Source organism: Corynebacterium sp. KPL2895, from assembly GCF_040225815.1.
Lineage (GTDB): Bacteria > Actinomycetota > Actinomycetes > Mycobacteriales > Mycobacteriaceae > Corynebacterium > Corynebacterium rhinophilum.
Genome location: NZ_JBEHFY010000023.1, coordinates 1 through 41,294 on the forward strand (window position 1 = coordinate 1; position 41,294 = coordinate 41,294).

General features: G+C 59.0%; 36 protein-coding genes. 15 read left to right on the forward strand and 21 right to left on the reverse strand.

All coding sequences use genetic code 11. The features are described from left to right. The 3 genes from ABRP95_RS09855 to purT form a co-directional block, all read left to right on the forward strand. The coding region (locus tag ABRP95_RS09855) for a hypothetical protein (RefSeq protein WP_349839353.1) at positions 1–368 on the forward strand (368 nt) is incomplete at its 5' end. Between the two features lie 134 nt (positions 369–502). Then, positions 503–1,252, forward strand: a complete 750-nt coding sequence (locus ABRP95_RS09860) for a class F sortase (protein ID WP_349839354.1) — start codon at positions 503–505, stop codon at positions 1,250–1,252. A gap of 165 nt (positions 1,253–1,417) precedes the next feature. Continuing rightward, positions 1,418–2,770, forward strand: a complete 1,353-nt coding sequence (purT, locus tag ABRP95_RS09865) for a formate-dependent phosphoribosylglycinamide formyltransferase (protein WP_284783073.1) — start codon at positions 1,418–1,420, stop codon at positions 2,768–2,770. A gap of 34 nt (positions 2,771–2,804) precedes the next feature. Here the strand turns inward: purT and ABRP95_RS09870 are convergent, their stop codons facing one another. Next, a complete protein-coding gene (locus ABRP95_RS09870) occupies positions 2,805–4,166 on the reverse strand; it encodes an FAD-dependent oxidoreductase (RefSeq protein WP_349839355.1) in 1,362 nt (453 codons plus the stop codon). A gap of 235 nt (positions 4,167–4,401) precedes the next feature. Here ABRP95_RS09870 and pta point away from each other — a divergent pair, with 235 nt between their 5' ends. Both pta and ABRP95_RS09880 read left to right on the forward strand, forming a co-directional pair. Next, complete coding sequence (pta, locus tag ABRP95_RS09875; RefSeq protein WP_349839357.1) at positions 4,402–5,769, forward strand: phosphate acetyltransferase; 1,368 nt, start codon at positions 4,402–4,404, stop codon at positions 5,767–5,769. Continuing rightward, entirely contained in the window at positions 5,770–6,993 is a 1,224-nt protein-coding gene (locus ABRP95_RS09880; RefSeq protein WP_349839358.1) for an acetate kinase, read from the forward strand. It abuts the gene before it with no gap. A gap of 16 nt (positions 6,994–7,009) precedes the next feature. Here the strand turns inward: ABRP95_RS09880 and ABRP95_RS09885 are convergent, their stop codons facing one another. Genes ABRP95_RS09885 through ABRP95_RS09895 form a run of 3 tightly spaced genes read right to left on the reverse strand, consistent with a single transcriptional unit; the run spans position 7,010 to position 12,395 of the window. Continuing rightward, positions 7,010–9,946: a serine/threonine protein kinase gene (locus tag ABRP95_RS09885; protein ID WP_349839359.1), complete on the reverse strand. Its 2,937-nt coding sequence runs from the start codon at positions 9,944–9,946 to the stop codon at positions 7,010–7,012. Continuing rightward, positions 9,943–10,950 carry a glutamate ABC transporter substrate-binding protein gene (locus ABRP95_RS09890; RefSeq protein ID WP_349839360.1) on the reverse strand — a complete coding sequence of 336 codons (1,008 nt, stop codon included), beginning with the start codon at positions 10,948–10,950 and terminating at the stop codon, positions 9,943–9,945. Before ABRP95_RS09890 ends, ABRP95_RS09885 begins: the two co-directional genes overlap by 4 nt. Then, positions 10,950–12,395, reverse strand: coding sequence for a GlnX family signal transduction membrane protein (locus ABRP95_RS09895; protein WP_349839361.1), 1,446 nt, complete (start codon positions 12,393–12,395; stop codon positions 10,950–10,952). Before ABRP95_RS09895 ends, ABRP95_RS09890 begins: the two co-directional genes overlap by 1 nt. A 70-nt stretch (positions 12,396–12,465) precedes the next feature. Between ABRP95_RS09895 and ABRP95_RS09900 the strand changes: the two genes are divergently transcribed. From ABRP95_RS09900 to ABRP95_RS09915, 4 genes are all read left to right on the forward strand, one after another. After that, positions 12,466–12,960: an NUDIX domain-containing protein gene (locus ABRP95_RS09900; protein ID WP_349839362.1), complete on the forward strand. Its 495-nt coding sequence runs from the start codon at positions 12,466–12,468 to the stop codon at positions 12,958–12,960. 30 nt (positions 12,961–12,990) lie between these two features. Further along, positions 12,991–14,001, forward strand: a complete 1,011-nt coding sequence (locus ABRP95_RS09905; RefSeq protein ID WP_349839364.1) for an ABC transporter ATP-binding protein — start codon at positions 12,991–12,993, stop codon at positions 13,999–14,001. Between the two features lie 6 nt (positions 14,002–14,007). Beyond that, entirely contained in the window at positions 14,008–14,784 is a 777-nt protein-coding gene (locus tag ABRP95_RS09910; RefSeq protein ID WP_284770453.1) for an ABC-2 transporter permease family protein, read from the forward strand. A 395-nt stretch (positions 14,785–15,179) separates the two neighbouring features. Further along, positions 15,180–15,707: a CAP domain-containing protein gene (locus tag ABRP95_RS09915; RefSeq protein WP_284783062.1), complete on the forward strand. Its 528-nt coding sequence runs from the start codon at positions 15,180–15,182 to the stop codon at positions 15,705–15,707. Between the two features lie 343 nt (positions 15,708–16,050). Here the strand turns inward: ABRP95_RS09915 and ABRP95_RS09920 are convergent, their stop codons facing one another. From ABRP95_RS09920 to ABRP95_RS09935, 4 genes are all read right to left on the reverse strand, one after another. Further along, a complete protein-coding gene (locus tag ABRP95_RS09920) occupies positions 16,051–17,514 on the reverse strand; it encodes a phospholipase D-like domain-containing protein (protein ID WP_349839365.1) in 1,464 nt (487 codons plus the stop codon). Then, positions 17,515–18,324, reverse strand: a complete 810-nt coding sequence (locus ABRP95_RS09925; protein WP_349839366.1) for an exodeoxyribonuclease III — start codon at positions 18,322–18,324, stop codon at positions 17,515–17,517. An 82-nt stretch (positions 18,325–18,406) separates the two neighbouring features. Next, a complete protein-coding gene (locus tag ABRP95_RS09930; protein ID WP_349839368.1) occupies positions 18,407–19,408 on the reverse strand; it encodes an N-acetylglutamate synthase, CG3035 family in 1,002 nt (333 codons plus the stop codon). A gap of 2 nt (positions 19,409–19,410) precedes the next feature. After that, a complete protein-coding gene (locus tag ABRP95_RS09935; RefSeq protein WP_239268507.1) occupies positions 19,411–20,034 on the reverse strand; it encodes a peptide deformylase in 624 nt (207 codons plus the stop codon). Here ABRP95_RS09935 and ABRP95_RS09940 point away from each other — a divergent pair. Genes ABRP95_RS09940 through ABRP95_RS09950 form a run of 3 tightly spaced genes read left to right on the forward strand, consistent with a single transcriptional unit; the run spans position 20,033 to position 22,415 of the window. Beyond that, a complete protein-coding gene (locus tag ABRP95_RS09940; protein ID WP_349839369.1) occupies positions 20,033–20,308 on the forward strand; it encodes a DUF3263 domain-containing protein in 276 nt (91 codons plus the stop codon). The two genes, ABRP95_RS09935 and ABRP95_RS09940, sit on opposite strands and share 2 nt — an antisense overlap. A gap of 23 nt (positions 20,309–20,331) precedes the next feature. Further along, positions 20,332–21,231 (forward strand): LytR C-terminal domain-containing protein, encoded by a 900-nt coding sequence (locus tag ABRP95_RS09945; protein WP_296090943.1) that lies wholly within the window; start codon positions 20,332–20,334, stop codon positions 21,229–21,231. Positions 21,232–21,275: 44 nt separating this feature from the next. Continuing rightward, positions 21,276–22,415 (forward strand): glutamate--cysteine ligase, encoded by a 1,140-nt coding sequence (locus tag ABRP95_RS09950; RefSeq protein ID WP_284770460.1) that lies wholly within the window; start codon positions 21,276–21,278, stop codon positions 22,413–22,415. Between the two features lie 128 nt (positions 22,416–22,543). On the opposite strand, the gene ABRP95_RS09955 is transcribed toward ABRP95_RS09950, so the two are convergent. The 9 genes from ABRP95_RS09955 to ABRP95_RS09995 all read right to left on the reverse strand — a co-directional run bounded on the left by ABRP95_RS09955 (position 22,544) and on the right by ABRP95_RS09995 (position 32,515). Continuing rightward, positions 22,544–24,019 carry a glycosyltransferase 87 family protein gene (locus ABRP95_RS09955; protein WP_284783050.1) on the reverse strand — a complete coding sequence of 492 codons (1,476 nt, stop codon included), beginning with the start codon at positions 24,017–24,019 and terminating at the stop codon, positions 22,544–22,546. A 15-nt stretch (positions 24,020–24,034) separates the two neighbouring features. Continuing rightward, entirely contained in the window at positions 24,035–24,415 is a 381-nt protein-coding gene (locus tag ABRP95_RS09960; RefSeq protein WP_284641896.1) for a monovalent cation/H(+) antiporter subunit G, read from the reverse strand. Next, positions 24,412–24,687, reverse strand: coding sequence for a monovalent cation/H+ antiporter complex subunit F (locus tag ABRP95_RS09965; RefSeq protein WP_023018012.1), 276 nt, complete (start codon positions 24,685–24,687; stop codon positions 24,412–24,414). The genes ABRP95_RS09960 and ABRP95_RS09965 overlap by 4 nt, the downstream gene beginning before the upstream one ends. Continuing rightward, positions 24,687–25,214 (reverse strand): Na+/H+ antiporter subunit E, encoded by a 528-nt coding sequence (locus ABRP95_RS09970; protein ID WP_237801145.1) that lies wholly within the window; start codon positions 25,212–25,214, stop codon positions 24,687–24,689. The genes ABRP95_RS09965 and ABRP95_RS09970 overlap by 1 nt, the downstream gene beginning before the upstream one ends. Then, complete coding sequence (locus ABRP95_RS09975) at positions 25,207–27,027, reverse strand: Na+/H+ antiporter subunit D (protein ID WP_284770462.1); 1,821 nt, start codon at positions 27,025–27,027, stop codon at positions 25,207–25,209. The genes ABRP95_RS09970 and ABRP95_RS09975 overlap by 8 nt, the downstream gene beginning before the upstream one ends. Next, positions 27,020–27,520, reverse strand: a complete 501-nt coding sequence (locus ABRP95_RS09980) for a Na(+)/H(+) antiporter subunit C (protein WP_284770463.1) — start codon at positions 27,518–27,520, stop codon at positions 27,020–27,022. The genes ABRP95_RS09975 and ABRP95_RS09980 overlap by 8 nt, the downstream gene beginning before the upstream one ends. Beyond that, positions 27,521–30,529, reverse strand: coding sequence for a Na+/H+ antiporter subunit A (locus ABRP95_RS09985; protein ID WP_284850330.1), 3,009 nt, complete (start codon positions 30,527–30,529; stop codon positions 27,521–27,523). A gap of 247 nt (positions 30,530–30,776) precedes the next feature. Further along, the gene (locus ABRP95_RS09990) at positions 30,777–32,144 is read right to left on the reverse strand and encodes a dipeptidase (RefSeq protein ID WP_349839373.1); all 1,368 of its coding nucleotides are present in this window, start codon (positions 32,142–32,144) and stop codon (positions 30,777–30,779) included. 227 nt (positions 32,145–32,371) lie between these two features. Continuing rightward, positions 32,372–32,515 (reverse strand): hypothetical protein, encoded by a 144-nt coding sequence (locus ABRP95_RS09995; RefSeq protein ID WP_349839374.1) that lies wholly within the window; start codon positions 32,513–32,515, stop codon positions 32,372–32,374. A 1-nt stretch (position 32,516) separates the two neighbouring features. Here ABRP95_RS09995 and groL point away from each other — a divergent pair, with 1 nt between their 5' ends. Further along, positions 32,517–34,160, forward strand: a complete 1,644-nt coding sequence (gene groL, locus ABRP95_RS10000; protein WP_284770467.1) for a chaperonin GroEL — start codon at positions 32,517–32,519, stop codon at positions 34,158–34,160. 863 nt (positions 34,161–35,023) lie between these two features. Then, a complete protein-coding gene (locus tag ABRP95_RS10005; RefSeq protein WP_284770468.1) occupies positions 35,024–35,401 on the forward strand; it encodes a hypothetical protein in 378 nt (125 codons plus the stop codon). Positions 35,402–35,683: 282 nt separating this feature from the next. On the opposite strand, the gene ABRP95_RS10010 is transcribed toward ABRP95_RS10005, so the two are convergent. From ABRP95_RS10010 to ABRP95_RS10020, 3 genes are all read right to left on the reverse strand, one after another. After that, complete coding sequence (locus ABRP95_RS10010) at positions 35,684–36,580, reverse strand: IS30 family transposase (protein WP_284770469.1); 897 nt, start codon at positions 36,578–36,580, stop codon at positions 35,684–35,686. Next, positions 36,519–37,160 (reverse strand): helix-turn-helix domain-containing protein, encoded by a 642-nt coding sequence (locus ABRP95_RS10015; protein WP_284770470.1) that lies wholly within the window; start codon positions 37,158–37,160, stop codon positions 36,519–36,521. The genes ABRP95_RS10010 and ABRP95_RS10015 overlap by 62 nt, the downstream gene beginning before the upstream one ends. Positions 37,161–37,493: 333 nt before the next feature. Next, positions 37,494–38,702 carry an IS110 family RNA-guided transposase gene (locus ABRP95_RS10020; RefSeq protein ID WP_349839375.1) on the reverse strand — a complete coding sequence of 403 codons (1,209 nt, stop codon included), beginning with the start codon at positions 38,700–38,702 and terminating at the stop codon, positions 37,494–37,496. A gap of 801 nt (positions 38,703–39,503) precedes the next feature. Here ABRP95_RS10020 and ABRP95_RS10025 point away from each other — a divergent pair. Further along, a complete protein-coding gene (locus tag ABRP95_RS10025; RefSeq protein WP_284771368.1) occupies positions 39,504–39,785 on the forward strand; it encodes a hypothetical protein in 282 nt (93 codons plus the stop codon). An 872-nt stretch (positions 39,786–40,657) separates the two neighbouring features. On the opposite strand, the gene ABRP95_RS10030 is transcribed toward ABRP95_RS10025, so the two are convergent. Further along, a complete protein-coding gene (locus ABRP95_RS10030; RefSeq protein ID WP_349838217.1) occupies positions 40,658–40,888 on the reverse strand; it encodes an IS3 family transposase in 231 nt (76 codons plus the stop codon). Positions 40,889–41,294: the final 406 nt, after the last annotated feature.

The window sequence follows — 41,294 nt, forward strand, 5'->3', positions numbered from 1 at the left end:
CTACTGAGGTTGATGCCAAGGGTGAGGAGACTCCGGATGCTGAGAAGCCGAATAAGGTTGCTGAGCACAAGGACATCAATGATGATGACCAGACGGTAACGTCTAAGAAGGACGAAAAGCCGGAGTCTAAGCCTAAGGAAAAGGCTGAAAGCCAGAGTGAGCGCCCGAGCGTCAAGGTGAAGGAGCAGGATGCTCCGGCACAGGCTGACAAGGGTACTGGTAAGGTCGAGCAGCATGTCGATATAACGAACCACGTGCCTGGCAAGACTGGTAAGCCATTGCCGTCGGATGCAAAACGTACCGAGATTAAGTCCGTGCCATCTGGTGCGACCGAACTTGAACCAGGTATGCAAACCTACATTAAGTAGTGTGAACGTACTGGTTAGGTAGCAGGCTATAGCGCCTGGGTACAAAGTTTCCCCCTTCAGGGTGTCCCCGTACACGCTGGAGGGGGAAAACCATTTTATGAACCATTGAGAAAACTAAGTGAGGAGACTAGGTAATGTCTGAGGAAACAGGCCGCGAGGAATCCCTAAGCCGAGGTAAGAAGGTTGGTTTTATCGCGCTGGTAGTGGCGGTAATTGTGCTGCTGTTCCTGCTGGTTCTTAATTTCACCACTGGTGAGGGAGGCAATGAGGCTGAGCAGGGATCACAGAGTGGATCGGCTGTAGATACTTCTGCGGGGAAAAACCCGGAAGCTAAGGGTGATGCGTTCGTCGATGAGTCTGGCGCACAGGAGCATGAATTTGAAACGGCTCCGGGTCAATTTCATGGTTTCGCAGCGATGTCCGTGGGCATCGATGGCCAGTACGCTGCTGTGGATCCGGTGCAGGTGACTGACCGGGGTGTGCTGTTGCCGCCACATGATGTCACCCGTTTGGGTTGGTATTCTGCTTCCGCTGTTCCTGGTGATGCCGGTAATGTCGGTTCTAGTGTGATTACCGGCCACGTGAATTACCAGGACCAAGGCACCGGCTATGCGGAGAAATTCACTCGGTTGCAGGAAAACCAGGAATTCACCGTGGTCATCGATGGTCAGGAGCGCACCTTCCGCGTGACGGAAAAGCCGTACCGCCTGCCCAAGGGCGGGGATTTCCCAGACGTGGTTAATGACATGGACGGTACCAACCGCCTGGTCCTTATCACCTGCGGCGGCAAGTTCGTCGGCGGTGCGCTGGGGTATGAGGACAACATCATTACCGTGGCAGAGCCAGTCGATGCCCCGGTTCCACCAGAGGCACCCCAGGCCTAGCGGTCCGCTCTAGAGCCCAACGAGCGCCCGGTTCGAGGATGAAAATCCTTGGCCGGGCGCTTGCGTTTATGCACTTCACGCATGTGCGTCCAGGCTGCGGCGGGTATCTATGAAATACTTTGGGGAAGTATCTGCTGCTCGGAGCGGAATCAAAGGAGCAAAGTCATGGATATTCCAGGCAAAATCGCCGGTCATATCGGCACGCCGCTGACGGGCAATGCCACGAAGGTATTGCTGCTCGGCGCGGGCGAGTTGGGAAAGCAGCTGGCTATTTCCTTCCAGTCCCTGGGCCTTGAGGTGCACGCGGTGGATAAGTACCAGGGGGCGCCGGCGCACCAAGTGGCGCACTATAGCTATATCGCGGATATTACTGACTCCGCGGAGGTATCAGAATTGGTGCAGCAGATTCAGCCGCACTACGTGGTACCGGAGGTGGAAATCGTTGCGGTGGAGGCCCTGGAGCAGGTTGAGCAGTCCACCGATGCCGTCGTCGTGCCCACGGCGCGCGCCTGCGCGCTCACCCAAGACCGCGAGCGGGTGCGCGCGGTGGCAGAAGATATTGGATTGCCGACCTCGGCCTACCGCTTTGCCTCCTCTGTGGAAGAACTGGAGGAAGCGGCGACGGAGCTGGGGTTTCCGTGCATCGTAAAGCCGGACGTGTCCACCTCGGGCAAGGGCCACATGCTGGCGCGGGATGTGGAGGACGTGCGCGAGGCGTGGGAGACGGTGCGCCGCGTGTCCTCGGATTCGCAGCGCGTGGTGGCGGAGCGCTTCGTGGACTTTGACCTTGAGGTCACGCTGCTGGCCATCCGGTCCATCGATCCGGCTACGGGCAAGCTGGCCACGTGGTTTAGCGAGCCCATTGGTCACCGCCACGAGAAGGGCGATCTGATTGAGGAGTGGCAGCCTACCGGCATGAGCGAGATTGCGCTGGAGAACGCGCGATCGGTTGCGGCGCGCATCTCCAATGAGCTAGGCGGGCGCGGCGTGTACGGCGTGGAGCTTTTCGTCGCCGGCGATGATGTTTACTTTTCCTCGGTCTCCCCGCGGCCTTCGGATACGGCGATGCTTACCGCCTATACGCAGCGCTTTTCCCAGTTTGATCTGCACGCCCGCGCCATTTTGGGCTACCCCATCGACGCCACGTTGATAACCCCGGGCGCCAGCATGTTCTTGCACGCGCAGGAGCCGCTTGCCGATGTCGCCTTTACCGGCATTGCCTCCGCCCTCCACTACGCCGAGACGGACGTGAAGCTCTTTGGTAAGCCCGATGCCTATAAGGGCCGGCGCATGGGGCTTGTGACCACGACGGCGGAAACGGTGGAAGAGGCCCGCGACCGCGCCGCATTGGCGGCGCATAAGGTGAGCGTGACCTCGACTCCTGGCCTGCTCGCGCAGGGCGGTGCGCGCGGTATCGACCCGCAAGCGGACAACGTGCCCGATATTGAGGTCATTGAATATGAGGGTGGGGTCGAACTCGACCCCAAGCTGACCTCAGGGGTGGACGATACCGACTAGCGCAGCGCCGGCCAGCCCCGCGGCGCAGCGCTGGTTAGCGCTGCGGGCCGGCGTGCTTGACCATCTCGTCCCACTCGACGATCTTGATGCGCTCGCGGCCGTGCGGCTCGCCGGCGGCCTGCTCGGCGGAGTTGAGGCGGTGCCAGCCGTCCCAGGTAGTGACGGCGATATCGCGGCTGCTGAGCAGATCGAGAATTTCCTGCGGATCGCGCTTGGTGGCGGATTCGAGCTCGCCTGCCTTGTAATCCTCTAGCAGCATGCCGGTGGTGTCCTTGGCATCGGATTTAGTATTGCCAATCAAGCCCACTGGACCGCGCTTGATCCAACCGGTGGTGTAGAGGCCGGGCAGCTTTTTGCCGTCGACATCGGCAAGCACGTGGCCGCCGTCGTTGGGCATGGTGGCCGAGTCGTCGTTGAAGGGAATGCCCTCGACGGACTGCGGGTGGTAGCCCACAGCGCGGTAGACCGATTGCACCGGCCACTCGGTGAACTTGCCGGTGCCGCTCACGGAGCCATCGCCATTGAGCTGGGTGCGCTCGGTTTTGATGGCGGTGACGTGGCCGTCATCGCCAAGCACCTCTACTGGGGACTCGAAGAAGTGGATGTAGAGCTTGTGTGGGGCATCGCCAGGCTCGCGCATGGCGTAGGACTCTAGGGTCTGGCAGACCAAGTCGGTGGACTTTGCGGAGCGGCGAGCTTCTTCTGATGCCTCGTCGTAGATGATGTCCTCTGGGTCCACGATGACCTCGATGGTGGGGGACTCATCGAGCTCCTTGAGCTCCTTCGGCGTGTACTTGGCCTGCGCCGGGCCGCGGCGGCCAAAGACGTGGACCTCCTTGGCGCGGTTTTCCTTCAGGGAAGAGTAGACGTTGTCTGGGATCTCCGTCACCAGCAGCTCATCTGCGGTCTTGGCCAAGATGCGGGATACGTCGAGCGAGACGTTGCCCACGCCCACGACGGCGACGGACTCCGCGGATAGGTCCCAATCGCGCTCGAAGTTGGGGTTGCCGTCATAAAAGCCCACGAATTCGCCGGCGCCGTAGTTACCCTCGAGGTCCTCGCCGGGGATGCCCATTTCCTTATCGGCGGTGGCGCCGGTGGCGAAGATGATGGCGTCGTAGTAATCGCGCATCTCTTCGACGGTGATGTCCTTGCCCACTTCGATATTGCCCAGGAAGCGGATTTCTTCCTTCTCCATGACGTTGTGCAGCGACTGCACGATGCCCTTAATGCGAGGGTGATCCGGGGCGACGCCGTAGCGAATCAAGCCAAAGGGCGCAGGCATCTTTTCAAAGAGATCGATCTGCACGTCCACATCGGACTTTACGAGGAGGTCAGAGGCGTAAATGCCGGCCGGTCCGGAGCCGACCACGGCGACACGCATGGGGCTAGTCATCTGTTTAGGGTATCCTTTCTTTAGGTTTTTCTCACATTCTACGCGGTGGCAGTGCGATAAATGCCACACTGCTTTGAGTTATCTACCCCCAGTTTAGGAGGTTGCGGAAGGGCGGGGGAGGGGGTGGTTCACGTACAGTGGAGACGTCACCACGTGCTAGTAACTGTGATGTACGGCATAATGTTACGGCGCGTGTTCCAAGTGTTCCCGTGACGGCAAAGGAAAGGTAATCCGCATGTCTGCATCCCAGTCCACAGTGTTAAGCTCCATCGGCCGCGGCTTCGACGGCCTCGATATTCCCGCCTTGGCGGATAGCCTTGGCGCTGAACTGCTCCGCTTAGAAGATTTCGACCCCACCGTGGCGGATGTATTGGCCAACGCGCCCACCGCTACTGCCGATGCCCTCCTGGTCCAAGGCACCGGCGAGATCTCCTTCGATGCGGAGGTCGCCGCCGCGCTGGGCCTGCCGCTGGTCATTATCTCCGGCGCCCCAGAGCGCGCCGCGGAGCTGGCACAGCGCAAGGCCGAGTCCCTGGGCGCCACCGTCGCAGGCGTTTTCACCGACTTGGAGGCCGTGCCCGGTGCGTTGAGCGCCGCAGAGGAGGCCACGCCCGTCATGTCCGCGGACCTCTTCCAGAAGCAACTCATCGACCAAGCCAAGTCGGCTGGATCCCACATCGTCTTGCCCGAGGGCGATGACGACCGCATCCTTGAAGCTGCCGATGCTTTGCTCCGCGATGAGGTTGCCCGGCTGACCATCCTGGGCAAGGAATCCGATATCCAGGCCCGCGCCAAGGAGCTGGGTCTGGATGTCTCGGGTGCCGATATCATCGACCACCTGGATTCGCCGCTTGCAGAGGAATTCGCTGCCGATTTCGCAGAATTGCGCAAGAAGAAGGGCGTGACCCTAGAGCAGGCCCGCGAGACCATGCAGGACATCTCCTACTTCGGCACCATGATGGTGCACAAGGGGCTTGCTGATGGCATGGTATCCGGCGCCGCCCACACCACCGCCCACACCATTAAGCCGTCCTTCCAGATCATCAAGACCAAGCCGAATGCTTCGGTGGTCTCCTCCATCTTCCTGATGGTCATGCGCGGGCGCCTGTGGGCCTTCGGCGACTGCGCCGTGAACCCGAATCCGACTGCGGAACAGCTGGGCGAGATTGCCGTGGTTTCCGCGCAAACCGCGTCCCAGTTCGGCATCGATCCGCGCGTGGCCATGCTGTCCTACTCCACCGGCGCTTCCGGCACCGGCCCGGATGTCGAGCGCGCCATCGAGGCTGTCGAGGCCGCCAAGAAGCTGGACTCCTCGGTGAAGGTGGATGGCCCGCTGCAGTTCGACGCCGCCTGCGATCCTGGCGTTGCCGCGAAGAAGATGCCGGATTCTGATGTCGCGGGTAAGACCAATGTCTTCGTCTTCCCCGACCTGGATGCCGGCAATATTGGCTATAAGACCGCGCAGCGCACCGGCGGCGCCTTAGCCGTGGGCCCCATCCTGCAGGGCCTGAACAAGCCGGTCAACGATCTGTCCCGCGGCGCTACCGTTCCAGACATCATCAATACCGTTGCCATTACCGCTATCCAGGCTGGAGAGAAATAAATGTCATACGTACTGGTCCTTAACTCGGGATCTTCGTCCATCAAGTTTCAGCTGGTGGACCCAACCGCTAGTGCCACCGATGATCCACTCGTCTCTGGCCTGGTGGAACAGGTTGGCGAGCCGAGCGGCGCCATTACCGTCAATGTCGACGGGGAAAAGGTCACCGAAGAATTAGAAGTTCCCGATCACTCCTTCGGCCTAAAACGCGCCTTTGACCTGATGGATGATCATCAGGTGGGCCCGAAGGATGTCGATATCATCGCCGTGGGCCACCGCGTCGTGCACGGCGGCCGCCTCTTCTCGGAGCCGCAGCTCATCGAGGATCAAATTGAATCGATGATCGAGGACCTCATCCCGTTGGCCCCGCTGCACAACCCGGCGAACCTGGACGGTATCCGCGTGGCGCGCAAGATCCTGCCAGATATTCCGCACGTGGCGGTCTTCGATACCGCATTCTTTAATACCCTGCCGCCGGCTGCAGCGCTTTATGCCATCAATAGCGACGTCGCCTCCAAATACGATATCCGCCGCTACGGTTTCCACGGCACCTCCCACGAGTTCGTCTCCCAGCAGGTGCCGAAGATTTTGGACCGCGATCCGGAGCATACCCACCAGATCACGCTGCACCTGGGCAATGGTGCCTCTGCGGCGGCCATCCGCAATGGCCGTGCCATCGATACCTCGATGGGCCTTACCCCGCTGGCTGGCCTCGCCATGGGTACGCGTACCGGTGATATCGATCCCGGCATCATCTTCCACCTGGTGCGCCAGGCGGGCATGAGCATCGACGAGATCGATAACCTGCTTAATAAGCAATCCGGCGTCAAGGGTATCGCGGGCGTGAATGACTTCCGTACGCTGCGCGAGCACATCGATAATGGCAATGAAGACGCATGGCTGGCGTATAACATCTACATCCACCAGCTGCGCCGCTTCATCGGTTCCTACATGATTGCTCTGGGCCGCGTGGACGCGATTACCTTCACCGCCGGTGTGGGCGAAAACGACACCGAGGTGCGCCAAGACGCGCTGTACAACCTGGATATGTACGGCATCGACTTTGATAAAGAGCGCAACCTCGTCCGCTCCGATGAGCCGCGGGTCATCTCCATCGATGATTCCCCGGTCAAGGTCTTGGTGGTTCCCACCAATGAGGAGCTGGCCATCGCGCAGAAGTCTGCAGACGTCGCAGCCAAGGCGCGCGAGGAAGGCCTATTTAAGTAGGCCATCTAAGTAGCCGCTAGAAAGTGGTGATGGGCCGGACTTGGTTGGCCAAGTCCACCAGCGCGTAGCGGTGGCGGCTAAACGGGGCCTGGCGGGCAAGAGCCCGCAGGGTCTCGGCAAGGCCGGTGCGCAGGCCGCGCTGGGTAAAGGCGTACTCGAAGAGATCATTGGGCGAGGACGCCCGCGCGAGATCGGCGTTGCGCAGGAAGTTAAGGCCCGCGGAGATAACGGCGATCTTGATTTGGAGGAAGCGCGGCTCGTTGGTGGGGACTTCTTCGAGGCGTCGGGCAGCGCGGCGAATGCGCGATTCTGATAAATCGTGCACGATGAGCTGCAGCACGGTGGTCAGAAGCGCCATGCGGAAGTGACGCGAGGCATTGGGCACCTTATCCAAGGTGGCTACGGATAGCTCCACCTGCCCCTCCGCGCGCAATTGGCGTGCGAGCCCAAAGGCGGAGGACACCGTTGTGGGGTTGGTGGCCCAGACGATGCCGTATAGGCGCATGGAATTAAACCGCAGTGCGCTTGGGTCTTGGGTGACGTGCGACCAGATTTCCGGCTGCCCCTCAAAAGCGGAAGAGGGGAGATCCGCCAAGGTGGTGTAGAGGTTGGAGCAAGCGCGGGCTACGGTGGCATCGATAAGCGGTGTTTCACTGTAATCGATCTGCTGCAGGATGAGCTCATTGATGGCCGCGATGGCGAGCTTCGGGGCGGCCTCGCCGGGCAATAAGTCCAAAACGGTGGCGAAGTACTCCTGGGCATCGACGTAATCATCGTGCAAGAGCTCCGTGATGCCGGCGTACCACTGGTAGCGCCAGTCCCGGCCCAGGCGGTCCTCGATGGAGCCCAACCACTGGCGCGCCTCGTCGGTATAACCCAGGTCGATCATGGAGCGCACCACGCCGAGGGGAATCTCGGCGGAATGCTCGTATTCCGGGGTGCGCATGGCCTGGCGCAGGGTCTCAAGGGCTTCCTGCGGCTCGGCATACGAGGTACCTTGCAGCAGGCTGGCGCCGACATCATCGCGGTCTACCAGGGGCGTCGGCAAGGCAGAGACGACCTCAGGGGCGGTGATTTGGATGGTGCGATCGATGCCATCGATAAGCTGATCCGTGCGAAAGACCAGGTGTTTGGTGCCAAAGGTGGTACGTTGCGGCGAGAAGAGCGAGTGCTGGGAGGGGTACTGGCGGCCGTCGCGGATGGCAAGGACCTCGCGCAGCACGCCGTAGAGCTGGGTGCGCAGCTCCTTGATGGAACTAAACCGGCGCTGCGGATCGCGGTGGGTGGCGCGCAGCAGCAGGCGGTAGAGGGAAAGGAAGCGGCGCAGTTCCGGCTCCTTGGACGGGTTGGGGATGCCGGGGAGAAAGACACCGTCCTCGCTGGGCAGCTTGAGGCACAGCGCCGCCAGGGTGCGGCCGATGGTATAGATATCGCTGGCGATGGACGGACCTCTGGAGGCGACCTCCGGGGCCTGAAAGCCCTGGGTACCGTAGATAAAACCAAAGGCTCCGATGCCGGAAACCGCGCCCAAGTCAATGAGCTTGACCTGGTCCTCAGTGACGATGATGTTATCCGGCTTCAGGTCGTTATAGACCACGCCGCGCGAGTGCAGGTACTCCAGCGCCGGCAGGATTTCCAGGATATAGCCAATGGCAATGTCAACGGGAAGCAGCTCGTTGGGCTGCTTTTTGCGCCTGTTTCTTAGCGATGGCCCGCCCACGTACTCCATGACTATGAATCCACCAGGCACGCGCTCATCGTCGATGAAGTTAAAAATCTTGACGATGCCCGGGTGAGTAATGTCTGCCAGAAACTCGCGCTCGGCCTCGGCAGCGGCCGTCTCATCGGCTGACTTTTGGGCCTGCATTCCCTTGAGCACCACCACGCGCCCGGAGACGTAGTGGTCATTGGCCAGGTAGATCCAGCCCATGCCGCCGTGGGCGATGACGCCGAGGATTTCGTATTGCTCCGCGACCATATCGCCCGGTTCCAGCTGCGGTGGCGGAACCTTCTTGCCCTTGATCTTCTCTGAGGGATCGATGAGGGCGGCGGTGGGATTGGCCGGGGTGATAAACGGTAGGCGTACCATGCCATCAGCAACTGGCCGCTCGGTGCGCTGCGTGCCGCGGCGCTCGCGGAAGGTATCGATCGCCTGCTGGCGCGAACGTTCCGAGGACTTTTCCTGGGCCGTTTTTTCATCGCGTTCGTTCTCGCGCTGGGCGCGGATTTTCTCTAAGTCCGCGAGCAGGTTGGAGAGGTGATCCGGGTCGATGGATCCGTCGTCGTCTTCATCGTCATCGGTAAAGGGATCGAAGGCCACCGCAGAGGTTCCCGGATCCCCGCGGTGTTCGATGGGCTCGCTGGCGAACGGGTCATAAGCCACGGCTGCCGTGCCCACCCCGCCGGTATCGCCGTCGTCGCCGCGGCCTCCGGGGCCGCTGGTAGTGCCTTTATCCTCGCTTTCATCGGCGTCGTCACCATTTCGTGCGCTCTGAGCCGCGGTGCCTTGGCCAGCAGCGTTTTGGCCAGCTGTGCTGCCGCCCGCTGCGCGCCCGCCCGTGGCCTCCGCATCTGGAAATGCAGCGGCAGGGGCCGTGCCAGGGACTTGTGCTGCGGCGGTATCCACCTCGGCTTCTCTAGTGCCTTTATCGCTAATGCCAGCGTTATGAGTGGTTGCCGCCGTATCGGCGCCGGTGTTGCGGTTGTCAGCGTTGGGACGAGCAGCGGCGGTATCCGGACCAGTGGCGTCGGCGGCGTCGCCTGTGTTGGCTGTGTCAGGGGAGTAAGCAGCGCCGAGATCGCTGTCCTGGCTGCGGTCTTGGTCAGGATCTTGGCCGTGGTCAGCGTCGCGGTAGGAAGCCTTGGTGGGCTTTCGGAATTGGCGCTGGGTATCGAGGTTTTCGGGCTCTAGGTATTCGAGCTCGTCTTCGCTGAAATTCGGGTTATGCTTCATGACTTATCTTCCTCGATGTATGTACCCGACGGCAGGGTGGGCTCGTCTAGGTAAGCGCCGAGCCACGTATCAAAGATGTCGGACCACGTCCCGTCGCGGCGGATGCGCTCCAAGGTGGAATTGACCTGGCGCAGCAGCGGGCGGGTGTCATGATCCTTGCTGGGGCGGCGCGCGGCAACGCCGTAGTTCTCGGTCTTTAGGGGCTCGCCCACGATGGAGGTATAGGAATCCTGCGCGGCCATGCCGGAGAGCAGGGCATCATCAACCACCACGCCATCGGCCTGGTTGAGCTGCAGCGCCATGAGGCAATCGCCCCAGGAACGGGTGATGAGGATATCGGACTTGGGGGCGCGCTCGCGGATGGTATCCAGCGCGGTAGAACCGCGCACCCCGCAGAGCCTTTTGTCTTCCGCATCCTCGATGGAATCCATCCCGGAGCTGGTGAGCACCAGCATGCGTGTCTGCGTGGTCATGTAGGGAATGGAAAAGGCTACTTCCTTCTCGCGTTCGGGGCTAATGGTCATGGTGCGCACGATGATATCGACGCTGCCATTATCCAGCGCGGCGGTGCGGTCAGAGGATTCGACGAAACGGAAATCCACCTTATTGGGATCGCCGAAGATATCGCGGGCAATCTCGTGGGCGATATCGACCTCGAAGCCGCGGACATCGCCGGAGGCGGCATCGCGGTAGCTCAGCAGGTTATTGGAACGGTCCACGCCCACGATAAGGCGCCCGCGCTTGACGATGTCCGGCACCCGCTCCTTCGCCGTTTTGCCATCCGGCCGGTAGGTGCCTTTGAGTTCGGTATCGTCTTCCTTCTTGGGGGCGGTGCTACCGGCTTCTTCTATGGTGGAGCCCTCCGGCAGCGGCGGGCCAGGGCTGGCATCGAGCGCCTGCTGTTCGGGCGATTCCAGCGGGGGAGCAGAGCGAATATCGCAGCCGGCCAGCGCAAGGACACTGCAGGTGGCAATGATGGCGGTAAGGGGTGCTCGGGAACGCATTAGAGGTACTCCTGCAGTCGGGGACGAATGCCCAGCCACACCGCGAAGATGGCGCACAGGGTGAGCAGGAAGACAGCGGAGGAGACCGCGGTCATGGCGGTCAGCCCGCGCTCTAAGTAGGTGCGCATGGCGATGCGCGCCTGGCCGATGAGCTCCGAAAGCTCGCTATCGAGCTCATTAAAGGACTGCGCAGCGGTGGTTTCACCATCCTCGGGATCGGTGATGGTGGCCTGGTAGACCGCCTCATCGTAGTCGCCCTCGCTCAGCGCCTCCATGAGCTTTTCGTGCGAGTCTTGCCACTTTTCGGTGGCGGCGCGGGCGCTGTGGATGAGCTCGGGATCGTTGACCTCGACGTCATCATCATGCAGCGCGCTTTCATAATCCCCCAGCGCCTTTTCAATGGAATCTACCGATCCGGAAAAGCTCTCGAGCGTATCCTCCTCGGAGGAGCGCAGCACCAGCGCGAGGGTTTCTGAGGTGCGCGCCTGCTGGGCCTCAATGCGCGAGGCCGTCAGCGAATCCCACGGGCGCGAGGCCGTTTCAAAGCCCTGGTGGCCGGTGGACCAGGTGGCCAAGTTAGACAGCGCGACCCAGAAAATGGCCAAGAAGAGCAGCACCGTTGCGGTTAAAAAGCCGCGGTTAAACCGGCGCCGCGTCTGGCGCCACAGCCACCACTGCGCCACGATGAGGAAGAAGACCGCGGCCAAAAGGCCAGATAGTGGAACCCACTGCGGCGAGGTGAGCTTTTGCTGCTGCTGGTTGACCTTCGCGGTGGTCAGCTGGAATAGCTCGGAGGCCGCCGGCAGAATGTGCTCGCGCATGAGCGAGGAGGCATTGGACATATAGGAATTAGCCACGGCATTGCCGGCGCGGTGATTCGAGCGCGCCTTTTCAATCATCGCGGTATAAATGGGCAGCTCGCGCTGGATGAAGGTAACGAGATCGCGCACGCGGGCATCGTCAGGCGTGGTGCCCAGCACGGATTCGGTCGCGGCAATGGAGGCGGCATCGATCGCATCGTTATAGCGCTCGCGATTGCCCTCTGATTCCACGCCGGCCTGCACGAATCCGGTGGTGGCGATGGTATCTGCCACTGATAAGGAGCTATAGAGGTGGTGGGCCGCATTGGACATCGGCTCGGTGGTATTGAGCAGCTCGTCGAGGTCGGAATGGCGGGCGGCGGAAGACTGGGACATCGACAAGCCGGCGGCTCCCAATGCCACCGTGAGGATCAGGGTGACGGTAAAAAGCTTGCCCGGGGTGGTGGAGGCGAAGTAATAAAATCGCCGCAGCAGACGCGCCGGGCCCGCAAACCATTCCATGGCGCGGTGGGTCAGCCCGCTTAGGGCCGGGCGAGAGGGCGCGGTAACCTCATCCAGCCAGTGATCGCTGGGGTGAGCGTCCTCTTCGCGCTCTGACTCTACCCGCACTGCCTGCTCAGTCATTTACTTAGAATAACGCCCCCAGTGTGCTGGGCGCCACCATTTACCCGCGTGTGTGGCTAGGATAGAAAATATGCATAACCCTCACAGTGGAGACGGCTGGGCGGCGGGCCCCAGTGGCATTCGCGTATGGGGAAAATTCGGTGCCGCCGGCCTCTTCCTCGTCGCCGGGCGCGAGGTGCTGCTGCAACACCGCGCCGCGTGGACCAATAACGGCAATACCTGGGGGATTCCCGGCGGCGCGCGGGACTTGCAAGAAACACCCACCCAGGCCGCGCTGCGGGAAACGCACGAGGAATGCGCCATCGCGCCTGCCGATGTCGAGGTGCTCGACACCCAAATAACGGCCGGGCCCTATCCTCCCGCGGGGGATTTGCCGGGGGAATGGACCTATACCACCGTGTTAGCGCGCACCCGCAGCGGCCTGCGCCTGCCCACCACCGCCAACGAAGAATCGCACGAGCTGCGCTGGGTGGGCCTGGATGAGGTGGAAAACCTGCCGCTTATCGCGCCATTTCGTCACGCCTTTCCCGCCCTGCGGCAGCGGGTGGAAAAACTGTACCGGTAAAGTATCCAAAATTATGGCACTGTAGTGCTCATGATTGAAGTACAGGGACTGACTAAGGACTACGGGTCTGTCCGCGCCGTTGAGGATCTCACCTTTCAGGTAAAGCCCGGTGTGGTCACCGGCTTCCTGGGGCCCAATGGTGCCGGCAAATCCACCACCATGCGGATGATCGTGGGCTTGGACGAGCCCACGGCGGGCGAGATTCGCGTAAACGGCAAACCCTACCGCGATTTGGAGCACCCGCTGCGCGAGGTGGGCGCGCTTTTGGATGCGAAGGCGGTACACCCCAACCGCACGGCCGCGAATCACCTGAAGTGGATGGCGGCGGCCAATGGCATTCCCGCCTCCCGCGTTGATGAGGTGCTGGGGCTGGTGGGGCTTTCCGATGTCGCCGGTAAGAAAGCCGGCGGCTTTTCCCTCGGCATGGGCCAGCGCTTGGGCCTTGCGGGCGCCCTATTGGGCGACCCGGGAATCCTCATCCTGGATGAGCCAGTCAACGGCCTAGATCCGGAAGGTATCCGCTGGGTGCGCCAGCTCGTGCGCGCGCTGGCTGCAGAAGGGCGCACCATTTTGATTTCCTCCCACCTCTTGTCCGAGATGGCCCAGACCGCGGATCACCTCGTGGTCATTGGCAAGGGGAAGATGGTTGCGGATAAGCCCACCCACGAGTTCGTCCGCGGCCACTCGCAGTCCTTGGTGTATGTGCGCTCGAACCACCTCCCGGAATTCGGTGAAGCCCTAAAGAAGGAGGGCGTTTCCTTTACCGAATCGAAGGACGAGGAGGGCCGCCCGCGGCTCGAGGTCATCAACCAGACCCCCGAGTTCGTGGGCGAGCTGGCTTATTCCACTGGGGTGCCGCTGCACGAGCTCACCCTGAAAAGCGCTTCGCTGGAGGATGCCTTCATGGATCTCACTGGCGATGCCGTGCAGTATCACGCAGGCACGCCTGGTGCCTCGGGCGCGCAGGCAGGTCAGTCGGGCCAGGCAGGCCAGCCCGGTCAGTCCGGTGGGTCCGCCCGCCCCAACGAGCAGGAGGTTTAATCCGCCATGTTGAATATCTTGAAATCCGAGTGGATTAAGCTGCGCACCACCCGCTCCTTTTGGTGGACCACCGCGCTATTCCTCCTATTTTCGTGGGGTTGGGCCGGTGTCACCGCTGCGTTTATGGAGCCACTCGATCCGGAAGCCGTTGATATGGGCTTCCAGCTTATTAGTCCCGAGTTCACCATCGTATTCTTGGGGACCCTAGGCCTGCCGGTGCTGATGATTCAGGCCATCATGCTGGTGACCACGGAATACCGCTTCGGCACCCAGTCCATTACCTTCATGGCCTCCCCGCGGCGCTGGAGCGTGGCCGTGGCCAAGCTGGTCTTATACGCGGTCATCGCGGCCGTACTGACCTTCATTGGTGTGGTGGGCGCGTACCTGCTTACGGATCTGTTTGCCGATAGCTCCATTTCCGCCACCTTCGACCCCTGGAACGATGAAGTCGGCCGCGAGCAGCTGTGGAAGTACCCACTGGCCGCGGGCCTCCTGGTGGCCTTTGCCCAAGGCATCGGCATGCTCATTCGCCAGACCGCGGGCTCTGTGGCGCTGGGCCTTATTTTGTACTTGGGTGTGGATCAAATCGTCAGCATGATGCCCGTGGTAGGCGATAAGATTGGTAGCTACATGCCCTTTACCGCTTTCCAGAACTGGCTATTCAATACCCCAGTGGATAACGCACTGTGGACCGAGGCTGCAGGCAGCGGCATCGTATTCTTCATCTGGGCCGCGGTGTTGTGGGCCCTTGGCGTGCTAGTACTGCACAAGCGCGATGCTTAGGCGAGGATATCGTGTTTGTAGAGAGGAAGCTTTAATTAATCTGTGAACCCTCCGGGCGAAGTTATTCGGGTTCGTCCAGTGTGGGTAGGTCTGTTGTTTGAGACCTGACTGGTAACCGGCTGATTGTGATCAGCCGGTTATTTTTTATTAGTGGTGATTAATGGCTGCCTCAGAAAACAGCCTTTCCAGGTGGGAGAATGGTTGAGGACCCTATGGATGAGCGCATATCGCAAATTAAACTCTGAACGCCTTTAAATATAATTATATTTTATCGGAAATGCAGTTTAAATATTGTCTATGTGCTGAAAATATTTTTCTTTTTTGTTAAGGTGGGAAGAGAAGGAAAGAGATTGTGTAGAGCAATTTAGCCAAGTTTATCTGAAGGAGTGATAAAAGTGTCCGACGAAATTCTTCCTGATTCTGTTGAGAAGTTTGTAGCCCCGACTATCGCGGGCGCAGCATTAGTGGGAGGTGGGGTAGCCGCAACTACCCCTCCAGCTAAGGCACAAGGTCCTGTCGGTAACGCTGCTGAAGTAGTTAGCCACATGAAGCCCGATGGGGCCCGTGCACACTCTATTGTTAACGAAGTCAATGCAGCAAGGGCGGATCATGGTTTAAATCCCGTGACAGAAAACCCTGCGTTAAACAATATCGCTCAAGACTGGGCCGACCATTTGGTGGGAACAGGGGATTTGCAGCATCGGCCAAATCACTGGGAAACCTATCCGGATAGTATTCCTGCCGGTGGCGAAAACGTCCTTCAAGCATGGGATGATTTCGCAGATGCGAAGCTGGTGAATATGTGGCTGAATTCTCCCAGCCACAGGAAGATTTTGCTAGATCCAGAAGCGAAAACGGTTGGTACGGGCATTGCCGTTGGGGCGAATGGTGAGCTTTTTGCCGTACAGAATTTTGGACGTTAAAGAAGTTCCTTTTGTAATCCTCTTCGGAATAGGAGCGATATGATCACTCTTGTATTCCCTAAGCTTTTGATACGCTCTCGCGCATAGGCAATGTCAAAATCTAGGATCAGGCTTTACAGTAAAAAGCAATAGACAAGAGGGAAATCTGCGGAGAATTCGGCGTATCTTTCGCAATTAGTTCCAATAATTAACGCCGATCCGGAGTCAATTAAGTGGACTACAAACTCATCTCTGCGGTAATGCCGTGCGCGGTTCAACGCGGGATGTTCTACTTTGGCTCTACAACAGAAGGCTTGTTTTAGATATCCTATGAGCGGACTATTGGGGCATCGGCAAGCAAAGCTTATTGCAGTGCCGAGGTCAGCCGCATGACGTTATCGACGTAGCGGCGGACAAAACCGCGCTGGTTCCACTCCTCTAGGGTGAGCTCGTGGCAGACCGCGCGGTAATTGGCGGCGAGCTGGTTGAACTGGGCGAGGAGATCGCCTTTGGCCACGAGCATGGTGGTCTCATAGTTGAGACCGAAGGAGCGCGGGTCCATATTGGATGAGCCGAACATGCACAGCGGATTGAACTCCTGGTCATCCGGATCCGTGATGATGAACTTGGAGTGCAAGACGTAGGGGTAGGGGAATTGGTAGATATGCACCCCGGCCTCAAGTAGCGCTTGGTAATACGAGGACTGGGCGTGGTTGACCATGAATTGGTCCGCGGTATCGGAGACATAAAGCTCCACGTCCACCCCGCGGTAGCAGGCGGTGGTGACGGCCTCTAAGAGCGATTCATCCGGCACGAAATACGGCGAGCACAGCACGAGTCGCTGCTTGGCGTGGTGCACTAGGGAGTTAAACATGCGCAGGTTGGGCTCGGTGGTATAGCCGGGGCCGGATGGGATCATCTGCAGGTAGTTGGCATCGACGGTTTGGGCATCATCATACGGCAGCTCATCTAGCGGGAGGTTCTCGCCGGATTCGGTGTACCAATCCACCGCGAAGACCGCGGTCATGGCGGTGACGATGGGGCCAGACAGTTCCACCATGTAATCGATCCAGAAGCGGTCCTTGGTTTTATATTGGCGCTTGATCAGGTTGATGGAACCGATAAAACCTACCTCGCCATCGATGATGACGAGCTTGCGGTGGTTGCGCAGATCTGGGCGGCGGAAGCGGCCCTTATGCAGCTGGATGGGCAGCATGAGGCGCCAATCCACGCCGATTTCCGTGAGCCTATCCCCCAGCGAGGAATAACCCTTGTACTTAAAACTGCCAATCTGATCCAGCAAAAGGCGAACCTTGACGCCGCGGGCGGTGGCGCGGGCGAGGGCCTGGAAAAATACATCCGTGGTCTCATCCCAGGATTGGATATAGACCTCGATGGAAACGTATTTTTCGGCGCGGTCCACGGCCGCGGCGATGGAGCGAATGCATTCATTATAATCCGCATGCAGGCCCAAGTTGTGGCCAATGAGCGCCGGAAAGCCGGTCAGCTCGCGGTTGAGCTTGATGACGGATTCCACTTCCGTCGACAGGATGTCCTTGGGATGATCCGGGGTGCGGGCGGAAATATCTTCAAGACGTTCATTGGCCTCTTGCTGAATGCGGTGGCGGCGCCGGTTGATATACGGCGAGCCCATGAGCAAAAACAGCGGCAGGCCAATGACGGGTAGCACCAAAATAGCCAGCAGCCATGCCGTGGAATTGGAGGGCCGGCGGCCTTCTGGCACGAAGCCCACGGCGATGATCTTGATGGAATAATCAATGATGAGGAAGAGCAGCTGCCAGAAGCTGAGATCGAGCGACCAGGTCATTTAATGCACGGAATCGAAATCGGGCAGATCGAAATCTGCATTGAGCGGGCAGTGATCGGAGGTCTTCTCGCCAGCGCGTTCTTCCATGTCTACGCGCGCGCCGGTGACGTGTTTGGCCAGCGGCGGCGAGGCCAGCTGGAAATCGATGCGCATGCCCTCGTTCTTGTGAAAGCGCATCCCCTTGTAATCAAAGTAGGTATAGCGCTGGTCTTCGGTAAAACGCCGCGTGACCTCTTCGAGGCCGGCCTCCTCGAGCATCTGGAAGGCGGCGCGCTCGGGTTCGGTAACGTGCGTCTTGCCGCGGAAGGCCTCGATATCCCATACGTCCTCATCGCGCGGGGCGATATTGAAATCGCCGGTTAGAAGCAGCTTAGATTGGGCGCGCCCCGCGGCGTAGCGGGAGAGCTGGTAGAGAAAGTCCAGCTTGTAGTCATAGTGACGGTCCGTAATTTCGCGGCCGTTGGGAATATACAGCGACCAGATTTCTACCCCGCGGATGCGCGCACCAAGCGCCCGGGCTTCACGGTTCTGGGGCTTTTCAGGATCCTTGGAAAAACCAGGTTGGTGGGGGAATCCGGTAAAGACTTCTTCCGGTTCCTCCTTGGAAATGATGGCCACGCCATTCCACTGGTTCAGTCCATGGCAGGTGACATGGTACCCGGCATCCTCGAAGGCCTGGCGGGGGAATTTATCGTCCTTGACCTTGGTCTCTTGTAGGCACAGCACGTCAATGTCGTGCGTGTGGAGAAGATCCAGCGCCCGCTGGATGCGGGTGCGAACGGAGTTGATATTCCACGTGGTGATGCGCATGGATAATACAGTACCGCGCGGGCAATGGCCCGGACTAGTCCAGGCCGCGGCCGGCGGGCTAGGCGGACTAACCCAGCTGGGGCTAGTCGCGCAGACGGGCGTAGATCTGGCGGTGCTGCTCGATGAACCCCAGCTTTTCGTACAGGCGAATGCCGGCGGTATTAGAAGCTAGGACATCGAGGTAGGCGTGCTGCGCGCCCTGGTCGCGCCCCCAGCGCAGCATGTGCTGGCCCAAGAGAGCACCCAAACCTTGGCGGCGATGCGCGGGTGCTACCTCCACGGCGGAGTATCCCAGCCAGGCGGTGCCGTCGCCGGATTCGGTGATGGTGCCGCGGGTGATGGCAACGGTTTCGCCGCCAATAATGAGCCGCCCAAAGCCCATCGTGCCCTCGATGCGGGCGCGCAGGTACTCCAAGGCCTGGGCAGGCAGCGCCTGGCCACGGAAGTGGTACATCTGCAGCCACGCGTCATCGGGCTGGTCATCGATGCGGAGCTCCGCGCCGCTGGGGTGTGCGCCCGGGACCTCGGCAGATAGGTCTGCGAGATCGCGCAGGACCATGACGAGGATTTCGGGTTCGGTCTCCCAGGTGGCATGGGCAAGCAGGCGCTCTGCGGGCTTGCCAATGCGCTCCGGGATGAGCAGGCGCACCGGGAGATCGTGGCGGCGGTAGAACTCCGTGATTTCCGCCAGCGGGACCGGGTTAAAGCCCGCGGAGGGCCCGAGTGGGACGGCGGAATTGGACCGGCCCGTCACGCCATCGCCGGCGCGCATGAGCCAGGAGCCGTCCGAGGTCCACGTGTGCTCCTTGCCGGGAAAGGCCTGGGCGGTGGCATATTCGACGGCGCGAATATCGGAATTACGCACCATGCGCGGCGAGAGGCGTTTGATAATTTTCAGCTGCTCAGGCGCGATCTCCACGGCCTCGAGGTCAGAGGGATAGCCGCCGACCTGCTGCGGGCGGATGACCAGTGGCTTAAGGCTGAGGACGTGGCCAATGACATCGCTGTGCACATCACCAAAATCGCGCCGGGCCACGACGCGATCGCCTACCTGCACGTCATCGGAACGAAAGATGCGAGACATGATTAATCGTCGTGCCCGAAGGGATCTTCGTCTTCACCCGGCATCCAGGTGTAGCCCGGCTCAGTCCAACCATTGCGCTTAATGGCCTTCTTGGCCTGCCGCTTGTAGCGGCCGATGAGGGTATCGGTATAGACGTAGCCATCGAGGTGACCGGTCTCGTGCTGCAGGCACCGGGCAAAAAAGCCGTAGCCCTCCACGGTAATGTCGTTGCCGTGCTCGTCCTTGCCGGTCACGCGCGCCCAGTCGGCACGGCCGGTGGGAAAGCCCTCGCCCGGCACGGAGAGGCAGCCTTCGTCATCGGAGCCGTCATCGGCAGGCATGGTCTCTGGAATCTCGGAGGTCTCCAGCACCGGGTTGATAACGCACCCCTTGCGCATGCCGGCCTTGTCCGCGGGCAGCTCGGTGCCATCGGGGCCTTCGGTATCCGGGCAGTGGTAGACGAAGAGCCGCTTGCCGATGCCCACCTGGTTCGCAGCCAAGCCCACGCCATGGGCAACTTCCATGGTCTCGTACATGTCCGCGATGAGTTGTTGCATCTCTGGGCTGGAAATCTCGGATTCTTCCACCGGCGTGGTGGGCTGATGAAGCACGGGGTCGCCGTGGATAACGATGGGGCGAATAGTCATGCTTTACAGTTTAGGCATGAACCCCTTGTCTGACCTAGACGCCGCCATCTTAGATTTTGAGGAAGCCACCCCGCGCAGCATTGGCCGCAAGGAAGAGGCCATTCGTGCGCAGCTGGATATCTCGCCGGTGCGCTATCACCAACGGCTGAACCTGCTTCTTGATGTCCCTGCTGCCGCCGAATCCCATCCCCTCTTGGTGGCGCGGCTGAAGCGCCTGCGGGAGGAGCGTGAAAATACGCGGCGCGCCGCGCGGGGAAATACCCCACCGCGTTAGAACCGGCTACTAATGTTACTGAAGTGACTAAAGAGAATCCGGATAATCTATACGACCAGCAATTCGACGACGCCGCTGGCGATGCCGCCGCGGCCGATTACGGCGATGCTTATTATGACGACGCCTACGACGACGCTGCTGCCGCTGGCGCTGCAGGTGCCGGAGCAGGAGCCGCTGCGGCCGGAACCGGCGGCGGTGGGGGAGGCGCCCACGCTAAGAAGGGCGGTTTACCACTGCGCGGGCTTGCGATGGTGTTGATCGCCGTGGCCGTGATGCTCGGCCTGTGGGGCCTTTATGCCATGACCTCAGAAGACGACGATTCGACCGTAGCTTCTGATTCCGAGCAGTCGAAGTCAGACGGTTCAGCTAATGGAGGCCAGGAGGGCAATGGCGCCGGGGGTCCTGCCGCGGATGGCGCGCGCGACGATGGCTCCCGCGACGGGGCCAATAACCAACCGCCGCGCGAAGGCGAGGGCGATAACGCGCACCCGAACGGCGACGCCAAGGACGAAGCCAACCGCGATGCGGGCCGTGAGGACGGTGCGCGCGGCGAAGATTCCGACCGCACCGGGGATGCAGCCCGGGCCGGCGGCAACGACGCGCCGTCCGCTGCGCGCGACCGCAATGACATTAAGGTCAGCGTGCTCAATAACTCCGGTGAATCCGATAAGGCCAAAAACGAAGCAGATGTGTTGAAGGACGGTGGCTTCAAGGTGGGCTATGTGGGCAACCTGCCAGGCGACGTGTTGACCGTGCCCAAGACCACCGTCTTCTATCCAGAAGGCGATGCCTCCGCAGAGTCCCTGGCCAGGGAAGTTGCCGCGCGCTACCAGGCAGAAGTCAAGCCTATGAATAGGGACCTGCCCAAGGAAGCCACCGAGGACGGAGCCGTCGTGGTCGCCCTCGCAGTCCCACAGGCCTAAATAAAATTCATGGAATATTACCGCCTACCCGTTAAGCTGGACAGGTGAAGATTCCGGCAGAAGTATTCGCCCGTTCCCCCGAGCCCACGCTCGGGGTGGAATGGGAAGTCGCGCTCGTGGACCGCGACTCGCGCGATCTCGTCCCGCGTGGTGCTGAGCTCATTGATCTCGCTACTGCCGCCCACCCCGATATTCACGTGGAAAAAGAATTCCTCCAGAATACGGTGGAACTAGTCACGGGCATTTGCTCCACGGTGCCGGAAGCCATTATGGAGCTAGGAACTTCGCTGGCCGCCGTGGAAGAAGCCGCGGCCAAGCTCGGCATCGATGTGTGGGCCTCTGGCGGGCACCCGTTTACGGATTTCCGGGAAAACCCGCTTTCAGATAAACCCAGCTATCAAGAGATCATCGCCCGCACCCAGTATTGGGGAAAGCAGATGCTGCTCTGGGGTACCCACGTCCACGTGGGCATCAGCCACGAGGACCGCGTCTGGCCCATCATCAATGCGTTGATGACGAAGTACCCCCACCTCTTGGCCATTTCTGCGTGCTCGCCGGGGTGGGAAGGATTGGACACGGGCTACGCCTCCAATCGCACGATGCTCTATCAACAGCTGCCTACCGCAGGCATGCCCTACCAGTTCTTCACGTGGGACGAGTGGCAGTCCTATATGCGGGATCAGGCGATTTCCGGGGTCATCAATCACACCGGCTCGATGCACTTTGATATCCGCCCGGCCTCGAAGTGGGGCACCGTAGAGGTCCGCGTATCCGATGCCACCTCGAACCTGCGGGAGCTATCCGCAGTCGTCGCGCTAACGCACTGCTTGGTCGTGCACTATGACCGCATGATTGATGCCGGCGAGGAGTTACCCGTCTTGCAGCCGTGGCACGTGGCGGAAAATAAGTGGCGCGGTGCGCGCTACGGCATGGATGCCCTCGTTATTACCTCGCGCGATACGGACGAGGCCTGGGTCAAAGATGAATTGGCCCAGATGGTAGAAGAACTAACGCCCTTAGCCCGCGAGTTAGGCTGTGCGGAGGAGCTGGCCTTGGTGCATGAAATCATCGAAGGCGGCGCCGGATACGAACGCCAACGCCGCCTCTTCCAAGAAACCGGCAGCTGGCGCGACGTCGTCGAAGAAACCTGCCGCGAGCTTCACACCTACCGGCCGGTGCGCTAATTAGCTAACCGATCGCCGACTGGGCCTGCGCACTCAGTGATCGCACGCCTAGAGCCGCACTGGAAGTAGCTGGGCGCGGCCGACGCGGCGGCGCGGAGATGGCTGCTGCAGCCCGCGGCGGCGTGCCGCTAGTCGTTATCGAGTGCGTGGCGGCCACCGTAGGACGGGGGAGCCGGAATATCGGTATAGCCCTCGGTGGACGGAAACTCGCGGGTCTCAGGGTTAAATACCGGGAACTGTGCGGTTTCGTCGGTAGTGGCAGAACCCCGTGCGGCAGCACCGGCTGTCTGAGTGTGCTGCGGCTGAGCATGCTCCTGCTGGGCGTGCTGGGGCTGGACGTGGTGCTGTGGTTGGGTAGCGTTCTGTGCCGCGTGCCGTCCGCTGGGAGCGTCTTCCTCGCTGGGTTGGGTGCCGGGGATAAATCCCCACAGCGCATAAAAGGCGATGTAGAGGATGCCGGAGCCGGTGAAAAAGAGCAGAGCCCAAGGCTGGAAGTCCACATGGTTCAGAGAGCGGTTGGAGGCTTCGAGCCAAAAAGCTGCGGAGACAAAGGGCAGGAGCACCACGCACATGGCCGCGAAGGAAATGAGTGCTGCTACTTGCGCGCCGATAACACCGCGCAAACGCTTGCCCAGTGCCTGGTTGACGGAGATGAGAACCACGATAGCCAGCGGGAAGATCCAGACCCAGTGGTGGTACCAGGAAAAGGGCGAGACCAAGCATGCGCTAATGCCGGCAATGGACACGGCGGCGGAGTTATTCTTGTGCTTCATCGCGGTGCGCAGGGCCAGGCAGGTCAAGACGAAGACGACCGCGACAGCGGCGAGCCACATCCAGCCGCCGTCGATGCCCCAGGCGCGCACCATGACTGAGCGAATGGATTGCGCACCAGGGTTGGTGTGTTCACCCACGCGCGAGGAATTAAAGATGGCATCGGTCCAGAACACCCCGGCATCCGGAATGGTGACGAAACCAATCGCAACGGTCACCGCGAAGGTAAGGACGGAGATAACCGCCTGCCACCAGCGCCTCTGGAAAAGGAGCACTAAGCCCATAAAGGCTGGGGTGAGCTTCAAGCCTGCGGCGAGGCCGATGCCAATTCCTGGCAGTGCCCACTTCTTTGGAATGACGTCGAGGGCAACCAAGAACATCAAAAAGACGTTGATCTGGCCGTAGAACAAGGTGCCGTACATCGGCTCTACGGCCGGGGCGCACAGCACCAGCAGAATGGCAACCACCCAGGTCAACGGCGAAAGTTTAAGGCCGCGCTCGTGGAAGACCATGAGGATGACGGCCAATAAGGCAAGGATGGTGCCGCCTTGCCAGAGGATGATAAGGGGGTCATCGGCAAGCGCGGAAATCCACTTGAACAGCGTGCCGGCAAAGGGAGGGTAGGTAAAAGGAAGATCGCCAATATAGGCGTTGTCATAAAGATTGGCGCCGTCAGCCACCTCGCCGCCGGCGAGCCAGTAAATCTTCAAATCCAGTGGCACGCGCCAGATGAAGGCATTGGGGCCGTCGTATTTGCTATAGCGGGAGATGCTGAAAATAAAGAAGGCAATCAAAAGGGCGGCCAGAGTAGGCAGTCCGTAGAGCTTTTTCACGGTTAAAGGTGCCTCCTATTTGCGGCGCAGCGAACGGCCGGCGGGGCGGTCATTGCGCGACATCGATTCCTCGGAACCATACAGGCCTTCACGGCGTGCAATGCGTGAGGTGCGCTGCGCGGTTACCGGGCTGGTAAACATCGCAAACAGTACCAGCAAAATAAGCATACCCAAATCACCACGCTCGGCCATGCTGAAAGATTCCGCGCCAGTAATACGGATGAACGCACCCATGATGGTGAGGATAAGACCGGTGGTCTGCGGCTTGCTCACGGCGTGGACGCGGGACATGGTGTCCTTAAAGCGCGCCAAGCCAATGGCGGCGGCGAGGATGAGCAGGCTGCCGCTGATGACGAGGGTGAGCGAGAGGATATCTGCGATTAGAGACCAACTCATTGGTTATCCCTCTTCCTAAACCTGGTAACAGACACGGTGGAGATGAAGCCGAGCAGCGCGATGACCAGCATGGCCGAGACCACGGAGGTATCGAGCGACCAGCACATATAGGTCGCCAGGGCGCATTGGAACATCGCGGTAAAACCGTCCATTCCCACTAGCCGGTCGAGGGAGTTGGGCCCGGTGATGATGCGCCAGACGGTGATTAATACGGAGACCCATAGCAGGAATGCGGGAACCAGCAGGATGGCGTGATAGATCTGCGGATCCATTATGGGTGGCTCCTTTCAAAGATCTCGATCATGGAAGATTCTAGACGGGACACGGCATCGATTTCGCGCTGGATCTGCGCCTCATCCCGAGCATCCAGGATGTGGATGGTGATCATGCGATTGGCGATGTCAATGTCTGTCACCGTTCCACCCGGCTGCAGGTTGTACAGGGTCACCGCAAGGGAGAGAATGAACTCATTTTCCAGGCGCATCGGCAATTCCAGGATGGCGGTTTTAGGCAGCGGCTGCGGCCGGGAGGCCAGCCAGCCCACCTTGAGGGAGGCATAAAACAGCTCCCAGAACCAGCGCAGCATGTATCGCAGGAATTTGCCCCACGCGACCTCGACGCCGGCAATCGGCATCGCCGGCAGCGGCAGGGCGAAGACGATGACCAGGGCGACGAGGAGGCCGCCGACGACATTGCCCACCGTGATTTCACCCATGAGCATGCACCACATGACCGTGATCCAGACGGTAAACCACGGCCGGAATCGGTAGCGCACACCGGCAAAGCGGCTCTTAGTCATCGCGGGCCTCCTTCTTTACTGGGGTAGGGCTTTCTGGTGCCTCCGATTTCGCCGGTGCGTCCGAGCTTGGCTTCTCCTTGTCGCCGGATTCCGGATCGTGCGCCGGCCCGGGGTCTGGCAGCAGGTGGCTGCGCTCCTTGTACGAGTCCGCGCCGCCTTCGTAGCGGTCCTTCTGGTCAAGGTGCCGGGTGGGGTTATCTGCATTTTCTCCCAGTACGGCGTACTGATAAATGGAGGTATCCTGTGCGGATTCGGCCGCGCGGGAGGTGACACCGGAAATCGGGCCGGCCAGGAAGGTAATCGAGGTCGAGGCAATGACCAGCAGCGCCGTGGCACCCACCATGCCGAACGGCACGCGGCCGACATCCTGGCGGGAGGAAAATTCGACCTCATCGGTGATATCAGAAAGTGGGGCCGGGCGGGCTAGGGCGACATTGCCTTCGGGGGCATCAGCGCGGTCGCGCTGGAAGCCCTTGGCCCAGACCAGCATCATGACGTAGAGCGTCAGCAGCGAGGTCACCAGCGCGCCGCCGATGAGCACCCACGCCAGCCAGGAGCCCTCATTGGCACCTGCCTGAATGAGGATGATCTTGCCCAGGAAGCCAGAGAACGGCGGCACACCACCCAGGTTGATGGCCGGGATGAAATACAGCACGGCGATAAGCGGGGCGGAATACATTAGCGAGCCCAGGCGCCGCAGCGAGGATGTACCTGCTTGGCGCTCGATAAGGCCGACGACCAAGAAGAGCGCGGTCTGCACCAAAATGTGGTGGATGGCGTAGAAAATAGCGCCGGATAGCCCCTGGGCGGTGCCCAAAGAGACGCCGAAAATCATATAGCCGATGTGGCTGACCAGCGTAAAGGAGAGCAAACGCTTAATATCGGTCTGCGCGATGGCGCCCAAGATGCCCACCAGCATGGTGGCCAGCGCCACCCACATCAGCACGGTATCGAGCCCACCATAGGTAAAAATGGACGTGCGCGCGCGGATGATCGCATACACACCGACCTTGGTCAGCAGACCGGCGAACACGGCCGTGACCAGCGAGGGCGCGGTGGGGTAGGAGTCTGGCAGCCACGCGGCCAGCGGCACCACTGCTGCCTTAATGCCAAAGGCCACGAGCAAGGTGGCGAAGATGGCGGTGCGGGTGCCCTCCGGGATGTCCTGCATGCGTTGGCCAATCTGGGCCATGTTCATGGTGCCGACGGAGGCATAGACATATGCCAGGGCCAGCAAGAAGATCATGGATGAGGCCATCGAGACCATCACATAACCCACGCCGGCGCGCACGCGGCCTGCCGATGCCCCCAAGGTCAACAGCACGTACGAAGCCACGAGGAAGACCTCGAAGCCGACGTACAGGTTAAATAGGTCGCCGGCCAAAAAGGAGATATTCACGCCCATGGTCAGCAACATGTAGGTGGGCAAAAAGACCGCGACGGGTTCATCCTTGGTGCCATCGCGCACACCCTGGGAAATGGCGTACCAGATGACGGAGAACAGCACCACAGACGAGGTAAAGAGGATCATCGTGGAGAGCCGGTCCGCCACTAACGTGATGCCCACGGGAGCGTCCCAGCCGCCTATTTGCAGCGTCTGTATGCCATGGAAATCCACTATTATGATCAGGCTCGCGTTCACCGCAGCCGTAATCAGCAGGGAGAAAAAGGCGATCTGGCGCTGCACATTAGGCATGCGGGCAAACAGCAGCGAGAGCGCTGCGGCCACGGCCGGGATGATAATGGGCAGCGGGATAAGCACACCGACGTACGGGTACATCGTTTCGGCAGCTTGGTGGAATGGCTCAGTCATCTTCGGCTCCCTTCACCGGCTCCTCGAAGGATTCGGGGCCGAAATTATCGCCTTCCTTGGTGGCGCGCCCGGTGGCGGGGTCATTGGAGGCATCGTGGTCTGCGCTCGCCGCGGCATTGCCGGGCTTGGAGGCCTTGGCGGCAATCGCGGTATCTTCGGCGTCATCTTCAATGACGTCGGCGGTGCGGTAGCGGTACTGGCGGTAGGCCAAGGTAAGGATGAAGGCCGTCAGTGCCATGGAAATGACGATGGCGGTAAGGATCATCGCTTGGGTGAGAGGATCCGCAATATCGCTGCCATAAGGCTCGGCCTCGCGGCCATCGATGGGCGGTGAACCCGCAGGGCCGCCGGCCTGCAGCATGAAGAGGTTGGCGCCATTGCCCAGCAAGAGCAGCCCGAGCAGCATCTTGGTCATGGCTCGGTCGAGCAAAAGGTAGATGCCCGCAGAAACCATTACTCCGGCGGCGAGCAGGAGGAAGAGGTTGGCTTGCATTTATTTCTCCTTTCCTGCGTTGTCCCCGGAACCTGTGCCGGAAGAGCTCGTTGCGGCTGGTATCTTTTCTTTTTTCTTCTCTTGTTTTTGCGCCCGCTGGGCCTTTTGCTTGGTGCTGCGCTCCCGGTTCTTCCGCGCCAGGGAACGGGCGCGGTCGCGAGCGCGTTGCTTACGCATCTCTTCTTCCTCATCCAGCTTGGCGCCGAGCGAGCTGAGCACGTAGAGCGTTAGCCCCACGACGATGAGGTAGACGCCCAAGTCAAAGACCAGCGCCGAAGGCAGCGAGACCGCGCCGATAAGCGGGATCTCGGGTGAGGTATATCCGCTGGTAAATGGCGGGTAGCCAAAGAACATCGGCACCACCACCGCCAGGGCGGAGAAGGAGAGGCCAGCGCCCATGGTGCGCCCGGCATCGATGGGCAGGGCCTCATCGAGCTCCGCGCGGCCACCGGCCAGGTAGCGCAGGATGAGCGCGAGAGCGGCCACAAGGCCACCGGCGAAACCGCCGCCTGGCGCATTGTGCCCGGCGAAGAAGAAGTAGAACGACAGCGCCATCATGGAGGGGAAGAGCACGCGGGTGGAGACATCGATCATCAGCGAGCGGTTGAGCGCCTGCTCCGATTCCGAGCCCGCGGCCAGCCAGCGGCGACCCGTGACCTGCAGGGTGGGCCGGCGGCTGTCCCTGGAGAAGGATTGGGTGCGGTAAATCAGGGAAGCTACACCGAGCGCGGCGATGATAATGACCGTGATCTCCCCAAAGGTATCCCAGGCGCGCAGGTCCACCAGCAAGACGTTGACGGCATTGGCGCCGTGGCCAATCTCCTTGGCCAGCTCCGGCATGTACTGCGAGATGGGTTCGGCAGACCGCGCGTTGATGGCGAACATCGCCACGATGGTGACGGTCAGGCCGGTGCCGACGGATAGCCACGCGCGCAGGCGGCCCATCTTCGGGTCCTGCTTCCACTCGGTAGAGGCCGGAATGCGGCGCAGCACCAGCATGAATAGCACCATGATGATGGTTTCTGTCAGCAGCTGGGTTAGCGCCAAGTCCGGGGCACCGTGGATGGCAAAGACGAAGGATAAGGAATAGCCGGTAATGCCGACGATGATGACGGCAGAGAGGCGGTTATCGGTGACCGTGGCGGCGATGGCGGCCACCATCATGATGATGGCGGCGACGACCTGCCAGGGGTTTTCTGCAACCACCATGCGGATATCCGTGAGATCACCGGTAATCAGCATCGTCAGCGGCAGCACCATCACGGTGGCGAAGATAACGGTCAGGTTGAGCTGCAGCGAACCGCGCTGGGTAACGGCCGTGGTGCGCAGGGAGAGCTTGCGCAGGGTGGAGATGACCTTGTCGTAGACAGCGTCGGCATCACCAAGCGCGGGGTACGCAAACTGCCATTGCTCGAGTACCTGGCGGCGCCAGTGGACGATGATTCCGGCCACGATGATGATGGCGGATACGCCCAAGGTCACCGACCATCCGTGCCAGAGGGCCAGGCCGTGGTAGTCACCTGTCCCAAAGGTGGAATCGAGGTGCTGATCGATGGCCGCCGAGAGCGCCTGCGGCGCGATGCCGAGCACGATGGTCAGCGCGGTGAGCACGGCCGGGGCGAGCCACAGGCCCACATTGACCTTGTGCATCGTGGCCACAGCCTTAGAGACGCCGTCTTTATCGTCCGGGAGGTTCTTGGTGGCAAAGGCGCCCCACAAAAAGCGCAGGGCATAGGCCATGGTGAGGATGGAGCCTGCCACATAAGCCACCAGGATCATATTGCGCGGCATACCAATGAGCAGCTCTTCGTGCATGGTGGATTCCAGCACGGCTTCCTTGGACACGAAGCCAAAGAGTGGGGGAACACCCGCCATGGACAGGGCGGAGATAACTGCGATGCCATAGAGGAAGGGCTGCCTGCGCCCGAGGCCGGATAGCTTTGTAATATCGCGCGTGCCCGAGCAGTGATCGATGGCACCAACCACCATAAAGAGTGCAGCCTTAAAGAGTGAGTGGGCAAAGGTGAGCGCCAGGCCCGCCTGCATGGCTTCCCGGGAGCCAACCGCCACGATGGAGGTAATAAAGCCCAGCTGGGAAACCGTGCCATAAGCCAAAATCAGCTTGAGGTCCTTTTGTTTTAGCGCCATCCAGCCGCCGAGCAGCATGGTAAATACGCCTAAGGAAATGACCACGAGGTGCCAGGTGGCCACCTCGTACATATCCGGTGCCAGGCGCGCGACCAGGTAAATTCCGGCCTTAACCATGGCCGCGGAGTGCAGGTATGCCGAGACCGGGGTTGGCGCTGCCATCGCACCCGGCAGCCAGAAGTGTGCCGGCACGATAGCGGATTTGGTGAGTGCCCCGACCAGGATGAGCACGATGGCGACGGTGACGTACGGCGTTTGGGGGAAGTGATCGTAGGCGCTGATTTCGCTAAACGTCCACGCCCCAGTCTGCCGGCCGAGCAGGCAGATGCCCATCAGCATGGACAGGCCACCCATGACGGTGACCATCAGGGCCTGCTGTGCGGCGCGGCGCGAAGAGGCGCGCTCGGCATAGTAGCTGACCAATAGGTACGACAAGAGGGAGGTGATCTCCCAGAAGACGTACATGAGCAGCAGGCTATCGGAGGTCACAAGCCCAAACATGGCGGTGGCAAAGCCCACCATCTGGCTAGCGAACATGGCAAGCCGGCGGCGCGTGGAATCGAAATAGCCCCAGCAATACAGTAGGACCAATGCGCCCATGCCTAAGATGATGAGGCTAAAGAGCCCGCCCAGGGCATCCATGCGCAGATCCACGGCGAGGTGCGCGGCCGGCATCCACTCGATGGTGTAATTCAGCGCGCCGCCGTCGCGGAAGGTACCTCGGGCAAAGTGCGCGAGGGTCCACACGAAACCGACACCGGGAACTATTGCCAATAAACCAAAGGCTGGGCGGCCCACATTCATAATGAGCAGCGGTGCAACCACGGTGGCAACGATGAGGGCACCCAGAAGTATTAGCACGTTGGAATCTGCGCTCCTTAGGTTGTGTCAAGTTCTCAGACCCTCGTTGCCGCGGGGCGTGACGATATGCACCGGGAGCATATACACACCAAGACAGTTCGTACTCGGCCGAGTACGAACTGTCCCACTTGTGCAAGCAGCGTGGCCGGAAACGGGGTCAACTCGTCGAAAGTTTACCGGTTTTTCCACAACATCGAAAGATTATTTTTAGCGCACAGTATTATATGCCACCCGTTGCGCTCTTTTTCTATGCGTAACGCTGCAAGAAAAGCGCCTCCGCAGCGGCGACGTGCTCGATCTCGGTGGGATCGACGGACTCATTGGCGGAGTGGATGGTGCACTTGGGCTCCTCCACGCCGTAGAGCGCGATTTCCGCGTTGGGGTGTGCTTCCTGCAGCTCGGTGGTCAGCGGGATGGAACCGCCCATGCCCTGTGCTGCGGTGTCCTTGCCATAAGCCTCGGATAGGCACTGGCCCAAAAGTGCCGCGGCGGGTTTTTCCGGGTCGGTGGAAAAACCAGCATTGGCCTCCACGACCTCCGCCTTGACGTGCGCACCCCACGGCGTGTGGTTTTTCACGTGCTCGCACACGGCCTCGCCAATGGCGCGGGCATCGGTTCCGGCTGGAACGCGCAGGTTCAGCTTGGCGGCCGCGGTAGCAGGAACGGCGTTGACGGCCTCAGCCACTGGGGTAGAGGTAAAGCCGGTCACGGAAATGGCCGGGCGGGACCACACCATATCTGCCACCGGGGTAGCGCCCTCCGGATCCTTGGAGCCCATGATCTCGGTGCCCTCGAGCAGCTGCGCATCGCCGCGGAAGGCCTCGGCCGGGTAGTCCTGGCCCTGCCAGTGGGCGCTGGTATCCACGCCATCGATGGTGGTGCGGCCATATTCATCTGTGAGCGAATCCAGCGTGCGCATCAGCGCCTTCACTGCGTCTGGGGCCGCGCCGCCGAATTGGCCGGAGTGTACGGGCGCGGCCAGGGTATTGACCTCGACCTCAATCTGCGCGCCGCCGCGCAGGGAGGTGGTCAAGGTGGGCTGGCCCACCGCGGCATTGCCGGCATCTGCAATCAGGATGGCATCGGCAGCGAAAAGCTCCGGGCGGTCCTTGATGAGCTGGGACAGGCCCTCGCCACCGCGCTCTTCAGAGCCTTCGATGAGGTACTTCAGGTTCACCTTGGTACCGCCATTGGCTTCCAGTGCGCGCAGGGCCGCTAGGTGCATGGCCACATTGCCCTTGCAGTCCGCGGCGCCGCGGCCGTACCAGCGGGTGGTGCCCTCGGCATCGGCGCGCTCGGTCAGGGTGAACGGATCGGATTCCCAGGCCGCGCGGTCTCCTGCGGGCACGACATCGTAGTGCGAGTACAACAGGACGGTCTTGGCGCCTTCCTCGCCCTTGCGCTCGCCCAAAATCGCGGTGGAGCCATCCGCGGTAGTGATGGTTTCTACCGTTGCCCCGGCTTCTTCAAGCGCGGCCTTCACCCACTGGCTTGCGCCCTGGGCTTGGTCTTCCAAGCCCGGCTCATTGTGCACGGAGTTGAATGCCACGAGCTCGCTGAGCTGGCGGAAGATGGTGTCGCGGTCGCTACGTATGCTGTCAATCATATCTGTCATGCAATCCAAGGTACCTTGAGCGCTTGGGCTGCAATACAGATCCGCACGACAATTCCTATGCATTCCTGCCCGCGCTTGCCGATGCCCCCACCTTCCCCACCGCGCCACCTTCCGTCGCCGCCATCCTTCCGAGGGGAAGTGCTACAGCGGTGTGCGGCGGGCAAAAGATCGCTACAGGCAAGCGCGTTGTTTCTTGCAGTAGGGGTAGGAGAGTGCCAGAATGGGCGTTAGCACTCGGACAGGATGAGTGCTAGATAAATATCCATCGTTGTGGTTGAGGTTGGTCCACACTCACCAGCCATGCCGTCGCGGGCGTCCGCAGCGAGAAAGACGTGAGTGTCGTCCTCAATAAATCCAAGGAGCACAAACACTATGGCAAAGATTATCGCTTTTGATGAAGAGGCCCGCCGCGGCCTTGAGCGCGGCCTGAATACTCTGGCTGACGCAGTCAAGGTCACCCTCGGGCCCAAGGGCCGCAACGTCGTCCTAGAAAAGTCCTGGGGCGCACCGACCATTACTAATGACGGCGTTTCCATCGCTCGCGAAATCGAGCTCGAGGATGCTTACGAAAAGATCGGCGCCGAGCTGGTCAAGGAAGTTGCTAAGAAGACCGATGACGTCGCCGGCGACGGCACCACCACCGCAACCGTTCTGGCACAGGCACTCGTCCGCGAAGGCCTGCGCAACGTAGCCGCTGGTTCCAACCCAATGGGCATTAAGCGCGGCATCGAGACCGCGACCAAGAAGGTTGTGGACTCCCTGCTGTCTTCCGCAAAGGAAGTAGAAACCCAGGAGCAGATCGCTACCACCGCTGGCATTTCCGCCGCAGACCCGGCAATCGGTGAGAAGATCGCCGAGGCTATGTACACCGTGGGCAACGGTTCCGTAAACAAGGACTCCGTTATCACTGTGGAAGAGTCCAATACCTTTGGCGTAGACCTCGAGGTTACTGAGGGTATGCGCTTTGATAAGGGCTACATCTCCGGCTACTTCGCTACCGATATGGAGCGCCAGGAGGCAGTCCTGGAGGATCCGTACATCTTGCTGGTTTCCTCCAAGATCTCCAATATCAAGGATCTCGTCCCGCTGCTGGAAAAGGTCATGCAGTCCGGCAAGCCGCTGCTGATCATTGCTGAGGACGTTGAGGGCGAAGCCCTGTCCACCCTCGTGGTGAACAAGATCCGCGGCACCTTCAAGTCCGTTGCCGTGAAGGCTCCGGGCTTCGGTGACCGCCGCAAGGCAACCCTGCAGGACATGGCCATCCTGACCGGCGGCCAGGTCATCTCCGAAGAGGTTGGCCTCTCCCTCGAGACCGCCGAGCTCGAGTACCTGGGCCAGGCACGCAAGGTCGTTGTCACCAAGGATGAGACCACCATTGTCCAGGGGGCTGGCACCCAGGAGCAGATCGATGGCCGCATCAAGCAGATCCGCGCCGAGATTGAGAACTCCGATTCTGATTACGACCGCGAGAAGCTGCAGGAGCGCCTGGCTAAGCTCTCCGGCGGCGTGGCCGTGCTCAAGGTCGGTGCCGCCACCGAGGTTGAGCTCAAGGAGCGCAAGCACCGCATCGAAGACGCTGTCCGCAACGCCAAGGCAGCCGTGGAAGAAGGCATCGTGGCCGGCGGTGGCGTTGCCCTGCTGCAGGCCGCTTCCGTCCTTGATTCCATCGAGGCCGAAGGCGATGAAGCCACCGGTGTAAATATCGTCCGCGAGGCACTGTCTGCACCGCTGAAGCAGATCGCTCACAACGCTGGCCTGGAGCCTGGCGTCGTTGCAGATAAGGTCTCTGGCCTGCCTGCTGGCGAGGGCCTGAATGCCGCTACCGGTGAGTACGTCAACCTCATGGAATCCGGCATCAATGACCCGGTTAAGGTCACCCGCTCTGCACTGCAGAACGCTGCGTCCATTGCGGCACTGTTCCTGACCACCGAGGCTGTTGTGGCTGATAAGCCAGAGCCTGCCGGCTCCAACAACGCTATGCCCGACGCTGACGCCATGGGCGGCATGGGCTTCTAAGAGCCCTGCACAACGCCTGGCGCATACTGAGCTCCCGCTCTTATATGCGCCTGAGTCTGGCGAAAGCTGTGGGCCTCAGAGTATACTGAACGTACGCGGGATGCCCCTACTTAGTTCCCAAATTTCGCCGGTAGGGGCGGCCAGGGACGGATCTCTGACTTAGTGTCGTTTTATGTGCGCCTAGTAGCCGACTGGGATTTTGCCCAGTCGGCTTGTTTCGCGGTTATGGGGGTAGGCTGCTGCGGCTTCTTTAACTGAGGCGGGGTCAGGGTAATGCTTGTGATGTCGCGTCATGGCAAAGAAGACGTTGAGTTGTCGGCGAGCGAGTGCGACGAGCACAGCGTTGTGATGCTTGGCCTAACCTCGGAAAGTGGGCACCTCCGGAGGTTAGGCTCAAGTGTCGATTCGATCGCATTGATTGTGGCATTATCAGCGTCGACCACATCATGCTGCACTAGTCATTCTGGCTTATCTCCTTTTACAGGTTGGAAACCTACGCACAACCCTTAGCCACTTCCCATCTACTCAAACGGATCAATACCTAGTGCACTTCGAGTTTCGAAGAAATTACTTCCACATTATTGACTAAAAGAGCACAACAACCCTCTGTAGAATCCACTTTCCGGGCGGAGGCTAGATTGAAACTCCGCTACAGGAAAACTACTGGTAGACACTCCACTTACACGGGCGATGAGCTTAACAACGACACCCCTATTTGTGGTCAATCGAGAGAAGTTATTCCCATAAAGTTACAAAGTTAGCCTATACTGACCGCAGCGTGTCCATGTTGTTCATGTTGTTCGACATTACTTGGCCACACTCAGTCTCATCAGTACAATTTCAGCGATTGAAAAGGATTTGAAGTGGATCTGTTGCTCCAGATTAATGAAATCGTTTCTGGCCCGATAAAAGACTTGTTGGTAGAAGTCTCTGGCGGAAACTTTCCCGATATAAAGCTACCTGAGATTAATTTCCCAGAAGTCCCGCCACTGTCTTCTCCCACCTATCCGGAAAACATCAGTCTTGAAATTGGCGGTTCCTCTTTTGAAAATCTTGGCTCCTCCGAGCAGTTCAATGGTAACGGCTCTTCTGAGTTCTTCAACGATGCAGGCTCTTCCGAATTGTTGAACGATCTTGGGTCCTCTGATTTCGACCTGTTCAACGGGGATGTTTCTCCTGACTTCTTGAACGATTTCAACTCTTCCGATCTCGATCTCAGCGCACTCGGTAGCTTGCTTTAAGTCGCACCGATATGGGGATTTGCGGATGCGTGAAGCTTGAATGAAGGCATAAGCACTTCTTCTGCTTTCACTGACGATATTAAAGATAGGTCAAGTTTCAGTAGACGGAATCCGCAGGAGATGAAATCAGTGCTGGCTTGTTAAAAATACGTCCGGTTCAGTGTGAGCTGGACGTATTTTTCTCTTTTTCAGAGATGAGAACAAAACTGGGGTCAAGTAGCAGGGGGGTGTTCCTATGTAGTTTGTCAGCTTGGATTCTAGGGGTCGTTGCAACGATGATGGTTACTTTGGTGTGATACTACCGGTTTGTGTCAGGGCGTTGGTCATTACTTCGGCTGGGGTGCGCCAGTTGAGTGCTTTGCGTGGTTTGTGGTTGTGAATGTTGGCGATCATCTCTAGGTCCTCGGCGCTGTAGATGGACAGGTCGCTGTTTTTGGGAAGGTTTCTCCTGAGCCTGCCGTTGGTGTTTTCGTTGCTGCCGCGTTCCCACGGTGATCCTGGATGGCAGAAGTAGATGGGAATGTCAGTGGCCATGGTAAAGGATTTATGGCCTGCCATTTCGCTTCCTTGGTCCCAGGTAATTGATGACCAGAGTGCTTTATCGATTCCAGTAACAGCCTTGTGCAGGGCTGTGAATACTTCTTTGCTGGTGTGCCTGCCTGCCAGGTGGCCAAGGACAACAAATCGGCTGACGCGTTCTACTAATGTGATCACCGCGGATTGGTTATTTTTACCAAGGATGAGGTCGCCTTCCCAGTGGCCTGGCAAAATACGTTCAGTAACCTCTTCTGGCCGGTCGTCGATGAGGATCATGTCGTCAACGAAGCGTTGCTGGGCCGGTGTGGTGGTGCGTGTGTGGCGTTTCTTGCGTTTCTTTCTGCCGGTAGGCAAGTCCAAGCCAAGGTCTTTGAGTCTTCCTTTGGACTGTAGATAAAAGGCATCATAAATCGTTTCGTGACTAATGCGCATGTCCTTATCAGTGGGGTAGTCGATGGGCAGGCGATTGGAAATCTCCTCCGGTGACCATTGTGCCCGCAATTGTGCGCATACATAGTCCCATAACCTTTTGTTGGCCAGCAGTTTCGGTATTTTCGGCCGCAATCTCCGCGCACAGGCCTTATAACTGGGCGGTTTCTGCACGATACGGGCCTTGGGCGCTGTGGTTTCTGCGTACTTCACGCTGAATTGACGAGGCACTTCGCCCTAAACAGCGCCCGATTTCCCGCAGCGGCACATGCTCACGAAGAAGGTCGGCGATAATAACGCGTTCTTCAAAGCAAATATAGCGATCACTGATGCGTTTATACGGATCCACACCGCCAGGCAAGGCAGGGGCACAAAGCCGTCCAGATTCGATGACGTCATGGCGTTGGCGCAGCGCTTTCATGAGTCTTTTATACGTGGTCGCGTCCTCGCCGACGGGTATGAACTCTTTACGCGGTCCTCCGGATTTGATGAGTCCTTTTTCGAAGTCTAAAGACAATCGACGATCAATTCCTACCCCAGCCCCAGCATCACCAACAGGCAAGCTCGCCAACCGAAGGCGTAAGTATTCCACCCTTAACTGTGTTTGGCGGACTTTCCGGGCATACCTCGATAGCCGGATATGACACTCGGCTTCTGTAGCAACGGCATACGCAGCGGTGGGATGCACCCCACACGTTTTGGCGGCTTGGTGCACCGAAAGTCCGCCTTTAACTAGTTCTACAAGCTGTAAAGCCTGGCTACCGCGGCGATCAACTCGTTTGGCTTTATGCACGACTGGCACTCCATGAGCATGACAAAAATTCAAAGCATGCACGTAATGACAGCCAAGCTCACCAGCAGCCGAGCGAACGCTACGCCCACTGCCAACCATGGACACCAAGCCACGACGATCCGACTCAGACAACGAATGAAACGGGCCAACAACCCCAGGCACAACAACACCCTCCTAAGGGAAAGTGTTGCAACGACCCTCTGAACTCAAGCAGTCTCGCGGGTGGGGTTGACGGGGTGGATCCTCAACTCGGGATTTTTAGGTGTGTTGTTTTTGCGCGCGACTGGTAGCCGACTGGGATTTTGCCCAGTCGGCTTGTTTCACTGTTAGGGGTTAAGCTGCTGCGGCTTCTTTTGCTGGGGCGGGGTCGTGGTAATACTCGTGGTTGCGCATCATGGCGTAGAGGACGTTGAGTCGCCTGCGGGCGAGTGCTACGACTGCGGCGTTGTGTCTTTTGCCTTCATTGCGCTTTCGTTCATAGAATTGCCGGGAACGCTCGTGGAATCTGATGGATGCAAAAGATGATTGCCATAGGGCGTTCTTTAATTTTTTATTGCCGGCTCGGTTCAGTGAGTTCGACATGATCGAGGTTCCGGATTGATTCGTTCGGGGCGATAAGCCAGCGTAAGAGGCTAGGTGCCCAGCTGACGGAAAGTCGGACATGTCGTCTGCGGTCATGAGAATTTGTGCTGCCGTCTTTGGTCCGATTCCCGGCATGGATAGCAGGATTTGAGTGTGGGGGATGTCGTTGATGAGCTCGATGACTTCCTTGTCGATTTGTTTGCGGTGCTCGAGCTTTAAAAGTGCGTCCTTTGCTGACATTGCTACGCCCATTTCTGCATAGTGTGCACCGGCAATGGTGACTGTTTGCTCAGCAATGGCAGCGAATATGGCATCGATAACTGGCTCGGGATTGCGTGCCTTATAGCGTCGAGCAAAGGCAGCTGCCTTGGCCTTGCCTAAGCGTTTTATCTTGGTGGGCCCGCCGTAGCGTGCAAGTAGGTGCAGGACCCATTTGCGGTGGATTATTTGGCCGCGAATGGCCTGTTCGAATTGCGGGTAGCAACCAACAAGTGCGCTTCGAATCTGGTTGATGAGTCTGGTGTAGGAGCGTGCTAGGTCTTCGTCGATACCGTTGAGGACTTTCAACTGGCGGAAGGCTTCTTCGATGCGGTCGACACTGCGAAGGGATTCTGGAAGGTTCTTTGCAGCGTGGGCGATGATGTAGGCATCTCGGATGTCCGTTTTGGCGTTTCCGGCATGGATGTGTGAGAGCTGACGCATTGCCAAGCCGGGAAGGTAGCGCACGTCGATTCCGATATCTTGAGCAACCGCGACAGTTAGTCGACCAATGTTATTTGGCTGGTCTACGACGACAAGGACCTTGTGGTCGTGTGCGCTGAACGTTGAAAAGAGTGTGCGCAGGGATTTTTCGTTTTGGTTGATGCGCTTAGATAGCACCTGGGCGCCGTCGATATCTAAGACGCAGGCGTGGTGGAAGTATTTGCCAACATCCATGCCGATGACATAGTCGTAGGTCATGCCAGACCTCCTAGCGAGTTTAATGAGTATGGGACTTCTTTCATCGCTGGTGGTCGGACATACTTCACGCTGGCATCCACATTACTTTGAGACCTCACACACTTGATGTGGGTCAGGTTCCTATTAGCAGTTTGGAGTATGTCACTGCCTTCGGCGGCATCACCCCCCGGATCATTATCAGACAGGGACGAAAATAAGCCATACCGAAGCCAGCGACTAGTTCCACTGCTCCTGAAAAAGAAAAGCAAAAGGAACGCAGACAAACATAACCTGCCCCTGCACAGGGGCAGAGTTACGAATCCTGGGCTCCTTCAAGCGGAACTGCTAACAACGTAATGGGAGGCCTATACGTAACCGAAGACACCCTCCAAATGAATTCACAGCTTTGAAAACTCTTTGGCTGACGATTTATAACATCGAAGACAGGTGCGCCACTCAGTAGAGGGGAAGGTAATTTGCAATCGAATGGGGCCGCTATATAGGAGGGGACAAAGGTCGCAGGGCGAAAAGCTACTAATCAACTAGCTCTAGACTGCTCGGACCCTTTGCGAATTACATACAAACCATGCTGCGCACACAAACATGGAGAACTATCCTAGCCTCCGACACATCCACTTTCTATCGCCAGAGTGAGCACTGAATCCTGAAAACAGAACACGTAACAGCAAGCATTGAAAATAACTCAAAAACCAAGGATGAGATCTGTGACTTTTTAATATCACGGAAGATCCTTTACAAATTACAGATTGTAGGGTATTCTAAGCCTGCGTTCACTAAAATTCAAACCTTAAGGAGTCCCAGATGAAGCGTAAGGTCAGTCTCGGAATCGCAGCAGCTGCGTTAGCTATGACTGCCGTTACTCCCGCAGCATTTGCGCAGGAAACTACCACTTTCGACAACGGAATTGTTAATTCCGAATTTTCTTTGGACAAAAAAGAATCCACTAAAAAAGACCCCAAGGAGCAGGCCGAGCTTACCGGCAAGCACTTGGATAACGCAAAGAAAGGCGTAGAGACGGCGAAGGGCATCGTCGACACCCTCAATGGACTGGGTGGTCTGTTCGGGCTTAATGGCGGTAAGTAATACCCCTCCAGCCCCCAGGCATTCGCACGATTGCACTGTGAACCCGAACCGTAATGATGGATGTGTTAATCCGCGATTGCCGGGTCTTGAAGGTCTAATCCTTATTTCGCACTAGGGTTAGACCTTTAGCCTTTTCCGTATCCTTCGTTGTTGTAACAGGCGACAAACTCATAGAGTTCGTAAGTGTGCCTTTTTGACGATGGTAAAGGGGTCCCGTAGTGATTCTCCGCCTTGAATTTGGCGAAAAATTCCCCTACTTCGGCGTTGGTGTGACTGTTGGATTTCGAGAAATGCAACATCGATCTTTTGGGGTCTTTGACGAAATGTAGCCAATAGACCATAAATATCAAAAAAGGGATGGCGTGCCCGCAAATCGTGGACACGTAGTGGAGCTACCTAGTGGTTAGGCAGCGATTTTTCTTCGTTTCTGGTTTGGGTGATGTGGTTCTCGAAGTCGATGGGGCTGACCATCCCGAGGGCTTCAGTGTCGGCGTCGACGGTTGTAGACGACTTCAATCCAGTAAGCCACAGTCTGACGCGCAGCATCGCGGGTGGCCAGCGCTTCCGGTCGTAGAACTTAAGTTTTAAGCGTCGACCAGAACGACTCAGCCATCGCGTTATCGAAACACACCCCGGTACGCCCCACCGTCTGAGCAACACCTAGGTTGCGGCATACCTCCCAGAGTTGTTCGCTGGTACATTGCGTTCCGCGGTCAGCGTGAAACACGAGACCATCAGCAACGTCACCGCGCAGCGCATGTGCTATTCGCAGTGCTCCTTTGACTAGGCGCGTATCTTGGGCGCTATTCATAGCCTAGCCCAGCACACGACGGGAGTGGCCGTCTCGGATCACGCACAAGTACAACCATCCTTCATCGGTGCGCAGGTAGATAAATATCTGACATCCGCACCCGGTTGAGCTCACCAGTATCAAACATGCGCTTGACCAGGTCAGGAAGCGTGGACTTGCGCTTGGCTTGGATCGTTGTCACTGGAACGAAAGCACGCGGTGAAATCCCTTCAATGCCCATCATGCGCATCCGCTTGGCTACAGTCTTGCGATTCACACTGATCTGGTAGCGCTCACCTAGTTCTGCGGTGATTCACAGGGCACCATAGACCTCGTCGGAGTCTTTTTCGGATCTGATGAATCTTGCGATCAACATCATCGTAAAATGATGCACGATCATTTTTTCCGGATAAGCGTTGCTGCTGTATATGGGCCCATGTGTAGTATCCAGACCGAGATACCTTCAAAAGGCGTGCCATGCGTTTGATGCTGTAGTTCGCCTTGCTCTGGCTGCATCAATTCGAACTTTTCTGCTCGCGTTGCCTTAAAGCGAAGAAGGCTGTCGCTTGTGACAAAAACTCGTTATCCATCTTGGCTTCTGCCAGCTCACGACGCAGACGAGTATTCTCCGCACGAAGATCAGCCTCGCTTAATCCATCGGAGGATCCTTAGGCGTTGACGCTCATTTTTTACCCATCGGCCTAAAAGACCTGGTGCGA

Excerpts from the sequence above, each read along its gene's own strand:
- ABRP95_RS09860 (WP_349839354.1), top strand. The coding sequence starts at position 503 with ATGTCTGAGGAAACAGGCCGCGAGGAATCCCTAAGCCGAGGTAAGAAG.
- purT (WP_284783073.1), top strand. The coding sequence starts at position 1,418 with ATGGATATTCCAGGCAAAATCGCCGGTCATATCGGCACGCCGCTGACG.
- ABRP95_RS09870 (WP_349839355.1), bottom strand. The coding sequence starts at position 4,166 with ATGACTAGCCCCATGCGTGTCGCCGTGGTCGGCTCCGGACCGGCCGGC.
- pta (WP_349839357.1), top strand. The coding sequence starts at position 4,402 with ATGTCTGCATCCCAGTCCACAGTGTTAAGCTCCATCGGCCGCGGCTTC.
- ABRP95_RS09880 (WP_349839358.1), top strand. The coding sequence starts at position 5,770 with ATGTCATACGTACTGGTCCTTAACTCGGGATCTTCGTCCATCAAGTTT.
- ABRP95_RS09885 (WP_349839359.1), bottom strand. The coding sequence starts at position 9,946 with ATGAAGCATAACCCGAATTTCAGCGAAGACGAGCTCGAATACCTAGAG.
- ABRP95_RS09890 (WP_349839360.1), bottom strand. The coding sequence starts at position 10,950 with ATGCGTTCCCGAGCACCCCTTACCGCCATCATTGCCACCTGCAGTGTC.
- ABRP95_RS09895 (WP_349839361.1), bottom strand. The coding sequence starts at position 12,395 with ATGACTGAGCAGGCAGTGCGGGTAGAGTCAGAGCGCGAAGAGGACGCT.
- ABRP95_RS09900 (WP_349839362.1), top strand. The coding sequence starts at position 12,466 with ATGCATAACCCTCACAGTGGAGACGGCTGGGCGGCGGGCCCCAGTGGC.
- ABRP95_RS09905 (WP_349839364.1), top strand. The coding sequence starts at position 12,991 with ATGATTGAAGTACAGGGACTGACTAAGGACTACGGGTCTGTCCGCGCC.
- ABRP95_RS09910 (WP_284770453.1), top strand. The coding sequence starts at position 14,008 with ATGTTGAATATCTTGAAATCCGAGTGGATTAAGCTGCGCACCACCCGC.
- ABRP95_RS09920 (WP_349839365.1), bottom strand. The coding sequence starts at position 17,514 with ATGACCTGGTCGCTCGATCTCAGCTTCTGGCAGCTGCTCTTCCTCATC.
- ABRP95_RS09925 (WP_349839366.1), bottom strand. The coding sequence starts at position 18,324 with ATGCGCATCACCACGTGGAATATCAACTCCGTTCGCACCCGCATCCAG.
- ABRP95_RS09930 (WP_349839368.1), bottom strand. The coding sequence starts at position 19,408 with ATGTCTCGCATCTTTCGTTCCGATGACGTGCAGGTAGGCGATCGCGTC.
- ABRP95_RS09940 (WP_349839369.1), top strand. The coding sequence starts at position 20,033 with ATGCTTTACAGTTTAGGCATGAACCCCTTGTCTGACCTAGACGCCGCC.
- ABRP95_RS09935 (WP_239268507.1), bottom strand. The coding sequence starts at position 20,034 with ATGACTATTCGCCCCATCGTTATCCACGGCGACCCCGTGCTTCATCAG.
- ABRP95_RS09960 (WP_284641896.1), bottom strand. The coding sequence starts at position 24,415 with ATGAGTTGGTCTCTAATCGCAGATATCCTCTCGCTCACCCTCGTCATC.
- ABRP95_RS09965 (WP_023018012.1), bottom strand. The coding sequence starts at position 24,687 with ATGGATCCGCAGATCTATCACGCCATCCTGCTGGTTCCCGCATTCCTG.
- ABRP95_RS09970 (WP_237801145.1), bottom strand. The coding sequence starts at position 25,214 with ATGACTAAGAGCCGCTTTGCCGGTGTGCGCTACCGATTCCGGCCGTGG.
- ABRP95_RS09975 (WP_284770462.1), bottom strand. The coding sequence starts at position 27,027 with ATGACTGAGCCATTCCACCAAGCTGCCGAAACGATGTACCCGTACGTC.
- ABRP95_RS09980 (WP_284770463.1), bottom strand. The coding sequence starts at position 27,520 with ATGCAAGCCAACCTCTTCCTCCTGCTCGCCGCCGGAGTAATGGTTTCT.
- ABRP95_RS09990 (WP_349839373.1), bottom strand. The coding sequence starts at position 32,144 with ATGACAGATATGATTGACAGCATACGTAGCGACCGCGACACCATCTTC.
- groL (WP_284770467.1), top strand. The coding sequence starts at position 32,517 with ATGGCAAAGATTATCGCTTTTGATGAAGAGGCCCGCCGCGGCCTTGAG.
- ABRP95_RS10020 (WP_349839375.1), bottom strand. The coding sequence starts at position 38,702 with ATGACCTACGACTATGTCATCGGCATGGATGTTGGCAAATACTTCCAC.
- ABRP95_RS10025 (WP_284771368.1), top strand. The coding sequence starts at position 39,504 with ATGAAGCGTAAGGTCAGTCTCGGAATCGCAGCAGCTGCGTTAGCTATG.